The organism is Yersinia sp. Marseille-Q3913 (assembly GCF_963892745.1).
In the GTDB taxonomy this organism is placed as follows: domain Bacteria; phylum Pseudomonadota; class Gammaproteobacteria; order Enterobacterales; family Enterobacteriaceae; genus Yersinia; species Yersinia bercovieri.
This window is the reverse complement of the sequence record NZ_CAWQAF010000023.1, coordinates 1-48,164: the sequence shown is the minus strand read 5'-3', so window position 1 is coordinate 48,164 and position 48,164 is coordinate 1. Positions and strand designations below refer to the sequence as shown.

Here is a 48,164-nt window from a genome sequence, read left to right as displayed (position 1 = left end):
AGCGAGCACGGGCTGAGACGTTAATGGCGAGGTATCCTGATACGGCAGAAGAAGATGGTATTTTAACCCGCTATTGGATACAAAAAGAAAAACAACGTTTTGGCCATTACCCTGCTTTTACTGGTGTTGAACAGATACAATTATTTACCTACACTGAGACAGATAAGCTTTCTGATAGTCAGCTTTTCGCCAAAAATCAGTGGGTTGAAAATGCCAGTAATATCACGGGCTGGTCTAAAGGGACAATAGAAGCCCTTGGGTTGTCGATATCTTTGGCGGGGGTAGTGCGGGGGAAGGCTGGGGATGCTCTAAAAGGTAGTTCTCGACCTTATAGTTCAATCAGTCGGCTGAATCTGAATAAGTCGCTGGCGAGTGAGGCACAGTTGGCCGATCTCGCTAAAAATGGTGGTACTGCTGTTGCGGGACACGGTGCGTCTGTTGCTTTACGTGATTCTTCCCGTTTAGTCGCCGAATATGGCGGTAAAGCTGAAAATTGGAGCAAAGTATCTAGTAAAAGCTATAAAGCAGTCGACGGAATCGCTTTTGAAATCCATGCTTATCGTAATGTAGTTACAGGTCAATTGGTTGAACCTAAAACTATCGTAATTAAGAAGTAAGGTTATCAAATGAAAGTTACTTGTATTGCAGTAAAGCTAAATTCTGATCAGAAACAGATAATGGGTCTTAAAGATCACGAAGAACCAGATTACCCATTTGTCGTTGGTGAGACTTACACAGTATTGGGTATTCATACTCAGACAGGATATTATGCTGGTACAATGCTACATATGCCTAGTCCTAGCGGATATGTCATTCCTACACCACTGTGTTTGTTTGAAGTCATCGATGATCGCCCATCAAGCTACTGGAGGATCCGGAAATATGATGATTGCCACTTAACTCTGTGGCCGGAAGAGTTTTACCAAGAATACTTCCATGATTATCTCAGTGATGGTGTTCCCGAATTGATTGAAATTTATAATCGTGTCGTTGAGCAACTAGAAAAAGAATTTGACTGACACTAACCCCGGTAATTATTCCGGGGTTAGTATTGATTAACCAACTGCAATTAGTGTGACGAATGCCACGCTAATTGAGTTAAGTCGATACGTTGATACTTAATTAGTTGCTTTGGCAGGCTAGGATGGCGCTTTTGCCGCCGGGATTGTCGCCAGTGTTCCAGAGGGGCTATATGACAGCACCGTTGAATTACTCGGGGTGCTAAAAGAGCCTCGACAAGCGATTACCGCATTGAGAGCGCTGATTAACAGCGATGATGTTATTGGCACGATGGCGCAAAGTGTCAAGCAAGAGTGGCTGGCACGGATTAATAGCATGGAGGCGAATTATCAGCGGGCCGGTGCCAGTGGTGCCTATGCCTCGGGTGTTGAAGCGGGTAAACTGCTGTTTGAGTTTGGCGGCTACGCTGTGGGTATTGGCGGGTTAGCGAAAAGCGGTGTACGCGTTGCTAGTGGACAGATAAAAAGGTTTGAGGCTAGCGGGACATCTTCTTCTATTGTTGATGATATTTCTGCAAAAACACCAACAGGATCTAAGGGTAATCCATTAGTTGTTCCTGATGGACTTAATAAGCCAACTGCTATTGGTGGTCGAGACTTCTCAGGTCATGCGCTTGATCGTATGCAAAGACAAGGTATAACATCAAGTGTTGTAGAAAATGCCATTAGCCCACAAAATGCAGTAAAAGGGAAAATACCTGGAACAACGGCATATCATGATAAAATAAATAATGTAACAGTTATCACTAATACTAAAACTGGCCGAGTAGTGACCGTCGACTTTGGAATAATAAAACAATGAGTGAGAATGTAAAAAAAACGCTATCTGATTATGACGTAAGGCAAATATCTTTGATGAAAGATATTATCGTTAGCTACGAGTCAAATAAAATACCTCTAGCAGATCTTATCGATAGACTTAGAGGGTTACTTGATTGTTTACAATCTGTAGATGAATCATGGATGCAATCGTTTCATGATAGCTGGTTTACCTTGGAGCAAGTATATGCTGTAGTTTTGGATCAGGGGGATACATTAGATAATTATTCTGGATATATTGAGGAATCTATATCTAACTTGAAAATATTATTAGGCATGTAAAAATATCCCGACTTGGCAGTAAAACCAAGTTGCCCTAATGAATTATTACTAAAAATAAGTTTAGGGCTGGAGTTGCTTACTGCGATTAAACGTATAACCAACTCCAGCCTGAACGATTGGTAATAAAAAAATAGAAGCGCTTCAAGGCAAAGTTCAGAAAAAAATCGAGATAAAGTTCCAGTGAGTTAGACTTACTTATGGCATTATATTTAGCTAATAACTAGTAGAGTTGTCTCGGATTATATGTGTGAGTATTGTATTTACAGGTAGTTATCATTCCTAATAACCAACCGTCACCACTCATGATGGCGGTTATCTATTCTCAAATCCCAATCTTTCTGTTTACCCATCTGATTCACCGCTGGCGGCACTTAATCAACCAGCGGTAATCCCCAGTACCGCCGCAGGCGGCGCGGTGTCAGGGGGGATCTCCGCACTGGCCTCACAGGCGGCGGTGGCGCTGGTGGCGCATCAGGGAGATTTATCCAATACGTTCAAAGAGTTAGGAAGTCAGTCATCAGTTAAATCACTGGTCACCTCAATGGCGATTGGCGGGGCGCTGAGTGGATTTGATGGGCTGATGGGGTGGGAAAAAGCTGCCGACGGTGTCAATGCCGCCAAATTACCGCGCCTGAGCGCTGGTGACTGGAGCAAAGTCGCACAGCGGGTCGCAGGTCAATCGATCATTATTGATTGGGGGCTGACCAGCGCGACCCAGGATGGCGCTTTTGCCGCCGGGATTGTCGCCAGTGTTCCTGAGGGGCTATACGACAGCACCGTTGAATTACTCGGGGTGCTAAAAGAGCCTCGACAAGCGATTACCGCATTGAGGGAACTGGCTAACAGTGGTGATATCATTGGCACTGTGGCGCAAAGTGTCAAACAGGAGTGGCTGGCGCGGATTAATAGCATGGAGGCGAATTATCAGCGGGCCGGAACCCGTGGCGCCTATGCCTCGGGTGTTGAAGCGGGTAAACTGCTGTTTGAGTTTGGCGGCTACGCTGTGGGTATTGGCGGGTTAGCTAAAGGGGGCGTGCGCTTTGCCAGCGGGCAGATAGAGAAGTTTGCGGGGCCAGGAAAATCACTAGCTGAAATCGATGAAGTTACCCCAGTATGGCGCCCTGACCACAGGCAGTCAGAAGTTGATATAGGGAAAGATTTGGGGGATGGATGGCGTGAGCAAGTCTCTTTCAAAGATGGTCAGGAAGTTCCTTATGGCACTAAAGGCAGTGTTCGTCCAGATTGGTGCTATGGCAATGTTTGCAGTATCGAAGTGAAAAATTATAACATTGCCACAAACAAAAATGGTTTGATTAATAATGTTGTTACGCAAGCAATTGAAAGGAAAAAGAACCTTCCCTCAGGGATGAGACAAGAAGTTGTTATTGATATTCGCGGACAAAATGTAACGCAAAATCAAAAAAACATGATCATTCAAGGTATTGTCCAGAAATCTAATAAGATCATCAGTCCAACAGATATAGGGTTTAAAACGAAATGAAGAATGTAGGCTTTCATGGTGGACATACAGTTTATGAGCATGGTCCTGCTGCTGATATGATTGTTTTTTTTCAGTGCATAGCTCTCTACGGAAAGAATGTTCAAACTGATTATGATTTTAGCTTATTAACAGACCGTCTTTATCGTCGTTATCTGAGAGAAAGCGAGCTTATTCCCGCCATGGATCTTATGTCTACTGTTGAGTCTTTATTTTGTAAAATTCCAAGTAATCCAGCTAACTGGATAATGATGGGAGTCGATTTTGAATTAACTAAACTAGATCTTAATCAACCCACATTACATCTTGTATTTGTAGACTATTTTCATCATTTTTATGAGGCTAAAGAGTCTGCTGAATCATTTTTGGATATATTCAAAATATATCAACCAGTAAAAATAGTGATTACTGAATTGCCTTGGTTTATAGAAGACAAAAACCGTCCTCTTGAGCAATATGATGCTCTTGGTCCTGATGATCCACCATTTTGGTTGCGCTAATATAGATCCCAGCCAGCGTGCTGGGATTTTTATTATGTGTACTTCTTGCTAGAGAACAGAACTCTTATCCGGTGATGTTATCGCACTGATATCATCATATTCTCGCAGGAGTGGCAGGCTAAATCCGAGCATCAGGCCAACTAACGATCACGTAATCTTGCCGATCAGTTAACTGATCGGCAATGCGGCTAAAAACCGGATTTTAAAGTCTGATATTACCTGCAACTTATTACACTTCTGGCATGTTGCGGCCATAGTAGATTTCCTGCATCTCTTTGTATAACAGGCGGGTAATACGTTCTCGCTCTTCCGCACTCAGCTCTTCGGGCTTGGCATTAAACAGATAATGTTTCAAATCGAAATCTTTCAGCATCATCTTGGTATGGAAGATATTTTCCTGATAAACATTCACATCCATCATGTGATAAAGCGACTTCATATCGTCTGACATAAAGTTCTGAATCGAGTTGATTTTATGATCGATGAAGTGTTTAACCCCGTTGATGTCACGGGTAAATCCGCGCACCCGATAATCCATGGTGACGATGTCGGATTCCAACTGATGGATCAGGTAATTCAGGGCTTTGAGCGGTGAAATTACCCCGCAGGTAGAGACTTCGATATCGGCACGGAAAGTGCATAGCCCCGCTTCAGGGTGGCTTTCTGGGTAGGTATGGACGCAGATATGACTCTTGTCCAAATGCGCAACCACCGCATTTGGCAGCGGGCCGGGGTGCTCTGAGGTATCGACATCACGAGGATCGACCGGCTCTTCGCTGACTAAAATGGTGACACTGGCACCCTGCGGATCGTAATCCTGACGCGCAATATTCAATATATTGGCACCAATGATCGAGCAAGTTTCGCTCAAGATCTCGGTCAGGCGGTTGGCGTTGTACTGTTCGTCAATGTAGGCGATATAGCCGTCGCGGTCGTCTGCGGTTTTGGCATAACAAATATCGTAAATACAAAAACTCAGGCTTTTCGTCAGGTTGTTGAAGCCATGTAGTTTAAGCTTGGACAATTTGGTTCCGCTCCTTATGGATTATCAACACGGGCCGTTAAGGCATTCAACAGATATTGTGGCAGTGCGAAGCTGCCGACATGAATGGCTGGGTTATAGTAACGGCAAGTTAGGCCCGCATCGGCAAAACGTTGTTGCAGTGTGGCCTGATCTAACTGACGCAGCGAGGGATTTTGAGTCGCCCAAGCGAACGTCATAATGCCACCGTAATAGGTTGGAATGGCGGCCTGATAAAAACTGACATCGCTAAAATAGTGGCTAAGCTTATTGTGGCTGTCGACCGCTTCATCTTGTTGCAGGAAGCAAACGCCGTTTTGCGCGACAAAAATACCACCGTCGTTCAGGCTACGGGCGCACCCTTGGTAGAAAGCAGAGGTGAACAGGCTTTCTCCTGGGCCGATGGGGTCGGTACAGTCAGAGATGATGACATCGAATTTTTCAGTGGTTTGATTGACGAAGTTAACGCCATCATCAATCACCAACGTGAAGCGGGGATCATCATAGGCACCAGCGCTGTGATTTGGCAGGTATTGGCGGCAGAACTCCACCACACCCGCGTCAATTTCGACCATGGTAATTTGGTCGATATTTTTATGGCGGCTGACTTCGCGCAGCATTGCACCGTCGCCACCACCAATGATCAGCACTCTCTTCGCCTGACCGTGGGCCAGTATAGGGACGTGAGTCATCATTTCGTGATAGATAAATTCATCACGCTCGGTGGTTTGCACCACGCCATCTAAGGCCATGACCCGACCCAGCACGGGGTTCTCAAAAATCACCAGATCCTGATGCTCGGTTTTTTCGCGGTACAGGACATTCTCTACTGAAAAGTACTGGCCGAAGTTGGCATGTAATGTTTCATACCATAGTTCTTTCTGTGACATGTTCGGGGCTTCTCCTTCGCAGTAACAGCCATGAAAAATGGGGGGCAACATCATAGCCAACTCTGCCTGAGGTTGCACGGCGGAATTCCAGACTGAAAGGATAAAGGTGAGGTAGCTAGTTAGCGTAGGCCAATAAACTTAAAGAGTCACGGGCCAGAGACTTACATTTGGTTGGAACGGGGATGGCAATACCACGTAGGTCTCGATAGCTATCTTCACCTAACGCTTTCATATTAAAACTATTGTAGTTACGCAGGTCCCAGCGATTTTGTTGGGCAAAATAGACGATTGCCCGCTTGATTTCATTATTGGGTAATTCGTTGTACCCGCAATCATTTTTTAGATAGACGAATACCGCAGTCAGATCCGCGAGATCTTCTGCTTCAGATTCACTTAATGCAGAACTGGCAGATGAGAATCCGCACAGAGTAAGCAGCAGCATAACTAACGTTGTTCTTTTCATAGCGGAAACAGGCTTGTTCATTGTTAACAGACGTTATCACACTGTGATGCCCCAATGTAAACAATATTACATTGGGGATGATTCACAGAGTGATTGATTGCGCCTTGACCTTCCGGTTAGGGGAGGGTTTATGCTCGCGCATAATGCTGTTTTGTGCCACTTAGGCACTCACCCGCGATAACTGCTGACTTTTCATCAGTCGTTATCGGCTATCACGAATGGAGACGACCATGCATCGCCGTGATTTTATCAAGTTAACGGCAGCTCTTGGAGCCGCCACTTCACTGCCGTTATGGAGCCGCGCGGCCTTGGCCGCAGATTTTTCACCCCTGCCTATTCCGCCGCTGCTCCAACCGGACGCCACTGGCAATATTAATCTGAATATTCAGACCGGCACTATGGCTTGGTTGCCCTCTGCTGCTACTCAAACCTGGGGCTACAATGGCAATTTGTTGGGGCCAGCCATTCGTTTGTCACGGGGCAAGCCGGTCACCATCAATGTCGCCAATTCCCTGCCGGAAGCGACGACGGTGCATTGGCACGGTCTGGAGATCCCCGGTGAAATGGATGGTGGCCCGCAGGCGCTGATTCAGCCCGGTGCAAAACGTCAGGTCGCATTTACCGTCGAACAACCGGCGGCTACCTGCTGGTTCCACCCTCATACCCACGGTAAAACCGGCCATCAGGTGGCGATGGGGTTAGGCGGCTTGGTACTGATTGATGATAGTGAGAGTGAGAAACTGCCCTTGCCGAAACAGTGGGGCGTGGATGATATTCCGGTTATTTTGCAGGATAAATTGCTGGGCAAAGATGGCCAGATTGACTATCAGCTGGATGTCATGACCGCCGCTGTTGGCTGGTTTGGCGACCGCATGTTCACCAATGGCGCACATTATCCGCAACAAATTACCCCGCGCGGTTGGGTGCGATTAAGGCTACTCAATGGTTGTAACGCCCGCTCCCTGAATCTGGCGCTTAGCGATGGCCGCCCAATGTATGTTATTGGCAGTGATGGTGGGCTACTGGCGGAGCCAGTCGCGGTAAAAGAGTTGCCAATTCTAATGGGGGAGCGTTTCGAAGTGCTGGTGGACACCTCGGATGGCAAAGCCCTGGATCTGGTCACCTTACCGGTGAAACAGATGGGTATGACGTTAGCGCCCTTTGATAAGCCGCTGCCGCTATTGCGCATTCAACCCTCACTGGCGGCTGGGAGCAAAGTGCTGCCGGACTCGCTGGTTGTGGTGCCTGCGCTCGCTGATGTTACCGGTTTACAGGAGCGTTGGTTCCAACTGATGATGGATCCTAAACTGGATATGCTGGGGATGCAGGCGCTGATGAGCCGTTATGGTATGCAGGCAATGGCTGGTATGAGCATGGATCACGGTACTATGATGGATAATGGCAACATGGCGGGTATGGATCACGGGAATATGAAAGGCATGGATCATGGCGCGATGAAAGCCGCCCCAGCATTTGATTTCAGTCATGCCAATATGATTAACGGCAAAGCCTTCTCAATGAGCGAAGCGGCGTTTGATGCCAAACAGGGCAAATTCGAGAAGTGGACGATTTCCGGTGAAGGCGACATGATGCTGCATCCATTCCATGTCCATGGTACGCAGTTCCGTATTTTGACCGAAAATGGCAAGCCGCCAGCAGAGCATCGCCGTGGCTGGAAAGATACCGTCAGAGTGGAAGGGGCGCGTAGTGAAATTTTAGTGCGCTTCAATCACCTGGCACCTGCCAGCACGCCTTATATGGCGCATTGCCACCTGCTGGAACATGAGGACACTGGCATGATGATGGGCTTTACCGTCAGCGCTTAAATCAATTGCCGGAGATATCCTGGGTTAGGTTTGTAACGGGGGAGTCCGTCGCAACCTGACTCGGGCTATGGTAAACTCAGCGGCTTTCTTCCGGCACGCAACGTAAAAAAGCGACGTTAATACTTATGAAACACATCGTAGAAGTCATGATTTCCGAACAGGAAGTCAAAACCCGAATTGCCGAATTAGGCCGCCAAATCTCCGGACACTATCGCGATAGCGGCAGTGAAATGGTGTTGGTTGGGTTACTCCGTGGTTCATTTATGTTTATGGCTGATTTATGTCGTGCCATAGATGTTTCTCATGAAGTCGATTTTATGACCGCCTCTAGCTATGGCAACGGCATGAGCACGACCCGCGATGTAAAAATCCTGAAAGATCTGGATGAGGATATCCGTGGTAAAGATGTGCTGATTGTCGAAGACATCATCGACTCCGGTAATACGTTGAGTAAAGTCCGTGAGATCCTGCAACTGCGTGGCCCGAAATCATTGGCTATCTGCACCTTGTTGGACAAACCACAGCGCCGCGAAGTGCAAGTTCCGGTTGAGTGGGTCGGTTTCACCATCCCCGATGAGTTTGTGGTGGGTTATGGTATCGATTATGCGCAAAGATACCGGCATTTGCCGTATGTGGGTAAAGTCGTGATGTTGGACGAGTGATCGGCCACGGCGCGTTTTAGATTTTAGACAGATTTAGCGGAATTTATTGATGGGAGAGGGGCGTGTGAACGTACCCTCCCATAGACTCATTAGTCTTCTTTGTTATTTTGCTGTAACAACTCGGCCATGGCTTTACGATACACCATTTCAAGGCTGCCCAGACTGGTGGCGGACACTTCTAAATCACGTAGCAAGCCATCTTCAATACCATATACCCAGCCGTGGATCATGGCTTTTTGCCCGCGCTTCCACGCCGAACGAACAATGGTAGAATGACCCAAGTTGTACACTTGCTCTACTACGTTAATTTGGCACAACACATTGCTGCGCTCTTCTTGCGGCAGTTCACCTAGCAGCGAGCTGTGCTTATACCAAAGGTCGCGGATGTGCAGTAACCAGTTGTCAATCAGCCCCATCTCCTCGCCTTTGATGGCGGCTTCAACACCACCACAGCCAAGGTGACCACAAATAATGATATGTTCTACTTGCAGAACATCGATGGCGTATTGAACCACGGACAGACAGTTCAAATCGGTATGGATAACCAGATTGGCAACGTTACGGTGAACAAATAACTCACCGGATTTCAAGCCAGTAAGCTGCTCGGCGGGGACGCGACTGTCGGAACAGCCAATCCACAGGAAACGGGGTTTCTGGGCTTGTGCCAGGTGCTCAAAAAAATCAGGATTGTCTTTACTGATGGTGTTTGACCATGTCCGATTATTCGCGATGAGCTTTTCTATTTCTTTCATGAATGTAAATAGCCTGTAATGAACGGATTGCGATAGGATAATATACGGCAAGGATTAGGATTTTGAAATCGGAACTGTGGTTCCTGTGATTGCGCAATTTTGTCTGCGTAACATCTTCCCGGTGTCTGTTTGGTTCCCTTCTGCCAGCTGTGACCCGCCTCGACGAAGGTGGGTTAAGCAAGCCATTATGTGCTGCGACGCCGAGATACCCATTGAATAAGGCTCTTTTTTACTTATGACATATGCACTGGAAATAACGCAACTGACCAAAACCTATGCAGGTGGCGTTCAGGCACTGCGTGGCATTGATCTGCGCGTAGAGGCAGGCGATTTTTATGCTCTTCTTGGGCCTAATGGTGCAGGTAAATCCACCACCATCGGCATTATCAGTTCATTGGTGAACAAAACATCGGGCAAGGTGACGGTCTTTGGCTACGACATCGATCAAGATATCGTGAATGCCAAACGTCAGCTCGGGTTAGTGCCGCAGGAATTTAACTTCAATCCGTTCGAAACGGTATTGCAGATTGTGGTAACCCAAGCGGGATATTACGGTGTGACACGGCGCGAAGCCCTGCAACGTGCTGAAAAATATCTTAGCCAGTTGGATCTGTGGGGTAAACGTAATGAGCGTGCTATTCGTCTGTCGGGTGGGATGAAGCGCCGTTTAATGATTGCTCGCGCCTTGATGCACGAACCTAAATTGCTGATCCTTGATGAGCCTACCGCTGGGGTGGATATTGAGCTACGCCGCTCTATGTGGGGCTTCCTGAAAGAGCTGAATGCACAGGGCACGACCATCATTCTGACCACGCACTATCTGGAAGAAGCTGAGATGCTATGCCGCAATATCGGCATTATCCAGAATGGCGAGCTGGTGGAAAATACCACGATGAAACAGTTGCTTGGTAAACTTGAATCCGAAACCTTTATTTTTGATCTGGCGATTAAAAGCCCGCTGCCTAAGCTGGAAGGTTATAGTTATCGTCTGACGGATACCTCAACGTTGGAAGTCGATGTTAAGCGTGAGCAGGGGCTGAATGGTCTATTCAGCCAACTAAACGCACAGGGAATTCAGGTACAAAGTATGCGCAACAAGGCTAACCGTCTGGAAGAGCTATTTGTCACCTTGGTTAATGGCAATGGGGGAGAGAAAGCATGACCCGCCTGTATTGGGTAGCATTACAGAGTATTTGGATCAAAGAGATCACGCGTTTTGCCCGTATCTGGATCCAAACATTGGTGCCACCGGTGATTACCATGTCGCTCTATTTCGTTATTTTTGGCAACCTGATTGGTTCCCGAATTGGTGATATGGGCGGTTTTGATTATATGCAGTTTATCGTGCCCGGCCTGATTATGATGGCGGTGATCACCAACTCCTATGCCAACGTGGCCGCCTCCTTCTTTGGCGCAAAATTCCAGCGTAGTATTGAAGAGCTGCTAGTGGCACCGGTGCCAACCCATATCGTGATTATCGGTTATGTCGGTGGCGGGGTGGCGCGTGGGATCTGTGTCGGTATTCTGGTCACGATAATCTCACTGTTCTTTGTGCCACTGCATGTCCACTCCTGGTCAATGATTGCGCTGACATTAATGCTGACGGCGATAGTCTTTTCTCTCGGTGGGTTATTGAATGCGGTATTTGCCAAAACATTCGACGATATCAGTTTAGTGCCCACTTTTGTGCTGACGCCATTGACCTATCTGGGGGGGGTATTTTACTCGCTATCCCTCTTGCCGCCTTTCTGGCTGGCGGTATCGAAGCTTAACCCTATCGTCTATATGATCAGTGGTTTCCGTTATGGCTTCCTCGGCATTACCGATGTGCCGTTGGTGTTTACCATTGGTGTGCTGGTGGTGTTTATTGCGATATTTTATGCTTGGGCCTGGTATTTGATTGAGCGTGGTCGCGGCCTGCGTACCTAATCCCCCTTCGGCCTTGGCGTTGCAGCGGTGTTGGTTACTTTCACTTGCTGCCACGCCAAATCGTTTAGGTGTGGCTCGTGAATAAATAGTGAGTTAATTGTTGTTAATGCTGGAATTTAATCGTAATAAATAATGTCCCCGTCTAATATCGCCTTTCTCAACTCTAAGTGTCTCGTGCTATGCTGGCGCACCAGATTTTCCCCTTTTCAATTCAGCGCCGAATGCGCATAAGTAGAACGATAATGTGGCATAAAAACAGAATAGCTATTGGGATGCTACTCGGTGTTGTCATGTCGGTAATGATACCGGCAACCCATGCAGATCTCTTGCCTGATGAATCGGCACTTGTACCTAAATATATGGTTGCGCAGCGTGATAGCGAAATATATTCGCTGGTCGGCGAGCGTGTCATTCCCGTCGGTGAGATAAAAGAAGACCAACTTATTCAGGTTTCGCCGGCGGCGGCAGAGTACTATGAATTTAAATTTGGTAACGGCATTGGCTTTATTGATAAAGACGATTTGCGCGATATCAATAAGGCACGAAAAACCAACGATATTCTGGGTGATTTGAATAAACCGCTGCCGAATCAAAATATTCTGTTCAAGCGGGAAACGGCGGTTTATCTCGCGGCAAATGTCGACAGTGAGCAATTTGCGACCCTGGTAGATAACCTGCGCTACCCGATTGTGGGTAAGCTGAAAGATCGTTTAGGTAATACCTGGTATCAGGTCAATATTGGCGATCGCTTGGGATATGTCAGCAGTGTCGATGCTGAAATAGATAACGGCATTCCGATTCTGACCTATCACCACATGTTGAAAAATGAAGAAAATAAGCGTTTTCTGAATACCTCAACCACCACCTCTGATGCCGCTTTCAGCAACCAGATGACCTATCTCAAGCAGACCGGTTACGACACCATTTCGCTCTATCAGCTTGAAGGTTATATTAATAACAAGATTAACCTACCTGCAAAAGTCGTGGTGCTGACGTTTGACGATGGCCTTAAATCAGTTCATCGCTACGCTTATCCGATTTTGAAAGAGAATGGTTTCCGTGCCACGGCGTTTATTATTTCATCGCGCATTAAACGCCACCCACAGAAATGGAATCCTGACTCATTACAGTTTATGAGTATTGCTGAACTAAAAGAGATTCAGGATGTATTTGATATTCAGTCTCATACGCATTTTTTACATCGGACTGATAATAAGCGTAACCCTATTTTATTGAGCCGTTCTTATCACAATATTGTTTTTGATTTTGAACACTCACGCCGGGCGCTATCTCAGTTTAATCCGCATGTGATTTTTCTGTCCTATCCCTTTGGCGGGTTTAACCAAACCGCCATTGATGCGGCAAAAAATGCAGGTTTCCATTTAGCGGTCACCACCATGCAGGGCAAGGTAAAACCGGGCGATAATCCATTTACCCTAAAGCGGCTCTATATTTTGCGCACTGATTCAATCCCGACCATGGCAGAGCGCATTGCCAATGAACCCGGTCAGGTTGCCCCTGCCCCTGCGGTGATGGAGTCTGATTAGCGGCTTGTTAGTATGATGGTGATATGAAAAATGGCGCTCTAACGAGGCGCCATTTTTTATCTTATAAAGTCAGTCATTCGGCTGGTGAGCGAAGGGGGTTTAGGCAACCTGAACCGGCACGGCCTTAGCTTTGCGCTGCAACTGATTCTCACCTTCAAAATAGGCCACTTTCGGGTGGTGCAGGCGGGCATTAGCATCAGACATCTGCACATAAGAGCAGATAATCAGTTTATCACCGACACAGGCGCAGCGCGCAGCAGCACCATTCACGGAGATAATCCGTGAACCGCGCTCGGCGGCGATCGCATAAGTAGAGAAACGCTGACCATTATCAACGTTATAAATATCAATGGCTTCATATTCCAGAATACCTGCGGCTTCCAGAAAATCCTGATCAATAGCGCAGGAACCTTCATAGTGCAAATCAGCTTGAGTGACTTTGACCCGATGCAGTTTGCCTTGCAACATAGTACGTATCATAACTCTTACCTTTGATCCCGATTAAGCCTGGTACCAGATTCCATCATCAACTGATCCCGAGAGAAGCGCTCAGTTTTGCTGATTTTATATCACTTGTCTATGACGATGCGGTGAAATCAGCGCTCTACCAATATTTACCGCGCTAACCAATCCTCACCGCACTAACAAATATTCACCACATATAGTTAATCGCGTAAATCAACCTGCTGATTATCGATCAGCCGTGCTTTGCCTAGCCAGGCTGCTATCAGAATTACCGCGTGTTTGCTCTCTACGGTCAGTGGTTGTAAGGTGTTGGCATCGCGGATAAATAGCTCATCCGGCGTAAAACCGGCGCTGCGTAACTGCTCCGCGGCGTCAAACAGCAAATCATCAATCTGCCGTTCACCTGCGCTCAACTTCTTGGCCAGCGCCTGCATTATCTTATTGAGTTGCGGCGCAATTTTGCGCTCTTCAGCCGTCAGATACCCATTGCGGGAGCTCAGCGCCAGGCCATCTTTAGCGCGGACAATCGGGACGCCAACAATATTGATGTCATAGCCCATATCCGCCACCATTTTGCGGATCAGCGCTAACTGCTGATAATCTTTTTCGCCAAAACAGGCCACATCTGGCTGTACCAAATTGAACAATTTGCTCACGATGGTTGATACACCACGGAAATGGCCGGGGCGGCTGGCCCCTTCCAAAATGGTCGACAGCGCCGGCACCTCAACGTAGGTCTGGCTTTCCAGCCCTGCGGGATAAATATCATCGGCTGCGGGGGCGAATACCAAATCAACACCGTGGCGGGTCAACTTCTCGCAATCTTCCTGCAACGTGCGCGGATAGTGGGCCAAATCATCTGGGCGCTCAAATTGCAGTGGATTGACAAAAATAGTCACTACCACCACATCAGCGCGGGTTTTGGCATCTTCCACCAAGGTCATATGCCCTTGGTGCAGGTTGCCCATGGTGGGTACGAGTGCCACGCGCTTGCCCTCTTGACGCCAGCGGCGGATTTGTTGGCGCAGCAGTGGTAGGGTTTCGATTATCAGCATTATTTCCTCCGGTATACCCGTCATCTTTCAAGTTGCAGGTGTGTTGTCTGCACTCGTTCACCCAAATCACTTACTAATGTAAGCTCATCGGGATTCTCTTGCTTGCCGCCTTCCTGCATCTCGAAATCTATAGGGTATAAATAGGGTGTAATAGCAATATTTAAGCAGTAAAAGTTTATTGGAATGTGTGCTCTTCAGCAGGGTAGAGGCCAGTTTCAACTTCTTGAATATACAGCGTAATGGCGGCGCGAATATCGCCTGTGCTTTGTGCTAAGAAGTTTTTGCTGAATTTTGGGGTATGGCCGCCAGTAATGCCTAATGCATCATGCATAACCAGAATCTGGCCGTCGGTGACATTTCCCGCGCCAATACCAATCACCGGAATAGTCAACTCCTCGGTCACTCGCTGCGCCAACTCTACTGGCACACACTCCAATACCAATAATTGCGCACCAGCATTTTCAAGGGCCAATGCATCTTTAATTAGCTGATTTGCCGCGACTTCTTCTCGGCCCTGTACTTTGTAGCCACCAAAAATATTGACTGATTGCGGCGTTAGCCCCAAGTGCCCACACACTGGAACTGCGCGCTCTGCCAACATGCGAACGGTATCGCACAACCAGCTACCACCCTCCAGTTTGACCATGTTGGCCCCAGCGCGCATCAGCTCTGCGGCGTTAGTGAACGTTTGCTCCGGCGTGGCATAACTCATAAACGGCATATCAGCCAATAACAGGCAATGAGGCGCACCACGGCGCACAGCACGGGTATGGTAGGCCATATCCGCGATGGTGACTGGCAGAGTTGAATCAAACCCTTGTAACGTCATGCCAAGCGAATCACCCACCAGCAGCACTTCAATACCTTGCTCGGCGAATAACTGGGCAAAACTGGCATCATAGGCAGTCAGTGTGGCGAACTTACGCTTATCCTGTTTCCATTGGCGTAACTGGCTTATGGTGGTGGCTTTCATCGCGCTTTCTCCTGAAATAGTGGGTTAAAATGGAAAGGAGATATCAGATAGGAATATGACTTGTGGCCGATTATCACGGTTTAGCGCAGGTCACCAAGGGACCAGACCATTTTTATCCACCAAGGTCAGGCGCGCTGATAAGGTTTCGCCATCGGGGAAAATCAGGTCAGGCGCGATATCAGCCAGCGGGTAGAGCATAAATTCACGCTCTTTCAGCCCATAGTGCGGCACCGTCAGGCGATCAGTTTTTATCACTTGATCGCCATACAGCATAATATCCAGATCCAGAGTCCGTGGCCCCCAGCGCTGCTCTTTTCTCACCCGCCCCTGATTGCGCTCAATGGCTTGGGTGTGATCCAGCAGTTGTTCCGCTGGCAGCGAGGTATCCAGTGCCACCACGGCATTGAGGAAATTCGGTTGATCCTGTGGGCCTAAGGGCTTGGTGCGATAAAAAGGTGAACAGGCCACTAACCGGGTGCGCGGCAGATGCTCCAGCGCTTCCAGTGCGGTTTTAACCTGTTGCAGTGGCGTGGCCTGATTACTTCCCAGCGCGATATAGACCCGGATCATGGTGCGAATTATGCCCCTTCTTTGCGTGGTAACGGCTTGCGTGGGCGGCGAGGACGAGAGCGGCGCGGTGCTGGATCAGCCCCTAGCGTATTCAGCATATTTTTCTGCTGTAGCGGCGTCGCCTCCTGGAATTCACTCCACCACTGAGTCAAACGCTGCAACTCATGGTTGTTTTCCACTTCCGCGCGTAGCGCCAGCAGATCGTAAGCGGCGCGGAATTTCGGATGCTCCATCAACTTGTGCGCACGTTTGCCTTGACGGCGCGACAGGCGCAATTGCAGCAGCCAGATATCCCGTACCAGCGAGGTAATGCGCTTTGGAATCGCCAGTGAACGGCACTCTTCATCCAACACGTCGTTCATCGCCAGCGCGAAAGCATCGTAATAGGCCAGCCCGCTCTCTTGCGTCAGTTTTTGCGCATGTTCGATCAGCGGATACCAAAGCATAGCTGCAAATAAGAACGCGGGGTTGACCCGTTGGTCATTATGTAGACGATGATCAGTATTTTTCAGCACCTGAACCAGAATGCGCTCCATCGGCGAGTCATGCTGTTCAGTAAAGTTACGGGCAATCAGCGGGAATAGTGGCTGGAACAGCTGGTATTCACACAGTTTTAAATAGGTTTTATAGCCATAACCCGATTGCAGCAGTTTGAGCGACTCTTCAAACAGACGGGCCGGGGGGATCTCGCGCAGTAATGACGCCAGACGCGGGATCGGCTCTGCGGTTTCCGGGCAAATAGTCATATCCAGCTTGGCGGCAAAACGCACTGCGCGCAGCATCCGCACCGGGTCTTCACGGTAGCGGGTTTCAGGATCACCAATCAGACGGATAATGCCCTCTTTCAGATCACGTAAGCCGCCGGTGTAATCACGTAGCGCAAAATCTGAAATGCCGTAGTAGAGGCTGTTGATAGTGAAATCGCGGCGTTGGGCGTCATCTTCGATAGTGCCGAAAATGTTGTCACGCAGCAGCATACCATTCTGCGCCTGCTGGGAAGAGTTTTTGTCGCTATCTTCCGTTTGCTGTTGTTCGTGGTGACCACGGAACGTGGCGACTTCAATGATTTCCGGGCCAAACATCACATGGGCCAGACGGAAACGGCGACCCACCAGACGGCAGTTACGGAATAATTTCCGCACTTGCTCAGGGGTTGCGCTAGTGGTGATATCAAAATCTTTTGGTTTTTTGCCCAGCAGTAAGTCGCGAACACCGCCGCCAACCAAATAGGCTTCATAGCCTGATTTATTCAGGCGATAGAGCACCTTCAGCGCATTATCGCTGATCTCCCTACGGGAAATGTTGTGCTGATCTCGCGGAATAATCGTCATCGGACTCTGTTCCGAAGCAGGCACCGCATGATTCTTGCGGCCAGTATTTGTTCTGGCAGGCCTTTTCTCTTTGCGGGCCACGTTATCTTCACCGGGCACTTTATCTTTACGGGTACTGCTATCACGGGCCGTATCGTCACGGACAGCTTTGCTATCGCGAGCTGATTTATCATCGCGAATCAGTACCTTACGGCAGAAATTGGCTACTCGGGTAAAAATGGTACACCTCGATAGTGGCTAATAAAAAACAGAACTACAGAAAAACAGCGGCTAATCATAGCTCACCGTGCTTCCTTTGAGAATGCCGTTGTGTTTTCAGTGGCAGTTATCGCCTCCTGAAGCGGCGTTGTTGGCCCCTGAAGCAGGAATGGCTGCCAACGTCCAGTTTTCGACTGCAAAACGTAATAATAACGGTAAATCAAGATCTTGCCAGCATTCTGGCAGCGGCTGACATAAAAACTTCAGTGCAGCGACCAAAACTGGGCGTGGATCACCGTCCGGCAGTGGTGGTGCATGGTTTTGTTTGGATAACTTATTACCCTCATGATTCAGCGCCAGTGGCAGATGCAAATAGCCGGGAACCGGTTGCTGTAACTGCTGGTAGAGAGCTATCTGGCGCACGGTTGGTTCAATCAAATCTGACCCGCGCACCACTTCGGTTACCCCCTGAAACGCATCATCAACCACCACAGCCAGATTATAGGCGAACAGGCCATCTCGGCGGCGAATAATAAAATCTTCTTCCGCCAGCGCTGGCTCAGCATGCAACTCACCGAGTAATTTATCATAAAAGGCATAAACCGGCTGAGTCTGTCGCAAACGGATGGCCGCGCCTTTGGCTGGCAAATGTCGCTCACGGCAATAGCCGTCATAGAAGCCGCCGATTTGTTGAATTCTGCTGCGGCTACAGGTGCAGTAGTAGCTCAGCCCTTGTTGCTCTAACCAGTCTAAGGTGGCGCGGTAGGCTTCATGGCGCTGTGATTGGTAGATGACGGGGCCGTCCCAATGGAGACCATAATGGTCCAATGTGGCCAAAATACGCGCGGCAGCACCAGGGATTTCACGGGGGGGATCAATATCTTCAATGCGAACCAGCCAGCTCCCACCTTGAGCGCGGGCTTGCAGGTAACTGCCGAGTGCGGCAATGAGCGAACCGAAATGTAAGTCGCCGGATGGAGAGGGCGCAAAACGGCCAACATACTGATTCTGCTTATGATCGGATTGCTGAGAATCAGACGGCTGAGTGTGGGTATCTTCGGGCATAAAAAGGGAAAGGGAGTCCAGCCTGATAAATACGGTGCCGGAGGTGACTCTGGCACCGTGTTACAGGTTATTGCTGTGTTAGCCTGCCATCTGCTTTTCGCGGATTTCGGCCAGGGTTTTACAGTCAATGCACAAATCTGCAGTTGGCCGTGCTTCCAGACGGCGAATGCCGATCTCTACGCCACAAGACTCGCAGAAACCGAAATCGTCATCCTCGACTTTCTTCAGCGTTTTCTCGATCTTTTTAATCAATTTACGCTCACGGTCGCGGTTACGAAGCTCAAGACTAAACTCCTCTTCCTGCGCGGCACGGTCCACCGGGTCTGGGAAGTTGGCAGCTTCGTCTTGCATGTGCGATACAGTACGATCTACTTCATCCCTGAGTTGGTTACGCCATGCTTCAAGTATCAGCTTGAAGTGCAACAACTGGGCGGCATTCATATACTCTTCGCCGGGCTTCTCTTGGTACGGCTCTACCCCAGCGATGGCGAGAATGCTCAAGGACGAGGTTTTACGTTTTTGCCCTTCTTGCATGATGCTTCTCCTACATTCATACGCACTATCGAAATCCCCAAGACGGGGAAAAATCAGGCCGCTATAAATAACAGAAGGGAGGTAGGTTGGCAATTATTCCTGTCGCCTGCTTGACAATGGTGTGAAGGAAGGCGTATTTGGCGCACCGCAATATCCAATAGTTGCTTCTTTATTAAGCGTTTTTGGTTACAGCGTTTCGTCCAGTAATAACGGTAAACGCACATCCAGCACGATACCGTCAGGCGATAGTTGGAAACCGTAGCAAATAACTTCCACTCCTGCTTGCTGAGCCTGGGCCAGCAATTCTGCATAGCGACTGTCAATGTGTCGGGCTGCAGCGACTTGTCTGATACCCGTATGCAATACGGCAAAAAAAAGTACCGCCCGATGACCCTCGGCAACCATGCTTTGTAGCTCCCTGAGATGCTTTTGACCCCGCAGGGTAACAGCATCCGGGAAATACCCACACTGTTGCTGTAATAAGGTGACCGACTTGACTTCAATATAGCAGTTAGACCTATTTTCTGCCTGCAATAACAAGTCTATACGGCTGCTCTCATCCCCATACTTAACTTCTCGTTTGACAGAAGTGTAACCAGATAATTCAACAATCTGATTATTATCTATCGCGACACTGACTAACTCATTGGCACGCATCGTATTTACGCAGATCCAATCACCACTTTGAGTATGTGTCAGCTCCCAGCTGTGGGGATACTTACGTTTTGGATTATCCGAGGTTGAATACCAAACCGTATCCCCTGGCGTGGCACAACCGGTCATTGCTCCCGTATTAGCGCAATGAATGGTTAATGATTCTCCGGCGGGCGTCACAATATCAGCTAAAAAGCGCTTATACCGCTGGATAAGTGTGGCCGGTTGTAACTGTGGGGTGAATAACAGCAGGGGATTAATCGGCATCAGATCTCCGTTCACTGCCCAACAACGGCCAGCTTTGTACCATGTTATAACGGGTACGTCCGCGTGCGAAAACGGATTCGTACAATGAAAAATGGTTCACTCGGAAGCTTTCATTATGGGTTTTAGCCGGCAGTGCGACCGGACGTACCGCGCCACGCAGCAAGGTGACATGGGGATGAAAGGGGAGCGGCGTTTGGTAACACCCACTGCGTGCGGCCTGTGAACGCAGTAATTGCGCCAACTGCAATAGGCCACGGGGCGGATTTTTGCAGCTGAGCCATATCACACCGGAACCCGGCCAGTGGCCGATATCATCTAATGCTACGTTAAAACCTGACTGACTGATGCGACCCGCTTGTTGCTGTAATATTTGCGCTTTGGCGGCACTGACCTCACCGAGGAACGCCAGTGTCAGGTGGAGGTTAGCGGCTGCAATGGGGCGGCCGGCCTCTGGTGAGAAGTTATCCGCTCGCCACCGCACAATGTTTTGCTGAAGGGCATTAGGCAGCGCCAGCGCAAAGAACAAGCGCTTATTCTCGCGTGTTTTATCAACAATCGTTTTATCTACGGTATTAATCATCAGGTTGGCATAATCACTCGGCTAAATACGCTATACGGCCATGATGTTACAATGGCTGACGATGAAAGTAGAGAGCATGGGGAAGAATGTGGTGGTGAGTCAGAGAGAAAGTGATGCTGCGAGGGCCGTTTTGCCGGTAGGTGAAGTGCTCAGCGAGATATTGTCCGCGTTGCAAAGCTCACCGCAAGTCCTGCTCCATGCCCCCACCGGAGCGGGGAAATCGACGTGGTTACCGCTACAAATCCTGAAACATGCCGGACTGTCGGGCCGCATTATCATGCTGGAACCCCGACGGCTGGCGGCAAAAAATGTGGCCTACCGTCTGGCGCAGCAACTGGGTGAAGAACCGGGGCAGACCGTGGGCTATCGGATGCGGGCCGAAAGCAAAAGCGGGCCGCATACCCGTCTGGAAGTGGTGACCGAGGGCATCCTGACGCGCATGTTGCAACAAGACGCCGAGCTAACCGGTGTCTCCCTGGTGATCCTCGATGAGTTCCATGAGCGTAGCTTGCAGGCTGATTTGGCGCTGGCGCTGTTGCTGGATGTGCAGCAGGGGCTACGTGATGATTTGAAGCTGCTGATTATGTCCGCGACGCTGGATAACCAGCGCCTTTGTGCGCTGCTGCCCGCCGCGCCCGCCATTGTTTCTGCGGGTCGCAGCTTCCCTGTCGAGCGCAGCTACCAGCCGTTGTCGAGCCATGAGCGGCTGGAGGATGGCGTCACCAATCGGGTGAAGCGCTTGCTGAATGAGCAATCTGGCTCTTTGTTGCTGTTTTTACCTGGTGTTGGTGAAATTCATCGGGTGCTGGAGCGCTTGCATGGCGAGGTCGCCAGTGACACGGATCTCTGCCCGCTGTATGGCGCGCTGCCGCTGAATGAGCAGCAAAGAGCGATTCAACCCGCGCCTGCCGGGCGGCGAAAAGTGGTGCTGGCAACCAATATTGCTGAAACCAGCCTGACCATCGAGGGCATCCGGCTGGTGGTCGATAGCGGATTGGAACGGGTAGCGCGCTTTGATGTCAAAAACGGTCTGACACGACTGGTGACTCAGCGCATCAGTCAGGCCTCGATGGTTCAGCGGGCGGGCCGTGCCGGGCGGCTGGAGGCGGGGATCTGCTGGCACCTGTTTGCCAAAGAGCAGGCCGAACGAGCGGCGGAATACAGCGAACCGGAGATCCTGAACAGTGATTTATGTAGCTTGTGGCTAGAGCTGCTGAACTGGGGATGTCAGGACGCGGCGCAGCTGACTTGGCTTGATCAACCACCATCGGCGGCATTGGCTGCCGCGTGCGAGTTATTGCGGCGGCTAGGGGCTATCGATGTCTCCGGCCCCCTGACGAGCACCGGGCGCGCCATGGCCAGCCTGGGCTGCGAGCCGCGTCTGGCCGCAATGCTCTGTTTGGCCGCCGAGCACAGCCCTGATGCGCTGGCAACCGCAGCACTGATGGCGGCGATTTTGGAAGAGCCGCCCCGCAGCGGTCAGATTGATCTGCATCACTGGCTTAGTCGCCCGCAGCCCCACTGGCAGCGGCGAGCAAGGCAACTGACACAAAGAATCAACGGGTGCGTGGGTGCTGTTGACAGTGATATCGCCGACTCACTATTGGCGCTGGCTTACCCCGATCGCATTGCGCAACAGCGCGGGCAAGATGGTCGCTACCTGCTGGCGAATGGTATGGGCGCTGCAATGGCGCAAGACGAAGCGCTGTCACGTTCGCCTTGGCTGGTGGCTGCCAGCTTGCTACAAAGCAACAGCGGTCCGGATGCGCGCATTTTACTGGCATTGCCCATTGATATCGAAAAACTGGCGAAGCAGCTGCCACGGCTGGTGGAAGAGCGGACGGTCGTGGAGTGGGATGAAGCCAAAGGCACACTGCGGGCCTGGCGGCGCTGGCAAATCGGGCGACTGATCCTACGAGCGCAGCCATTGGCGAAACCGAGTGATGAGGCACTGCAATCGGCACTCCTGAACTGGGTGCGCGAGCAGGGGCTATCAGTGCTGAATTGGGATGAAAATGCTGAACAGCTCCGCACGCGATTGCAATGTGCCAGCCGCTGGTTACCGCAAGAGCAGTGGCCTGCTGTCGATGACGACGCTTTATTGGATAAACTTGAGTTATGGTTACAGCCGTCGTTATCCGGCGTGCGCGATCTCCGTAGGCTGCGGCAAGTGAATATCGCGGAGGCATTAACCCGCTTGTTGAACTGGCAGCTACGTCAACGACTGGATACTGAGCTACCAACTCATTACACTGTGCCCACTGGCAGCCGCCTGCCAATCCGCTATTATGTCGACCGGCCTCCGGTGCTGGCGGTGCGTTTGCAGGAAGTTTTTGGTGAGCAACACAGCCCAATGCTCGCCAGTGGGCGGGTGGCAGTGGTGCTTGAACTGCTCTCTCCGGCCCATCGACCATTACAGATTACCGGTGATTTGGCCACTTTCTGGCAGGGCGCGTATCCTGAAGTACAAAAAGAGATGAAAGGGCGCTATCCCAAGCATGTTTGGCCGGATGATCCCGCCAATACTCGCCCGACCCGCAGAACCAAGAAGTATCAGGATAGATAATGTTCCATGGCTAAGAGCCAATAATTTCAGATGTTTCCCCTTTCTATTAGCGGAATAGGGGAACAGATTAAGCCGCAATAATCGCCAATGCGCGTGGAGAAAAAGACATGTCTGGGGATGATCGCGAGCCAATCGGGCGCAAGGGCAAGAAAGCCCTACCCAAAGCTGCACCGAAACGGCCACTGCGCCGGCGGCGTGATGAAGATGAATACGAAGAAGATGACTATTTAGATGATGAAGATCACGATGATGATGACTATGACGAGGAAGAACCGATGCCAAGAAAGGTAGCATCACGTCCACCCCGCAAAAAACGCCGCTGGCTTGGCTTATTTATCAAACTGTTCCTGGTCGGCGCGGTGGTGTTAGCCATTTACGGGGTCTACCTTGATTCGCAAATCCGCAGCCGTATTGATGGCAAAGTGTGGCAACTGCCCGCTGCCGTGTATGGCCGCATGGTTAACCTCGAACCGGGCATGTCCTACAGCAAAAAAGAGATGGTCGATTTGCTCGAGGGGATGCAATACCGTCAAGTCACCCGCATGACCCGACCGGGCGAGTTCACCGTGCAGGGCGACAGCATTGATATTTTGCGCCGTCCGTTTGATTTCCCCGATGCGAAAGAGGGCCAAATTCGTGCGCGCTTAGTGTTTAAAGACGATCGTTTGGCGCAGATCCAAAACCTGGATAGTCAGCGTGATTTCGGCTTCTTGCGCCTCGATCCTAAGTTGATCACCATGCTGCAATCGCCGAATGGTGAGCAGCGCCTGTTTGTGCCACGTGCTGGTTTCCCTGATTTGCTGGTGGATACTTTACTGGCAACAGAAGATCGCCATTTCTATGAGCATGACGGCATCAGCCCTTACTCCATTGGCCGCGCCATGTTGGCTAACCTGACCGCCGGAAAGGCCGTGCAGGGCGGCAGTACGCTGACGCAGCAGTTGGTCAAAAACCTGTTTCTGACCAACGAGCGCTCATTGTGGCGTAAAGCCAACGAAGCCTATATGGCGCTGTTGGTGGATTACCGCTACAGCAAAGACCGGATTCTGGAACTCTATCTGAACGAAGTTTATCTCGGCCAGAGTGGCAGTGATCAGATCCGCGGCTTCCCGCTGGCGAGCCTTTATTACTTCGGGCGTCCGGTGAATGAACTGAGCCTCGATCAGCAAGCGATGCTGGTGGGGATGGTAAAGGGGGCCTCGCTGTATAACCCGTGGCGCAACCCGACACTGGCGCTTGAACGCCGCAATCTGGTGCTGCGCTTGTTGCAGAATCAGGGGGTGATCGATGCGGAGCTTTACACCATGCTCAGCGCTCGCCCATTGGGGGTCCAGCCGAAAGGCGGGGTTATCACCCCTCAGCCTGCTTTTATGCAGATGGTGCGCCAGGAGCTGCAACAAAAACTGGGTGACAAGATTAACGATCTCTCCGGCGTGAAGATTTTCACCACGCTAGACCCGGTTTCACAGGATGCGGCAGAAAAAGCCATCGAAGAGGGCATTCCGGCCCTGAAGGCAGCGCGTCATTTGGATGATTTGGAAGCGGCGATGGTGATTGTTGATCGCTTCAGTGGTGAAGTTCGCGCCATGGTGGGTGGCGCACAGCCGCAATTTGCTGGTTTTAACCGCGCGATGCAGGCCCGCCGTCTGGTGGGGTCACTCGCCAAGCCGCCGACCTATCTGACCGCCCTGAGTGAGCCGGATAAATTCCGCCTCAATACCTGGCTTGCAGATCAACCGCTGTCGATCAAGCTACCCAACGGTTCATTGTGGCAGCCGAAAAACTATGACCGCCAGTTCCGTGGTCAGGTGATGTTGGTTGATGCGCTGGCGAACTCGCTGAACGTACCCACAGTAAATCTGGGGATGTCGGTTGGGCTGGATCAAATCACCGCCATGTTGCAACGTCTGGGTATCCCGAAAGCGGTGATCAATCCGGTTCCGGCTATGTTGCTGGGGGCTATCGATTTGACGCCAGTTGAAGTGGCGCAGGAGTACCAGACTATCGCCAGTGGCGGGAATAGAGCGCCGTTATCAGCGGTGCGCTCAGTGATTGCCGAAGATGGCACTGTGTTGTATCAGAGTTTCCCGCAGGCGGGGCGTATGGTGCCAGCACAGGCCGCCTATCTGACACTTTACGCGATGCAACAAGGGGTTGCCCGTGGGACCTCCCGCTCGCTGTCAGTGAAATTCTCTAAATACAATCTGGCGGCTAAAACCGGTACTACCAACGACCTGCGTGATAGCTGGTTTGCCGGCATTGATGGCAAGGAAGTGGCGATTGCCTGGGTTGGTCGCGACAATAACGGCCCAGCTAAACTGACCGGAGCCAACGGCGCATTGACCTTGTATCGCCGCTATCTGGAGAACCAAACGCCGCTGCCGCTGGTATTGCAGCCACCGGAAGGGATTAGCCAGATGAACATTGATTCGGCAGGTAACTTTGTCTGCGGTGAGGGTGGCGGTATGCGCTCGATTCCGGTGTGGACCGAGGATCCGCAAGGGCTGTGTCAGGCCGCTGCGCCGACTGAACAGCCAAAAGCCGATGGTGACGGTGTCGCCGGTTGGATCAAAGATATGTTCGGTCAGTAAGCTGCAACCCTGCTCACCAAGACCCTTCGGCTTCACCTTAGAAGGGTCTTTTTTTTTTGCCTTTCGTCCAACTAAATCGACTGGCTTAGCGCTTGCAGTCCGCCGTGGGTTACGCATAAACTACCCGCTTTGATAATTATTTCACTTTGATAACTATTATCGTTTAGATTCATCTTCTCGCTTGATACATAATCGCGCAAAGCAGGGCACTATCTTGGACCAACAGGCAAGCCAATCCAGCATCTTCACACTCCGCGAACTGAGCTTTTCAGTTCCGGGTCGGACCTTATTGCAGCCACTGTCATTGACGTTTCCCGAAGGGAGGGTCTGCGGGCTTATTGGTCATAACGGTTCCGGCAAATCGACGTTACTAAAAATGCTGGGTCGCCATCAACCGCCATCGAGTGGCGAAGTGTTGCTTAATGATGTGCCATTGGCCCTGTGGGAGAGCAAAACCTTTGCCCGTGAAGTGGCCTATTTACCGCAACAATTACCCGCAGCAGAGGGGATGACGGTGCGCGAATTAGTCGCCATTGGTCGCTATCCGTGGCACGGCGCATTAGGCCGTTTTCGTCAGGAAGACCGCCAACAAGTGGAAGAGGCGATTACGCTGGTGGACTTAAAACCGCTGGCGAATCGGTTAGTCGACAGCTTATCCGGTGGTGAGCGCCAACGTGCCTGGTTAGCGATGATGGTGGCCCAAAACAGCCGCTGCCTACTGCTCGATGAACCAACCTCGGCGCTGGATATTGCGCATCAGGTTGAAGTGCTGGGGCTGATTAAGCGCCTCAGTCGTGAACGTGGCCTGACGGTGATTGCGGTACTGCACGATATTAATATGGCGGCCCGCTACTGTGACCATTTAGTGGCATTGCGTGGTGGGGAGATGATCGCGCAAGGCCCGGCTAACAGCCTGATGCAGGGCGCGGTACTGGAACAAATTTACGGTATCCCAATGGGAATATTGCCGCATCCGGCCGGTGGCGCGCCGGTAAGTTTCGTCTATTAATGAAAACATATCTCCCGATGGAACAGCTCCATTTAGCCGGCCCGGATCTCACTCGGCGCAGGTTACTCACCGCATTGGCCCTATCGCCACTGCTGTGTTCATTACCCGGATGGGCGGTGAATCCGCCGAAAGCGGATAGTCGGCGTGTTGTCGCACTGGAGTGGCTGCCCACTGAGTTACTGCTCGCATTAGGGGTTACGCCTTATGGCGTGGCAGACACCCATAATTACCGGCTATGGGTTGAGGAGCCAAAACTGCCCGCTAGTGTCATTGATGTTGGTCAGCGCACTGAACCTAATCTGGAGTTGCTCCAGCAAATGGCACCGTCGCTGATCCTGATGTCGCAAGGCTTTGGTCCCTCACCAGAGATGCTCGCGCCTATCGCCCCTTCCATGAGTTTCGCCTTCAATGAAGAGGGCAGCTCGCCGCTGGCGGTGGGTAAGAACTCATTGCGTGCGCTGGGCGAGCGTTTGGGATTGGAGGCCGCTGCTGAGCAGCATATCGCCGATTTTACCCACTTTATGCAGGCCGCCCGTCAGCGCTTTACTGATAACGGCAAGGCATCATTACTGATGTTTTCCCTATTGGACACCCGCCACGCATTGGTGGTTGGTCAGGGTAGCCTGTTTCAGGATGTTTTGAACGGATTGAACATTAAAAATGCCTGGCAGGGAGAGACTAATCTCTGGGGCAGCACGGTGGTCGGTATTGAGCGTTTGGCGACGATAAAACCGGGGCAAGCCATCTGCTTTAGCCACGGTAATAGCGAGATTTTGCAGCAAGTTGCTCGCACCCCATTGTGGCAGTCGATCTCCTTTGTCCGCCAAAACCAATTACGCATATTGCCGCCAGTGTGGTTCTACGGCTCGACGCTGTCTGCCATGCGTTTTGTGCGTCTTTTAGAATCGGTGTGGGGTCAAGCCTCATGATGGCAAAAAAACTGCGCAAAAGCTGGCTGCTGCCCGCGGGATTACTGAGCTTGCTGCTGCTCATTGCCATCGCGTTGACACTGCATAACCTCAGCCAATTATTGCCGACATCACTTTGGGGTGAAGCCCTCTGGCAGCCCGACCCGGATGACGTGCATCAAATGTTATTCCATTACAGCCAGTTGCCTCGTTTAGCTGTGGCGCTATTGACTGGGGCCGGGTTAGGGCTGGTGGGCGTGTTATTCCAGCAAGTTCTGCGCAATCCACTGGCTGAACCGGCGACATTAGGGGTGGCCGCAGGTGCTCAGCTCGGTCTGACCATCGCCACATTGTGGATGCTGCCCGGCGGTGAATTGACCCGCCAACTGGCAGCAATGGCCGGTGGTATCACTATCGGTATGCTGGTCTTTGGTGTGGCATGGGGCAAACGAATGTCGCCTGTCACCCTGATTCTGGCAGGGCTGGTTCTCGGCCTTTACTGTAGCGCAGTCAGTAACTTACTGGCGCTGTTTAATTATGATCAGCTACAAGGGCTGTTCTTGTGGAGCAGTGGGGCCTTAAATCAGCAGGACTGGAGCACGGTGCAGTTTCTCCTGCCACGTTTGCTGATTACCGCGCTCTTAGCGGCATTACTGATCCGCCCATTAACTCTGCTCGGGTTGGATGATGGCGTTGCCCGTAATTTGGGGTTAGGGCTATCTCTGGCACGCCTGAGCGCACTGGGGCTGGCAATCCTATTCAGCGCAATGTTGGTTAATGCGGTGGGTGTGATTGGATTTATCGGCTTATTTGCTCCTCTGCTGGCAAAAATTCTGGGCGCACGGCGATTATCACAACGCCTGATATTGGCGCCGCTATTGGGTGCATTGCTGCTGTGGGTGACTGACCAAGGCATTGTCTGGTTGGCGCAAGTTTGGCGGGAAATCCCAACCGGTGCGGCGACAGCGCTGATTGGCGCGCCGCTGCTATTATGGCTACTGCCTCGTTTGCACAGTGCCACCGCGCCGTCGATGGATTTTGGCGACAATGTTCCTGTTGAACGACAGCGTTTGGGATTATGGATCAGCGCCGGTTTGTTGCTGCTGTTAGCTGGATTGACGGTAGCGCTGATGTTTGGTCGCGACAGCCAAGGCTGGAATTGGATGAGTGGTAATGATCTTCAGGCGCTATTGCACTGGCGCTGGCCGCGGGTGTTGGCGGCGCTGGCGGCCGGTATGATGCTGGCAGTGGCAGGAACACTGATTCAAAAACTGACGGGTAACCCGATGGCTAGTCCAGAGGTATTGGGTATTAGCTCCGGTGCCTCTTTTGGTGTCGTGATTATGATGTTCATCGTGCCAGGTAATGCGCTGGCGTGGCTGCTACCGGCGGGGAGTTTGGGCGCGGCCGCAACCTTATTGCTGATACTGGTAGTGGCTGGGCGGGGTGGTTTCTCACCCAGCAGAATGCTATTGGCGGGGATTGCATTGAGCACCGCCTTTACCACGGTAATCACCATGTTGTTGGCCAGTGGTGACCCGCGAATGCGCGGCTTGCTGGCGTGGATTTCCGGCTCCACCTATGCTGTTGATGGCTCGCAAGCATTGAGTACCGGATTAATTGCCCTGGTGTTGATTGCACTGGCACCTCTGTGTCGCCGTTGGCTAATGATTCTGCCTTTGGGCAGTGTGACGGCCAGAGCCTTAGGTATCGCGCTGGCACCTAGCCGGTTAGCTATTTTGCTCTTGGCGGCGACCATGACGGCGGCGGCTACGCTGACGGTAGGGCCATTGAGCTTTGTCGGGCTGATGGCGCCCCATATGGCCCGCATGTTGGGCTTCCGACGTGCTATCCCGCAGCTGTTTATTGCCGCTATTTTGGGTGGCTTATTAATGGTATTTGCCGATTGGTGTGGCCGGATGCTGCTATTCCCGAACCAGATCCCTGCCGGATTGTTGGCAACCTTTATTGGCGCACCCTATTTTGTTTACTTATTACGTAAACAGGGGCGATAAAGACTTATTCGAATCTCCATCAGTCTCAGTTAAGGATAACTGGGGCTGATGTTAGATGCATCCATGGGCATGTTTCATTAATACGCACTATAAAATAGTAAATGATCAAATAATGTCACTCTATAGCTAATGGTTACATTTGAAGTAATTAAAAGAAAAGATACACATTAAAAACAAGATAACTAATTATTTCCTTATACGATTTAACTTTAATGCTGTAATAAAAATATTGCGCATCAAGTATTCTATGATAATGTCAAATTCCAGATAAACTTCCGTTGGTTATTATCCTGCTAATTTATAGTTGATTGGCACCTTTAATGATGCTTTGTATTTGATATAAGTGGCTTTTTGTTTGTCTGGTCATCTTAGCTATTAGTAGCAATTATATTAGAGGGAAATAATATGACTGAACTAAACTGTGAGCAAAGTAAATTATCGCCACATATTGTTGATAATAAAGGAATAGCTAAAGTTGTGCTAATCTATAGTCTACTGGTCGTCAGTCTTGGTGTAATACTCAATTCTGATCTGTTATTCGGTTATTTGGGAATGCTTACTGATACCGTTCAGCCCGTAATAAATAACATGATAAATCATTGCCCTGTTGAAGTTAAAATGCCTGTTATTCCCATGGGGCCAAGTTGGAATGGTAGTGGCAGTAATATTTAATCGCATCAATTGTCGAAATTAATTAGTAGTCCTGGAGCCGTTGATTTTGATTAAATAAGCTACGTGAGTTTTTCTCGCCAATATTAATTTGTTTTAATTTGTTAACCACCGCCTAGTCTTGGGCGGTGGTTAGCTTATTCACTGATATTAAAGCTGGGCAAAGCACCGACGTGCAGCATCCACACTCTTCTGGATATCTTCCTTGCTATGTGCCACTGACATAAAACCTGCTTCAAAAGCAGAAGGTGCCAGATAAACGCCCTCTTCCAACATCAGATGGAAGAAGCGCTTGAAGCGCTCAACATCGCAATTCATAACATCCTGATAGCAGGTCACGGTTTGTGCATCGGTAAAGAAGATACCAAACATGCCGCCGACGTGGTTAACTACCAGTGGAATATTCTCTGCTTTAGCTGCATGTAGCAGGCCCGTTGCCAGCGAGTCGGTTAGTTCAGTCAGGGTCTCATGGATACCCACCTGCGCAACTTCTGTCAGACAGGCAAAACCTGCGGCCATTGCAATGGGGTTACCGGACAGTGTTCCGGCCTGATAAACCGGGCCGGTTGGTGCCAGCGCATCCATCACATCGCGGCGACCGCCGAACGCACCGACTGGCATACCGCCACCGATGATTTTACCCAGACAGGTCAAGTCAGGGATGACACCGTAATAATCTTGCGCCCCGGCTAATGCCACACGAAAACCGGTCATCACCTCATCAATAATCAGCAGCGCACCAAATTCGTCACACAGTGCGCGCAGGCCCGGTAGGAACTCTGGCAGTGGTGGCACGCAGTTCATGTTACCGGCGACGGGTTCGACGATGATACAGGCGACCTCTTGTGGATATTGCTCGAAGGCTGCGCGCACTGTGGCCAGATCGTTATAAGTGCAGGTCAGCGTGTGTTTAGCGAAATCAGCGGGCACGCCCGGCGAGTTGGGTTGGCCGAGAGTTAGTGCCCCGGAACCGGCTTTGACCAGCAGGCAGTCCGCGTGGCCGTGATAGCAGCCTTCAAATTTGATAATTTTATCGCGACCGGTAAAGCCACGAGCCAGACGAATAGCACTCATGGTCGCTTCGGTGCCTGAGTTGACCATGCGCACCATATCCATGGTTGGCACTAAGTTGGTGACCAACTCAGCCATTTTCACTTCCATCTCTGTTGGCGCACCAAAGCTCAAACCGCGCTCGATAGCTTCAATCACCGCCTGACGGATCGCCGGATGGTTATGGCCCAACACCATTGGCCCCCAAGAGCCGACATAGTCAATGTAAGCTTTGCCATCTACATCAAACAAGTAGGCGCCATCAGCACGCTCAATAAATAGTGGGACGCCACCGACCCCAGTGAATGCACGCACCGGGGAGTTAACCCCGCCTGGGATTAGCTGTTTTGCCTGGGCGTACAGACTTTCGGACTTACTCATAAACTGGCTCCTGAATTGGGGTGGCGATATTAGTATTGATGACATCAACGCTAATAACATCCGCTTTAGCAATAGAATAATGCTGCCCATTCTAAAGAACTGGCAGCGGTTATCAAATGATTGGGCATATTTAACGGCGAGCTTGCGCAGCGTGCCGCAAATCCAACTCGCTACCATTCAAATAGTCTTACTGAGCTAGATCATTTCATCGGCGTTTAACCAGGCGCATCATGGGCAGCTAGACTAAGCTTAGGCTACTGTTTATTTGTATTACTTATCATTTGACTGAAAAACATACAAACCATGACTAATTCAACGCAAAATATCTCTTCCGAAGGCGAGACTAAACTCAAACGTGGGCGTTTTATCCATGCTCTGGTTAACCGTGATAAAACCCCACTGATCATTCTTATCATGGCGGGTGTTGTCGGGGTCGTGACGGGGTTACTGGGTGTCGCCTTTGACCGAGGTGTCGATTGGATTCAACAACAAAGATTGGCAACGCTGGCGAAGGTGGCGGATTCTGCCATTTTGGTGTGGCCATTGGCATTTATTATGTCGGCGCTATTGGCGATGCTGGGCTATTTTCTGGTGCGTCGTTTTGCTCCTGAGGCCGGGGGGTCTGGGATCCCCGAAATTGAGGGCGCGATGGAGGAGATGCGCCCGGTGCGCTGGTGGAGGGTCATCCCAGTTAAGTTTATTGGCGGCCTTGGGACATTAGGGGCGGGCATGGTGTTAGGCCGTGAAGGGCCGATGGTGCAGATGGGGGGCAACAGCGGGCGCATGGTTGTCGATATTTTCCGTCTGCGCAGCCCTGAAGCACGGCACTCATTATTGGCGACAGGTGCAGCGGCGGGTCTTTCTGCCGCCTTTAATGCCCCGTTGGCAGGGATTTTATTCGTTATTGAAGAGATGCGCTCGCAGTTCCGCTACAGTCTGGTCTCAATCAAAGCGGTATTTGTCGGGGTGATTACGTCAACCATTGTCTATCGCTATTTTAATGGCGAACGCGCGATTATTGAGGTCGGTAAACTCGGTGACGTCCCGCTTAATACCCTATGGCTTTACCTCCTGCTCGGTATTATTTTTGGTGCTGTAGGCGTGATGTTCAACGCCCTGATATTTCGCACGCAGGATCTGTTTATGCGCTTCCACGGCGGCGATTGGCGCAAGTTGGTGTTGATTGGTGGCTTATTGGGGGGGATGTGCGGCCTGCTGGCATTGATTCATGGCGAGGCGGTGGGCGGCGGCTTTACATTAATTCCTATCGCACTGGCCGGTAACTTCAGCATTGGTATGTTGATCTTCATCTTTGTTGCCCGAGTTATTACTACCTTGCTGTGTTTTGGTTCGGGTGCACCGGGAGGAATATTTGCCCCAATGTTGGCTCTGGGCACCATTCTGGGCACCGCTTTTGGCCTATCTTGCGCACACTTTTTCCCAGAATATGGTATTGAGGCTGGAACCTTCGCTATCGCCGGGATGGGCGCACTGTTTGCCGCTTCAGTACGCGCACCATTGACAGGGTTGGTATTGGTGTTGGAAATGACCGATAATTATCAACTTATTTTACCGATGATTGTTACCTGTCTGGGGGCGACATTAATTGCCCAGTTTATGGGGGGTAAGCCCTTGTATTCAGCTATTTTGGCCCGCACTTTAGAGAGACAAGAACAAGCAGCATCTGCGGCAGCGCAGCAACAACCGGTGGTTGAAAGTCATGCTCAAACAGGTAGATAATATATAACATTAGTCAGCAATACTTGAATGAACTACTCAGGTATTGGATAATTGATGCATAGATCAGGCTGCCATTGTAGTAACCTGCAACTCGAATAGCGGTTGGGAGTGATGAGTATGAGCGACGAAACAGTACTGCCCCTACAGTTTACCGAGGCGGCAGCTAAAAAAGTTAAGCTGCTGATTTCTGATGAGGAAAATCCAAATCTGAAGCTGCGGGTTTACATTACCGGTGGTGGATGCAGCGGGTTCCAGTATGGCTTTACCTTTGATGATCAGATCAATGATGGTGATATGACCATTGAAAAACAAGGCGTTGAGCTGGTAGTTGATCCAATGAGTCTGCAATATCTGGTCGGCGGCGCAGTGGATTACACCGAAGGGCTGGAAGGTTCGCGCTTTGTCGTGACTAACCCGAATGCGAAGAGTACCTGTGGATGCGGTTCTTCCTTCAGTATTTAAATTACCGGTCGCCCTTGCTGAAACGCCAATGATTTAGGGTAATCGTTTTATTTCTCTGTTGGAAATAAAGCCACCGTCAAAATTTTGATAAAAAAAACCGCAACGTTGAGCTGCGGTTTTTTTACATCTGTATCTTACCACTCTACAGTAATCAACTGCGCCATCTGGCGAGTGCTGTTTTTACTAAGCAGCATGCCATCAGGGGCAATAAAAGCGTGGTTGATTTTAGGTTCTGTAACCAATCCACCTCCTTTATGGCACTGTATTGCAGGATAGTTCACTTTTGAATCACATCAACTGCCAGGTTCATAAAGAGAGCTAATAGACTGGGTGAAAGTCTAAAAGTTCGGCACTGAACCTAAAAACTCAGCACCTAGTACAAAAAACATGCTTTGTTGAACAGGGAACCTTGCGAGGACCGCTATTAATGCTCAATTTCAAATGTTGGCAGTTTTAAGCGCCAGCGGATGGCGGCAAGGCGGATACCGAGCGTTATCACCATCCCCAGCATCATTGCTTGCTGCAATGGCATACCAAAAGTATAGAATGCTGTGGCGTGGACAATGCCGCCAATGATGCAGGCGGTGGCGTAGATTTCAGTGCGCAGGATCATCGGGATCTCGCGGGCTAAGACATCGCGGATAATCCCGCCGCCGACACCGGTGATGACCCCCATGCAGATTGCCACCAGTGGGCTGGCACCCGCAGCAAAGGCCTTATTGACACCAATACCGACAAACACCGCCAAACCAATGGCATCGAGCACTGGCAGGATCCATTTTGGTGTTCGCCTCGGCTGACGCACCAGCAAAATAGTTGCCAGACAGGTCACCATCGCGACCACCAAATCCGTGGGATCTTTTACCCAAAATACCGGGCCATTGGCTAATGCCATATCACGTATTGTGCCGCCACCGACGGCCGTCACCACCCCCAAAACCAGCACGCCAAACGGGTCCATACGCAACTTTCCCGCCAGCAATACACCAGAGATAGCAAATACCGCAGTACCTAAAATATCCAGCCAATAAACCAGCATTAATGTGACTCCGCCACAGGGGATGGAAGGCTGGCCATTTGTTGGCACAGCTGCTTAGCGGCCAGCAGAATACGTGGGCCAGCGCGATTAAACCAGTCCTCATTAAGGGTTATCACCGGTACTGCAAGCTGAGGTCGCCAAAAGGCGCTGACGCTCTCCGCCTGAGACTTATCTCCGCTCACCACAATCACCTGCGGCTGGCGGATCATCACTTGTTCGCGGCTCACCTGCGGCCAGGGAACCCGGCTGCCCGCAAAAATATTCTCTCCACCACAGAGGGAAACTATCTCGCTCTGTAATGTATGCCCGGAACTGGTAAATAGGGGCTGTGTCCCAAATTGCAGAAAAGTACGTAATGGTGTTTTACGTGCATAGTGGCGGCGTAACTCCGCGACTTGCTGACGCAACTGCTCAGCGGCTTGATGGGCCTGCTCAGGATGAGGGCTGTACTGTGCCAACTTATCCAGATCACCGGCTATTTGATCAATATTCACCGGATCAGAATAGAAGATCGGAATGCCAAAAGAGGCCAGTTGATCCAGTGGGCGCTGTGGGTTTCCGCCACGCCAGGCGAGGATCAGAGTGGGCTTGAGTGCCAGAATGCGTTCGACATTTACCCCTTGCCACGATGCCACATGTTCCAGTTTCTTTGCCGCTTCGGGATAATCGGAGTAAGCACTTACAGCAACCAGCTTATCCCCCAACCCAGCGGCATAGGCCAGCTCAGTCGTACTGGGCGACAGACTGATAATCCGCTCTGCCGCCAGTGCCTGCAGGGAGAACAGGCTAAGGGCAAACAGCCCGAGCAATAATAGGATAATTGCTCGGGGCAAGGTTACTGCAGCTCGTGCCAAGGGGGCAATACTGAACTGCCCCATTAACCGCGTTGAGCCAGAGTGGTTAACATGGCTTCGATCATGAGTGTCGACTGTTTGGCGGCGACAACCAGGAATTCATCAAAGCTCAGGTGAGACTCTTGATCTGCGACATCTGAAATGGCGCGCACGACAACGAATGGTGTTTTGAACAGATGACAAACATGGCCGATTGCTGCGGCTTCCATTTCAACTGCGGCTACGGTTGGGAAGGTGGCGCGAATACGCTCCAGAGGGGCGGCACCATTAATAAACGCATCGCCGCTGCAAATCAGACCGCGTACTGCGTTTAAATTCAATTGCTTGATGCAACTTTCCGCCAGCGCAATCAGGCCGGTATCAGCAATGAAAGCGGCTGGACAACCCGCCATCTGGCCCGGTTCATAGCCGAAGGCAGTGACATCGGTATCGTGGTAGCGAACCTCAGTCGATACCACGATATCGCCCACTTTTAGGCTGGAAGCCAGGCCACCCGCCGAACCGGTGTTGATCACGATATCAGGCTGGAAATGTTCTAGCAGCAAGGTAGTACCCATCGCGGCAGCTACCTTACCGATACCCGATTTCAGCAATGCGACATCCACGCCATTGAGTTGGCCGCTATAAATTTCGCAACCCGCACGGGATAAGGTTTGGCGATTTTCAATTTTGTCACGCAGCAGCGTCACTTCTTCTTCCATTGCACCAATAATGCCGACTTTCATAGGGATACCTGCTGATTTTAACGAGTGGATTAATCTGTAATTATCGGCACACAGTTTATCAGCTAAGTGAGATCTTCGGGTAGCTAAGCAAAGATAATGCGTAATGTGCCGCAGTTCATACGTTATCAATTGCTTCTACGAGCAAGAGTGGGTATCACTGTTTGTATTGAAATATCGGGGGGAAATATGTCTGGGATCGACTTTAAGCAGAAAATCAGTTTTCAGCGGCCATTTGGTAAATCCAGTTCGGCGGAAGACGAATATGAAATTACCCGGGTATTTGAAAGCGATCGTGGGCGTATTGTAAACTCTGCTGCTATTCGGCGTTTACAGCAAAAAACGCAGGTGTTTCCTCTGGAGCGTAATGCCGCGGTGCGTAGCCGCTTAACCCACTCGCTAGAAGTCCAGCAGGTGGGCCGTTATATTGCTAAAGAAGTCCTTAATCGCTTTAAGCAGGATAAGAAAATCACGGCTTATGGGCTGGATAAGCTGCTTGATCCCTTTGAAAGTATTGTGGAAATGGCCTGTCTGATGCATGACATCGGCAATCCGCCCTTTGGCCATTTTGGTGAGTCAGCAATTAATAACTGGTTTACCAAGCAGATGGACCCAAATGGGGGAGGGATTGAACCACGAGGCAAGGATTATTGTCAGGTCAATACGTTGAGGCTGCGGGAGGGGGAGGCAGAACTTAATGTGTTGCGCAGTAAAATTCGCCATGATTTGAGCCAGTTCGAGGGTAATGCGCAAGCGATACGATTGGTTTACAGCTTATTAAAACTGAATCTAACCTATGCTCAGGTGGGTTGTATCCTTAAATATACTAAACCGGCTTATTGGTCAGGCGATATTCCACCTTCCCATAACTATTTGATGAAAAAACCCGGTTTTTATCTTGCCGAAGAGAGCTATGTTAAAGATTTGCGCCGTGAACTCAATATGGGAGAATTTAACCGTTTCCCGCTGACCTATATTATGGAAGCCGCCGATGATATCTCTTATTGTATTGCCGATTTAGAAGACGCGGTGGAAAAAAATATTTTCAGCGTCGAGCAACTTTATGATCATATGGTGAAGGAGTGGGGCGATATTACCCAGGGTGATCTGTTTGATAAAGTGGTGGGTGGGGCATTTCGGCAATTAGGACGCGAACAAGGTCGGCGAAGTACCGAAGATCAATTTTTTATGTATTTACGAGTCAATACGGTAGGGAAATTAGTTCCACATGCCGCACAGCGTTTTATTGAGAATCTACCCGCAGTATTTTCCGGTTCCTTTAATCAGGCATTATTAGAAGATTCCAGTGCTGCATGTAAATTACTGCAAATTTTCAAAAAGGTAGCCGTAAAGCACGTATTTAATCATCCTGAAGTAGAACAGCTTGAATTACAAGGATATAGAGTTATTAGTGGGTTGCTCGATATTTATAGTCCGCTATTAGCTATGCCGCAAACGGCATTTACGAAATTAGTCAAAGAAGACAACCACCGTCAGTATCTCATTGAGACCCGATTATTCCATAAATTATCGACTAAGCACCGGTTGGCTTATGCTGAATCTGTGGAGCAGTTACGTAATTTACCGCCTGAACAATATGAGATATATGAATATTATTATCGCGCTCGCCTAATTCAGGATTATATCAGTGGCATGACTGATCTTTATGCTTATGATGAATATCGGCGCTTAATGGCTGCGGAATAGTATGCAGGCAAATTGAATTGTCCGCTTAATTAACTGTAGTTTTGTAAAGACGGACAATATTTTTTACTATTCTGATTCTTGGGTCTGTGAACTTCATCCCCCATATTTAATCTTACTATGCAAGACGACATTGGTCTGCCACTCACCATTTATTAAGTCATTATTAATTGTATAGCGAGAAATAAAATAGATGAAGAAAACAACTTTAGTGTTAAGTGCATTGGCATTGAGCATCGGTTTAGCCATGGGGCCGGTTTCTTCTGCCATTTCGGCAGAAACGGCCTCTTCTAGCAGCCAGCAGCTCCCTAGCCTGGCGCCAATGCTAGAGAAAGTCATGCCTTCCGTGGTCAGCATTAATGTGGAAGGCAGCACCCAGGTAAGTAATGCCGGTGCTGGCGGTATACCACCACAGTTCCAGCAGTTCTTTGGTGACGATTCACCATTCTGCCAGGACGGTTCTCCGTTCCAGGGTTCTCCGATGTGTCAGGGGGGCCAAGGCGGTAAAGGCGGTGTGCCAAGCAAGCAGGAGTTCCGTGCACTGGGTTCGGGTGTAATTATTGATGCTGCTAAGGGTTACGTCGTTACCAATAACCACGTGGTGGATAATGCGACCAAAATCAATGTCAAGTTGAGCGATGGCCGCAGCTATGAAGCGAAAGTGATTGGTAAAGATCCACGTACTGATATCGCGTTATTGCAGCTGAAAGATTTTAAAAATCTGACCGCAATTAAAATGGCAGATTCTGATCAACTGCGCGTAGGCGATTATACCGTTGCTATCGGTAACCCATATGGTCTGGGGGAAACCGTCACCTCTGGTATTGTCTCTGCCTTGGGCCGTAGCGGTCTGAACGTGGAAAACTACGAAAACTTTATCCAGACTGATGCGGCAATTAACCGTGGTAACTCTGGGGGTGCTTTGATCAACCTGAACGGTGAGCTGATCGGGATCAATACCGCTATTTTGGCACCAGACGGCGGCAACATTGGGATTGGTTTTGCCATCCCAAGTAACATGGTGAAAAACCTGACATCTCAGATGGTTGAGTTTGGTCAGGTGAAACGTGGTGAGCTGGGTATCATGGGTACAGAGCTGAACTCTGAGCTGGCAAAAGCCATGAATGTTGATGCGCAGAAAGGGGCCTTTATCAGCCAAGTCGTGCCGAAATCTGCTGCGGCAAAAGCCGGAATCAAAGCAGGCGATGTGATTATCAGCATGAATGGTAAAGCAATCAATAGCTTCGCCGGTTTCCGTGCCGAAATTGGTACTCTGCCAGTGGGTAGCAAGATGACCTTAGGCCTGCTGCGTGACGGTAAACCTGTCAATGTGGAAGTAACATTGGAGCAGAGCAGCCAGGCACAGGTTGATTCAGGCAATATCTATACCGGCATTGAAGGTGCTGAACTGAGCAACTCTGATGTGAATGGTAAGAAAGGCGTGAAAGTCGATAACGTGAAAACGGGGAGTGCGGCTGCACGTATCGGCCTGAAAAAAGGCGATATCATCATTGGGATTAACCAGCAGCCGGTCCAGAATCTGGGTGAGTTGCGGAAAATCCTCGATACCAAACCATCGGTATTGGCATTGAACATTCAGCGTGGTGATACTTCTCTCTATTTGTTGATGCAGTAACCGATATTTATGCCGCGCTAAGCATCAAATAAGTAGCGTCAAAAGGGCACAGTGACTTATAGCTGTGCCCTTTTTTATTTTTACACCCGCTGGTAATTAGTTAAATCTCAACCACACTCATATTAATGGTTTCTATCCTGATTTTGTGGGCAAAGCGGGGGCTTCAATGGGGTGGTTCAGCGTTTGTAAGGTTAATTACGTCAAGCAGGACTCCCCTTTTTCCGCTCAGGCAGATGATAAAAGGATTGGTGTTTATCTGGTTGATGGCGAATATTTTGCGATGGAAGATATCTGCCCTCATGCGAATGCGCTATTAAGTCAGGGATTTGTTGATGGTGCGACCATCGAGTGCCCTTTGCATGGCGCGTTGTTTGATATTCGATCCGGGCACTGTTTGCGTGAGCCAGGTGATCGAGATTTAGCTATCTATCCAGTGCGGATCAATGGCGATCAGATTGAGGTTGATCTGGGGGAGGGAGGCTAGCTTCAGCCGCTATCAATCCGGGCAGTATCAACAATGACGTCCGTATCATCACGGGCGTGAGGTTGATGACAAACCTATTTTGTTACTTCGAAACTGGCGAGGCGACTGCACCGATGGGCGCTCCGACGGCTTACGCCGTTACGACCCATTCGGCACATTTCCCCGCTTATCAACTTTGTCAGCAGTCTGACGCCCGTATCATCACAGGCGTTTTGTATTGATAAGTTGGCCTGATTTACTTCTCAGTCGCAATGCGTTGGCGAATATGATCGGCGCGAGCTTGCGAGGATGGATGGTCATCAAACATGCTGCTGGTGCGGCCCGCTTCCATGGTTGCCAGTTTTTCAAAGCTAGTCACCAAACCATTAGGGTCGATCCCCCGTTTTTTCAGCAAATCGAATGAGTAATCATCGGCTTCACTCTCTTGCTTTTGTGAGAACTGGGCGTTAACCAGTTTCTCACCAATATCAGCTAACTGAGATTGGGAGAGTTGGCCGGCAATGCCACCGGCGGATGCTGCCGCGGTGCGCAGGGCGGTAGTGCCGTAGGCCACTTGCATGGCTTTGCGGGTGTGGCCCAATGCCACATGGCCCATTTCATGGCCGAGTACGCCCTCCACTTCATTGTCGGTCATCATGTCCATCAAACCGCTGTAGACGCGAATACAGCCGTTAGCCATCGCCCAGGCATTCACATCTTTAGTCACGTAAACTTTATAGTTGGCTGGCGTACCATTGATATTATCACCCAATGCGGCCGAGATTTTAGCCAAGCGTTTGCCGTAAGTGCTATCCGCTGGCGCTATTTGGGCCTTTTGATCCATTTCCGCGCAAGATTTTTCACTAAGATTTTTCACATCAGCATCACTTAGGGTTGCGGCTTGAAATGCCTGCGCGCCAGACTGCATTAAGCCATCAGTATTCATATTTTGGCAGCCGCTAAGCAGGGCTGTCAGGCTCAGTGCAATCATAGAGGTACGAATTTTCATAACACTTTTTCCTGTGGTTACGCCATTTTTATCATTGGATAGGGCAGTTCTATTGGTGTGACAACGCATTATCAGCGGTTATCTATTGATAGCGCTTCGCCTACAGTGGCTGTCACATTCTTGTCAACTATTGCATTAATAGCTGTTGAATCGACGGCGGTTGTTCTACTCTGTCGGCAATAGGTCTTACCCGAAATTGTGGTTGCAAAGTAAGGTTGGTACTGGTCTGTTTGCAAAAACGGGCACTTCCGGCCCTGAGTGTTTACCCGCTCACTGTGTGGCTAAAAACGCAGCGAGGTTACCCTGCCTTGGGCGTTACAGCTATAGCTTAATTCTGAAAATCAACAGATTCCATTGGTCATTAATATGGAAGTTATAGCTCACTTTGGTTTTAGTGATTGCCGTTTCAATGCTGAGTCTGAGAAAATGGTAAACTTGAACGCTTTTTTTAATCCGACCTGGAGTAAAACATGTCCTCTCGTAAAGAGCTTGCCAACGCGATCCGCGCACTAAGCATGGACGCAGTGCAAAAAGCGAATTCCGGCCACCCCGGCGCCCCTATGGGCATGGCAGATATTGCCGAAGTTCTATGGCGTGATTACCTGAACCATAATCCAACGAATCCACACTGGGCAGATCGCGACCGTTTCGTCTTGTCGAATGGTCACGGCTCCATGTTGATCTACAGCCTGCTGCACCTCACTGGCTACCCTCTGCCGATGGAAGAGCTGAAAAACTTCCGCCAATTGCACTCTAAAACGCCAGGTCACCCAGAATATGGCTATACCGCTGGCGTAGAAACCACCACTGGCCCGCTGGGTCAGGGTATTGCCAATGCCGTTGGTTTTGCGATTGCAGAACGCACACTGGGTGCGCAGTTTAACCGCCCTGGCCATGATATTGTCGATCACCACACCTATGCCTTTATGGGCGACGGGTGCATGATGGAAGGCATCTCTCACGAAGTTTGCTCTCTGGCTGGCACCATGAAGCTGGGCAAACTGACTGCATTCTACGATGACAACGGTATCTCCATCGATGGTCACGTTGAAGGTTGGTTCACTGATGATACTGCTGCCCGTTTCGAAGCTTACGGCTGGCATGTGGTCCGTGGTGTTGATGGTCATAATGCTGACGCCATCAAAGCCGCCATCGAAGAAGCCCACAAAGTGACCGACAAACCCTCGTTGCTGATGTGCAAAACTATTATCGGTTTTGGCTCACCGAAGAAAGCCGGTACTCATGACTCACATGGCGCACCATTAGGTGCCGATGAAGTTGCGGCTACCCGTGTCGCACTGGGCTGGAAGTACCCTCCATTCGAAATCCCGCAGGATATCTATGCGGCGTGGGATGCGAAAGAAGCGGGCCAGGCGAAAGAAGCGGCCTGGAACGAGAAGTTTGCCGCTTATGCTAAAGCGTATCCAGAACTGGCTGCTGAATTCAAACGTCGCGTAAGCGGTGAGCTGCCAGCTAACTGGGCGACTGAATCGAAGAAATTTATCGAACAGCTGCAAGCTAACCCGGCTAACATTGCTAGTCGTAAAGCCTCACAGAATGCGCTGGAAGCTTTCGGTAAAGTGTTACCTGAATTCCTCGGCGGCTCTGCTGACCTGGCACCGAGTAACCTGACTATCTGGTCTGGCTCTAAATCTCTGAGTGACGATCTGGCCGGTAACTACATTCACTACGGTGTCCGTGAATTTGGTATGTCTGCCATCATGAACGGTATCGCTCTGCACGGTGGTTTCATCCCTTACGGCGCAACTTTCCTGATGTTTGTGGAGTATGCCCGTAACGCAGTGCGCATGGCGGCACTGATGAAAATCCGCAGCGTATTCGTTTACACCCATGACTCCATCGGTCTGGGCGAAGATGGCCCAACCCATCAGCCCGTTGAGCAGATGGCAAGCCTGCGTGTCACACCGAACATGAGCACCTGGCGTCCGTGTGACCAGGTTGAGTCTGCGGTGGCATGGCAGTATGCATTGGAACGTAAAGACGGCCCAAGCGCACTGATCTTCTCCCGTCAGAATCTGGCACAACAGCCACGTACTGCCGAGCAGTTAGCCAACATCGCTAAAGGCGCTTATGTGCTGAAAGATTGTGCCGGCCTTCCTGAACTGATCTTTATCGCGACCGGTTCTGAAGTTGAACTGGCGGTGGCTGCTGCGGATCAACTGACCGCCGCTGGCCGCAAAGTGCGTGTTGTTTCTATGCCATCAACTGATGCATTCGACAAACAAGACGCGGCTTACCGTGAATCCGTATTGCCATCTGCTGTCAGTGCTCGCGTTGCAGTAGAAGCCGGGATTGCTGATTACTGGTACAAATATGTTGGCCTGAATGGTGCAGTTGTCGGTATGCACTCCTTCGGTGAATCTGCTCCAGCTGACTTGCTGTTCAAAGAGTTTGGCTTCACTGTAGAAAACGTGGTGGCGAAAGCTCAGGCGCTGTTGAAGTAATTTATCGCTACAGATTAGCGAGGTGTAAAGGGCAATGATAATCCCGGTAATACACCTGTTAAAGGACCGCTTCGGCGGTCTTTTTTTTCGCCAATTGATGGATGAATTGTGCCCTTTATCAGGCAGATATTCCTTTTATGATTGGTTTGGTTTATTCTGGCTGAAGCGTTTCAGTCATAATTCGTTTTCCGTTTCAGCCAAATCCGCTGAGGAAAAAGCTGGATGTATTCTGGCTGAATTGTGATAAGACGATTAACATCTTAGTGGGCAGTGCAGTAGGCTATAGGGTTGCATGATAATAACCAGAATCAGGGAGTAGCATGACAATCCGCATAGCGATAAATGGCTTTGGCCGCATTGGCCGCAGCGTTTTACGCGCATTGTATGAATCGGGTCGCCGGGCTGAAATTTCAGTCGTTGCGATTAATGAGTTGGCGAATGCAGAAGGGATGGCCCATCTGCTGAAGTATGACTCCAGCCATGGCCGATTTGCCTGGGATGTTCGTCAGGAGTGTGACAGTTTATTCGTCGGGGACGATATTATCCGGCTGATACATCAGCCAGAGATCGGGCAGTTACCCTGGGGTGAGTTAGGAGTTGACGTGGTTCTGGATTGTAGCGGCGTGTATGGCAGCCGCGCAGATGGCGAGGCGCACTTAACCTCCGGTGCCAAAAAGGTACTGTTTGCCCATCCCGGTGGTCATGATTTGGATGCGACTGTGGTTTATGGTGTTAACCATCAGGATCTACAGGCTGAGCACCGAATTGTTTCCAACGCCTCCTGTACCACGAACTGTATTATTCCTATTATTCAGTTGTTGGATGATGCTTATGGTATTGAATCCGGCACTGTGACCACCATTCATTCATCAATGAATGACCAGCCCGTTATTGATGCTTATCATCAAGATTTACGCCGTACCCGAGCAGCAAGCCAGTCGATTATCCCCGTGGATACTAAACTGGCCGCAGGGATTACCCGTATTTTTCCGAAGTTTTGCGACAGGTTTGAAGCTATCTCGGTACGGGTGCCGACCATCAACGTGACGGCTATCGATTTAAGCGTTAGCGTGACAAGCCCGGTTGGCGTGGCGGAGGTTAACCAGCTTTTGCAAAAGGCAGCAAGAGGCTCATTTCGTGGTATAGTTGACTATACGGAATTACCCTTGGTGTCGACCGATTTTAACCATGATCCGCACAGTGCGATTGTTGATTGCACCCAGACGCGGGTCAGTGGGCAGCACCTGATTAAGACGTTGGTATGGTGCGATAACGAATGGGGTTTCGCCAATAGAATGTTGGATACGACATTGGCGATGGCCCGCAGTGGTTTCTAGTATGGTATGTCAACGTCTTGTTTTTCCGTGATTTATTGCGGTTATATCAGCGTTGATGTGCAGCTTATGCAACTTTAAAGAGAATCAACAAGAGGATTCACCATGTCTGTAATTAAGATGACCGATCTGGATCTGGCAGGCCTTCGCGTGCTGATCCGTGCGGACCTCAATGTTCCGATAAAAGATGGCAAAGTGACTTCTGATGCGCGTATCCGTGCATCTCTGCCGACCATTGAAGCGGCACTGAAGCAAGGCGCTAAAGTAATGGTTACCTCTCACCTGGGTCGCCCGACCGAAGGCGAGTACAACGAAGAGTTCTCCTTACTGCCAGTCGTTAACTACCTGAAAGACAAATTGTCTGCTCCGGTACGTCTGGCGAAAGACTATCTGGACGGTGTTGAAATTGCAGCTGGCGAGTTGGTTGTTCTGGAAAACGTTCGCTTTAACAAAGGCGAGAAGAAAGACGACGAAACGCTCTCCAAAAAATATGCCGCACTCTGTGATGTGTATGTGATGGATGCATTTGGTACTGCTCACCGTGCTCAAGCATCGACTCACGGCGTGGGTAAATTTGCCCCTATCGCGTGTGCCGGCCCGCTGTTGTCAGCAGAGCTGGAAGCACTGGGTAAAGCACTGGGTAACCCAGCGCGCCCAATGGTTGCCATCGTGGGTGGTTCTAAAGTTTCAACCAAACTGACGGTGCTGGGTGCGCTGTCTAAAATCGCTGACCAACTGATTGTTGGTGGTGGTATTGCGAACACCTTCGTTGCCGCTCAAGGCCACAATGTGGGCAAATCGCTGTACGAAGCAGACCTGATCCCAGAAGCAAAACGCCTGCTGGAAACTTGCGATATCCCAGTCCCAACAGATGTTCGTGTTGCGACCGAGTTCTCTGAAACTGCCGCTGCAACACTGAAACCTGCTGATCAAATCAAAGATGATGAGCAAATTTTGGACTTGGGCGACGTCTCTGCACAACGTCTGGCTGAGATCCTGAAAAACGCTAAAACCATTCTGTGGAATGGCCCTGTTGGCGTGTTTGAGTTCCCTAACTTCCGTAAAGGGACCGAGATCGTCGCTCGTGCTATCGCAGAGAGCGAAGCATTCTCTATCGCAGGCGGTGGTGACACGCTGGCAGCAATCGATCTGTTCGGTATTGCGGATCAAATATCCTACATCTCTACCGGCGGCGGTGCATTCCTTGAGTTCGTTGAAGGGAAAAAACTGCCAGCGGTTGTGATGCTGGAAGAGCGCGCTAAGCAGTAATTTAGATAACGGGCGGCGAAAGCCGCCCGTTTCGCTGTTAGCTCATGCAGCTAGGCAAGCGAAAACCGATTTACATTTAGGGCCTATCCCATCGGATAGCTGCTATCTTCAGTCGACGAAACAGGACAACGTACATGTCTAAAATTTTTGATTTCGTAAAACCAGGTGTCATCACAGGTGATGACGTTCAGAAAGTGTTCGCAGTAGCCAAAGAGAACAACTTTGCTCTGCCAGCAGTTAACTGTGTCGGCACCGACTCTATCAACGCAGTGCTGGAAACAGCAGCCAAAGTGCGTGCGCCGGTTATCGTTCAGTTCTCTAACGGCGGCGCTGCATTTATCGCAGGTAAAGGCGTGAAAGCAGAAGGCCAGGGCGCTGCTATTCTGGGTGCTATCTCTGGCGCCCACCACGTGCATCAAATGGCTGAACACTATGGTGTTCCGGTTATTCTGCACACTGACCATTGCGCCAAGAAATTGCTGCCATGGTTAGACGGCTTGTTGGACGCGGGCGAGAAACATTTCGCAGCGACCGGCAAACCCCTGTTCTCTTCTCACATGATTGACCTGTCAGAAGAGTCCCTGGAAGAGAACATCGAAATTTGCAGTAAATACCTGACTCGCATGGCGAAACTGGGTATGACACTGGAGATCGAACTGGGTTGTACTGGTGGTGAAGAAGATGGCGTGGACAACAGCCACATGGATGCATCTTCGCTGTACACTCAGCCACAAGATGTTGATTACGCTTACGAAAAACTGAATGCAATCAGCCCACGTTTCACTATCGCTGCCTCTTTCGGTAACGTACACGGTGTTTACAAACCAGGTAACGTGAAACTGACCCCGACTATTCTGCGTGATTCTCAGGATTATGTTTCTAAGAAACACAATCTGCCGCACAACAGCCTGAACTTCGTGTTCCATGGCGGTTCAGGTTCAACTGCTGCTGAAATCAAAGAAGCGGTAAGCTACGGCGTAGTTAAAATGAATATCGACACCGACACCCAATGGGCAACGTGGGAAGGTATTCTGAACTACTACAAAAAGAACGAAGGCTATCTGCAAGGCCAACTGGGTAACCCAGAAGGCGCGGACAAACCTAACAAGAAATTCTACGATCCACGTGCCTGGTTGCGTGCAGCCCAGGTGACGATGATCGCTCGTTTGGAAAAAGCATTTGAAGAACTGAACGCAAAAGACGTCCTGTAATTCGATACTGCTTCACACGATATGAAAGGCCCTGCGGGGCCTTTTTTCGTTGGATGGCTATTTAAATAAAACGCGGCATATTTACATACACTGGTTGCGCTGCTTGAGGTTGGGGAGTATTAGAAATTCTGTGTCATTCCGCTAAAGTACTTAGAAGGAGGAATGAC

The 48,164-nt window shown here is 50.1% G+C and carries 43 protein-coding genes and 2 pseudogenes; 27 read left to right on the top strand and 18 right to left on the bottom strand.

Annotation, left to right across the window (positions count from 1 at the left end):
• From AACW11_RS11820 to AACW11_RS11795, 6 genes and pseudogenes are all read left to right on the top strand, one after another.
• A pseudogene (locus AACW11_RS11820) lies at positions 1-617 on the top strand (hypothetical protein); the annotation flags it as partial.
• A 9-nt stretch (positions 618-626) separates the two neighbouring features.
• Positions 627-1,019, top strand: coding sequence for a hypothetical protein (locus tag AACW11_RS11815; protein ID WP_212586735.1), 393 nt, complete (start codon positions 627-629; stop codon positions 1,017-1,019).
• Between the two features lie 199 nt (positions 1,020-1,218).
• Positions 1,219-1,821 (top strand): DUF4258 domain-containing protein, encoded by a 603-nt coding sequence (locus AACW11_RS11810; RefSeq protein WP_212586734.1) that lies wholly within the window; start codon positions 1,219-1,221, stop codon positions 1,819-1,821.
• On the top strand, positions 1,818-2,120 hold the full coding sequence (locus AACW11_RS11805) for a hypothetical protein (RefSeq protein WP_212586733.1): 303 nt from the start codon (positions 1,818-1,820) through the stop codon (positions 2,118-2,120). The genes AACW11_RS11810 and AACW11_RS11805 overlap by 4 nt, the downstream gene beginning before the upstream one ends.
• Before the next feature lie 415 nt (positions 2,121-2,535).
• Positions 2,536-3,621, top strand: a complete 1,086-nt coding sequence (locus AACW11_RS11800) for a DUF637 domain-containing protein (RefSeq protein WP_339379059.1) — start codon at positions 2,536-2,538, stop codon at positions 3,619-3,621.
• Positions 3,618-4,118, top strand: a complete 501-nt coding sequence (locus tag AACW11_RS11795; protein ID WP_212586732.1) for a hypothetical protein — start codon at positions 3,618-3,620, stop codon at positions 4,116-4,118. Before AACW11_RS11800 ends, AACW11_RS11795 begins: the two co-directional genes overlap by 4 nt.
• Positions 4,119-4,347: 229 nt before the next feature.
• Here AACW11_RS11795 and speD read toward each other — a convergent pair whose 3' ends face one another.
• The 3 genes from speD to AACW11_RS11780 form a co-directional block, all read right to left on the bottom strand.
• Positions 4,348-5,142, bottom strand: a complete 795-nt coding sequence (gene speD, locus AACW11_RS11790; protein ID WP_005276549.1) for an adenosylmethionine decarboxylase — start codon at positions 5,140-5,142, stop codon at positions 4,348-4,350.
• 14 nt (positions 5,143-5,156) lie between these two features.
• Complete coding sequence (gene speE, locus AACW11_RS11785) at positions 5,157-6,029, bottom strand: polyamine aminopropyltransferase (protein ID WP_212586731.1); 873 nt, start codon at positions 6,027-6,029, stop codon at positions 5,157-5,159.
• A 115-nt stretch (positions 6,030-6,144) separates the two neighbouring features.
• On the bottom strand, positions 6,145-6,492 hold the full coding sequence (locus tag AACW11_RS11780) for a YacC family pilotin-like protein (protein WP_032898327.1): 348 nt from the start codon (positions 6,490-6,492) through the stop codon (positions 6,145-6,147).
• A gap of 230 nt (positions 6,493-6,722) precedes the next feature.
• Between AACW11_RS11780 and cueO the strand changes: the two genes are divergently transcribed.
• Both cueO and hpt read left to right on the top strand, forming a co-directional pair.
• Positions 6,723-8,318: a multicopper oxidase CueO gene (gene cueO / locus AACW11_RS11775; protein ID WP_212586730.1), complete on the top strand. Its 1,596-nt coding sequence runs from the start codon at positions 6,723-6,725 to the stop codon at positions 8,316-8,318.
• Between the two features lie 125 nt (positions 8,319-8,443).
• Positions 8,444-8,980: a hypoxanthine phosphoribosyltransferase gene (gene hpt / locus AACW11_RS11770; RefSeq protein WP_212586729.1), complete on the top strand. Its 537-nt coding sequence runs from the start codon at positions 8,444-8,446 to the stop codon at positions 8,978-8,980.
• Between the two features lie 89 nt (positions 8,981-9,069).
• Here the strand turns inward: hpt and can are convergent, their stop codons facing one another.
• On the bottom strand, positions 9,070-9,732 hold the full coding sequence (can, locus tag AACW11_RS11765; protein WP_004875073.1) for a carbonate dehydratase: 663 nt from the start codon (positions 9,730-9,732) through the stop codon (positions 9,070-9,072).
• Between the two features lie 235 nt (positions 9,733-9,967).
• Between can and AACW11_RS11760 the strand changes: the two genes are divergently transcribed.
• The 3 genes from AACW11_RS11760 to AACW11_RS11750 all read left to right on the top strand — a co-directional run bounded on the left by AACW11_RS11760 (position 9,968) and on the right by AACW11_RS11750 (position 13,208).
• Positions 9,968-10,894, top strand: coding sequence for an ABC transporter ATP-binding protein (locus tag AACW11_RS11760; RefSeq protein WP_005276542.1), 927 nt, complete (start codon positions 9,968-9,970; stop codon positions 10,892-10,894).
• Entirely contained in the window at positions 10,891-11,661 is a 771-nt protein-coding gene (locus AACW11_RS11755) for an ABC transporter permease (RefSeq protein WP_032898323.1), read from the top strand. The genes AACW11_RS11760 and AACW11_RS11755 overlap by 4 nt, the downstream gene beginning before the upstream one ends.
• Positions 11,662-11,903: 242 nt before the next feature.
• Complete coding sequence (locus tag AACW11_RS11750; protein ID WP_212586728.1) at positions 11,904-13,208, top strand: polysaccharide deacetylase family protein; 1,305 nt, start codon at positions 11,904-11,906, stop codon at positions 13,206-13,208.
• Positions 13,209-13,307: 99 nt separating this feature from the next.
• Here AACW11_RS11750 and panD read toward each other — a convergent pair whose 3' ends face one another.
• The 9 genes and pseudogenes from panD to thpR form a co-directional block, all read right to left on the bottom strand.
• Positions 13,308-13,688: an aspartate 1-decarboxylase gene (gene panD, locus AACW11_RS11745; RefSeq protein ID WP_032814263.1), complete on the bottom strand. Its 381-nt coding sequence runs from the start codon at positions 13,686-13,688 to the stop codon at positions 13,308-13,310.
• A gap of 185 nt (positions 13,689-13,873) precedes the next feature.
• Positions 13,874-14,728, bottom strand: a complete 855-nt coding sequence (panC, locus tag AACW11_RS11740; RefSeq protein WP_057648303.1) for a pantoate--beta-alanine ligase — start codon at positions 14,726-14,728, stop codon at positions 13,874-13,876.
• A 175-nt stretch (positions 14,729-14,903) separates the two neighbouring features.
• The gene (panB, locus tag AACW11_RS11735; RefSeq protein ID WP_212586727.1) at positions 14,904-15,701 is read right to left on the bottom strand and encodes a 3-methyl-2-oxobutanoate hydroxymethyltransferase; all 798 of its coding nucleotides are present in this window, start codon (positions 15,699-15,701) and stop codon (positions 14,904-14,906) included.
• A 90-nt stretch (positions 15,702-15,791) separates the two neighbouring features.
• Positions 15,792-16,271 carry a 2-amino-4-hydroxy-6-hydroxymethyldihydropteridine diphosphokinase gene (folK, locus tag AACW11_RS11730; protein WP_212586726.1) on the bottom strand — a complete coding sequence of 160 codons (480 nt, stop codon included), beginning with the start codon at positions 16,269-16,271 and terminating at the stop codon, positions 15,792-15,794.
• Positions 16,272-16,279: 8 nt separating this feature from the next.
• Entirely contained in the window at positions 16,280-17,821 is a 1,542-nt protein-coding gene (gene pcnB, locus AACW11_RS11725; protein WP_445285817.1) for a polynucleotide adenylyltransferase PcnB, read from the bottom strand.
• Positions 17,822-17,883: 62 nt separating this feature from the next.
• Positions 17,884-18,865: pseudogene (gene gluQRS / locus AACW11_RS11720) on the bottom strand (tRNA glutamyl-Q(34) synthetase GluQRS).
• 78 nt (positions 18,866-18,943) lie between these two features.
• On the bottom strand, positions 18,944-19,399 hold the full coding sequence (gene dksA / locus AACW11_RS11715; RefSeq protein WP_004875059.1) for an RNA polymerase-binding protein DksA: 456 nt from the start codon (positions 19,397-19,399) through the stop codon (positions 18,944-18,946).
• A gap of 186 nt (positions 19,400-19,585) precedes the next feature.
• Complete coding sequence (gene sfsA, locus AACW11_RS11710) at positions 19,586-20,320, bottom strand: DNA/RNA nuclease SfsA (RefSeq protein WP_212586724.1); 735 nt, start codon at positions 20,318-20,320, stop codon at positions 19,586-19,588.
• Positions 20,310-20,900, bottom strand: coding sequence for an RNA 2',3'-cyclic phosphodiesterase (gene thpR, locus AACW11_RS11705; protein WP_212586723.1), 591 nt, complete (start codon positions 20,898-20,900; stop codon positions 20,310-20,312). The genes sfsA and thpR overlap by 11 nt, the downstream gene beginning before the upstream one ends.
• A gap of 43 nt (positions 20,901-20,943) precedes the next feature.
• Between thpR and hrpB the strand changes: the two genes are divergently transcribed.
• From hrpB to AACW11_RS11675, 6 genes are all read left to right on the top strand, one after another.
• Positions 20,944-23,466: an ATP-dependent helicase HrpB gene (hrpB, locus tag AACW11_RS11700; protein WP_212586736.1), complete on the top strand. Its 2,523-nt coding sequence runs from the start codon at positions 20,944-20,946 to the stop codon at positions 23,464-23,466.
• A gap of 107 nt (positions 23,467-23,573) precedes the next feature.
• Positions 23,574-26,057, top strand: coding sequence for a bifunctional glycosyl transferase/transpeptidase (mrcB, locus tag AACW11_RS11695; RefSeq protein ID WP_212586722.1), 2,484 nt, complete (start codon positions 23,574-23,576; stop codon positions 26,055-26,057).
• 214 nt (positions 26,058-26,271) lie between these two features.
• The gene (gene fhuC / locus AACW11_RS11690) at positions 26,272-27,066 is read left to right on the top strand and encodes a Fe3+-hydroxamate ABC transporter ATP-binding protein FhuC (protein WP_212586721.1); all 795 of its coding nucleotides are present in this window, start codon (positions 26,272-26,274) and stop codon (positions 27,064-27,066) included.
• A 17-nt stretch (positions 27,067-27,083) separates the two neighbouring features.
• Positions 27,084-27,995 (top strand): Fe(3+)-hydroxamate ABC transporter substrate-binding protein FhuD, encoded by a 912-nt coding sequence (fhuD, locus tag AACW11_RS11685; RefSeq protein ID WP_445285816.1) that lies wholly within the window; start codon positions 27,084-27,086, stop codon positions 27,993-27,995.
• The gene (fhuB, locus tag AACW11_RS11680; RefSeq protein ID WP_212586719.1) at positions 27,992-29,989 is read left to right on the top strand and encodes a Fe(3+)-hydroxamate ABC transporter permease FhuB; all 1,998 of its coding nucleotides are present in this window, start codon (positions 27,992-27,994) and stop codon (positions 29,987-29,989) included. The genes fhuD and fhuB overlap by 4 nt, the downstream gene beginning before the upstream one ends.
• Before the next feature lie 405 nt (positions 29,990-30,394).
• A complete protein-coding gene (locus tag AACW11_RS11675; protein ID WP_212586718.1) occupies positions 30,395-30,661 on the top strand; it encodes an E492 group microcin in 267 nt (88 codons plus the stop codon).
• A gap of 147 nt (positions 30,662-30,808) precedes the next feature.
• Here the strand turns inward: AACW11_RS11675 and hemL are convergent, their stop codons facing one another.
• On the bottom strand, positions 30,809-32,089 hold the full coding sequence (gene hemL / locus AACW11_RS11670; protein ID WP_212586717.1) for a glutamate-1-semialdehyde 2,1-aminomutase: 1,281 nt from the start codon (positions 32,087-32,089) through the stop codon (positions 30,809-30,811).
• Positions 32,090-32,392: 303 nt separating this feature from the next.
• Between hemL and clcA the strand changes: the two genes are divergently transcribed.
• Both clcA and erpA read left to right on the top strand, forming a co-directional pair.
• Complete coding sequence (gene clcA, locus AACW11_RS11665) at positions 32,393-33,829, top strand: H(+)/Cl(-) exchange transporter ClcA (RefSeq protein WP_212586716.1); 1,437 nt, start codon at positions 32,393-32,395, stop codon at positions 33,827-33,829.
• 117 nt (positions 33,830-33,946) lie between these two features.
• The gene (gene erpA, locus AACW11_RS11660; protein WP_005276505.1) at positions 33,947-34,291 is read left to right on the top strand and encodes an iron-sulfur cluster insertion protein ErpA; all 345 of its coding nucleotides are present in this window, start codon (positions 33,947-33,949) and stop codon (positions 34,289-34,291) included.
• Positions 34,292-34,715: 424 nt separating this feature from the next.
• Here the strand turns inward: erpA and AACW11_RS11655 are convergent, their stop codons facing one another.
• Genes AACW11_RS11655 through mtnN form a run of 3 tightly spaced genes read right to left on the bottom strand, consistent with a single transcriptional unit; the run spans position 34,716 to position 36,909 of the window.
• Positions 34,716-35,330, bottom strand: coding sequence for a TRIC cation channel family protein (locus AACW11_RS11655; RefSeq protein WP_019211026.1), 615 nt, complete (start codon positions 35,328-35,330; stop codon positions 34,716-34,718).
• A complete protein-coding gene (gene btuF / locus AACW11_RS11650) occupies positions 35,330-36,208 on the bottom strand; it encodes a vitamin B12 ABC transporter substrate-binding protein BtuF (RefSeq protein ID WP_212586715.1) in 879 nt (292 codons plus the stop codon). The genes AACW11_RS11655 and btuF overlap by 1 nt, the downstream gene beginning before the upstream one ends.
• Positions 36,208-36,909, bottom strand: coding sequence for a 5'-methylthioadenosine/S-adenosylhomocysteine nucleosidase (gene mtnN, locus AACW11_RS11645; RefSeq protein WP_212586714.1), 702 nt, complete (start codon positions 36,907-36,909; stop codon positions 36,208-36,210). Before mtnN ends, btuF begins: the two co-directional genes overlap by 1 nt.
• 186 nt (positions 36,910-37,095) lie before the next feature.
• Here mtnN and dgt point away from each other — a divergent pair, with 186 nt between their 5' ends.
• The 4 genes from dgt to AACW11_RS11625 all read left to right on the top strand — a co-directional run bounded on the left by dgt (position 37,096) and on the right by AACW11_RS11625 (position 40,951).
• Positions 37,096-38,613, top strand: a complete 1,518-nt coding sequence (gene dgt, locus AACW11_RS11640; protein ID WP_212586713.1) for a dGTPase — start codon at positions 37,096-37,098, stop codon at positions 38,611-38,613.
• A gap of 190 nt (positions 38,614-38,803) precedes the next feature.
• The gene (gene degP, locus AACW11_RS11635; RefSeq protein ID WP_212586712.1) at positions 38,804-40,246 is read left to right on the top strand and encodes a serine endoprotease DegP; all 1,443 of its coding nucleotides are present in this window, start codon (positions 38,804-38,806) and stop codon (positions 40,244-40,246) included.
• 166 nt (positions 40,247-40,412) lie between these two features.
• A complete protein-coding gene (locus AACW11_RS11630) occupies positions 40,413-40,730 on the top strand; it encodes a non-heme iron oxygenase ferredoxin subunit (protein ID WP_212586711.1) in 318 nt (105 codons plus the stop codon).
• 65 nt (positions 40,731-40,795) lie between these two features.
• Positions 40,796-40,951 carry a hypothetical protein gene (locus AACW11_RS11625; protein ID WP_212586710.1) on the top strand — a complete coding sequence of 52 codons (156 nt, stop codon included), beginning with the start codon at positions 40,796-40,798 and terminating at the stop codon, positions 40,949-40,951.
• Positions 40,952-40,965: 14 nt separating this feature from the next.
• Here the strand turns inward: AACW11_RS11625 and AACW11_RS11620 are convergent, their stop codons facing one another.
• Positions 40,966-41,718, bottom strand: a complete 753-nt coding sequence (locus tag AACW11_RS11620) for a M48 family metallopeptidase (RefSeq protein WP_212586709.1) — start codon at positions 41,716-41,718, stop codon at positions 40,966-40,968.
• A 470-nt stretch (positions 41,719-42,188) separates the two neighbouring features.
• Here AACW11_RS11620 and tkt point away from each other — a divergent pair, with 470 nt between their 5' ends.
• The 4 genes from tkt (at position 42,189) to fbaA (ending at position 47,997) form a co-directional block, all read left to right on the top strand.
• Complete coding sequence (gene tkt / locus AACW11_RS11615; RefSeq protein WP_212586708.1) at positions 42,189-44,183, top strand: transketolase; 1,995 nt, start codon at positions 42,189-42,191, stop codon at positions 44,181-44,183.
• A 320-nt stretch (positions 44,184-44,503) separates the two neighbouring features.
• Positions 44,504-45,520: an erythrose-4-phosphate dehydrogenase gene (epd, locus tag AACW11_RS11610; protein WP_212586707.1), complete on the top strand. Its 1,017-nt coding sequence runs from the start codon at positions 44,504-44,506 to the stop codon at positions 45,518-45,520.
• Between the two features lie 102 nt (positions 45,521-45,622).
• A complete protein-coding gene (gene pgk / locus AACW11_RS11605; protein ID WP_212586706.1) occupies positions 45,623-46,786 on the top strand; it encodes a phosphoglycerate kinase in 1,164 nt (387 codons plus the stop codon).
• Positions 46,787-46,920: 134 nt separating this feature from the next.
• Complete coding sequence (gene fbaA / locus AACW11_RS11600; protein WP_004876708.1) at positions 46,921-47,997, top strand: class II fructose-bisphosphate aldolase; 1,077 nt, start codon at positions 46,921-46,923, stop codon at positions 47,995-47,997.
• Positions 47,998-48,164 lie beyond the last annotated feature (167 nt).

What these genes read in the sequence shown, in the direction of transcription:
- clcA (WP_212586716.1), top strand. Translation starts at nt 32,393, where the DNA reads ATGACTAATTCAACGCAAAATATCTCTTCCGAAGGCGAGACTAAACTC.
- dksA (WP_004875059.1), bottom strand. Translation starts at nt 19,399, where the DNA reads ATGCAAGAAGGGCAAAAACGTAAAACCTCGTCCTTGAGCATTCTCGCC.
- degP (WP_212586712.1), top strand. Translation starts at nt 38,804, where the DNA reads ATGAAGAAAACAACTTTAGTGTTAAGTGCATTGGCATTGAGCATCGGT.
- tkt (WP_212586708.1), top strand. Translation starts at nt 42,189, where the DNA reads ATGTCCTCTCGTAAAGAGCTTGCCAACGCGATCCGCGCACTAAGCATG.
- AACW11_RS11750 (WP_212586728.1), top strand. Translation starts at nt 11,904, where the DNA reads ATGTGGCATAAAAACAGAATAGCTATTGGGATGCTACTCGGTGTTGTC.
- hrpB (WP_212586736.1), top strand. Translation starts at nt 20,944, where the DNA reads ATGTTACAATGGCTGACGATGAAAGTAGAGAGCATGGGGAAGAATGTG.
- AACW11_RS11805 (WP_212586733.1), top strand. Translation starts at nt 1,818, where the DNA reads ATGAGTGAGAATGTAAAAAAAACGCTATCTGATTATGACGTAAGGCAA.
- btuF (WP_212586715.1), bottom strand. Translation starts at nt 36,208, where the DNA reads ATGGGGCAGTTCAGTATTGCCCCCTTGGCACGAGCTGCAGTAACCTTG.
- dgt (WP_212586713.1), top strand. Translation starts at nt 37,096, where the DNA reads ATGTCTGGGATCGACTTTAAGCAGAAAATCAGTTTTCAGCGGCCATTT.
- AACW11_RS11760 (WP_005276542.1), top strand. Translation starts at nt 9,968, where the DNA reads ATGACATATGCACTGGAAATAACGCAACTGACCAAAACCTATGCAGGT.
- can (WP_004875073.1), bottom strand. Translation starts at nt 9,732, where the DNA reads ATGAAAGAAATAGAAAAGCTCATCGCGAATAATCGGACATGGTCAAAC.
- fbaA (WP_004876708.1), top strand. Translation starts at nt 46,921, where the DNA reads ATGTCTAAAATTTTTGATTTCGTAAAACCAGGTGTCATCACAGGTGAT.
- panD (WP_032814263.1), bottom strand. Translation starts at nt 13,688, where the DNA reads ATGATACGTACTATGTTGCAAGGCAAACTGCATCGGGTCAAAGTCACT.
- hemL (WP_212586717.1), bottom strand. Translation starts at nt 32,089, where the DNA reads ATGAGTAAGTCCGAAAGTCTGTACGCCCAGGCAAAACAGCTAATCCCA.
- hpt (WP_212586729.1), top strand. Translation starts at nt 8,444, where the DNA reads ATGAAACACATCGTAGAAGTCATGATTTCCGAACAGGAAGTCAAAACC.
- AACW11_RS11655 (WP_019211026.1), bottom strand. Translation starts at nt 35,330, where the DNA reads ATGCTGGTTTATTGGCTGGATATTTTAGGTACTGCGGTATTTGCTATC.
- AACW11_RS11620 (WP_212586709.1), bottom strand. Translation starts at nt 41,718, where the DNA reads ATGAAAATTCGTACCTCTATGATTGCACTGAGCCTGACAGCCCTGCTT.
- panC (WP_057648303.1), bottom strand. Translation starts at nt 14,728, where the DNA reads ATGCTGATAATCGAAACCCTACCACTGCTGCGCCAACAAATCCGCCGC.
- AACW11_RS11815 (WP_212586735.1), top strand. Translation starts at nt 627, where the DNA reads ATGAAAGTTACTTGTATTGCAGTAAAGCTAAATTCTGATCAGAAACAG.
- fhuB (WP_212586719.1), top strand. Translation starts at nt 27,992, where the DNA reads ATGATGGCAAAAAAACTGCGCAAAAGCTGGCTGCTGCCCGCGGGATTA.
- pgk (WP_212586706.1), top strand. Translation starts at nt 45,623, where the DNA reads ATGTCTGTAATTAAGATGACCGATCTGGATCTGGCAGGCCTTCGCGTG.
- fhuD (WP_445285816.1), top strand. Translation starts at nt 27,084, where the DNA reads ATGGAACAGCTCCATTTAGCCGGCCCGGATCTCACTCGGCGCAGGTTA.
- erpA (WP_005276505.1), top strand. Translation starts at nt 33,947, where the DNA reads ATGAGCGACGAAACAGTACTGCCCCTACAGTTTACCGAGGCGGCAGCT.
- mrcB (WP_212586722.1), top strand. Translation starts at nt 23,574, where the DNA reads ATGTCTGGGGATGATCGCGAGCCAATCGGGCGCAAGGGCAAGAAAGCC.
- panB (WP_212586727.1), bottom strand. Translation starts at nt 15,701, where the DNA reads ATGAAAGCCACCACCATAAGCCAGTTACGCCAATGGAAACAGGATAAG.
- AACW11_RS11625 (WP_212586710.1), top strand. Translation starts at nt 40,796, where the DNA reads ATGACAAACCTATTTTGTTACTTCGAAACTGGCGAGGCGACTGCACCG.
- sfsA (WP_212586724.1), bottom strand. Translation starts at nt 20,320, where the DNA reads ATGCCGATTAATCCCCTGCTGTTATTCACCCCACAGTTACAACCGGCC.
- thpR (WP_212586723.1), bottom strand. Translation starts at nt 20,900, where the DNA reads ATGATTAATACCGTAGATAAAACGATTGTTGATAAAACACGCGAGAAT.
- AACW11_RS11780 (WP_032898327.1), bottom strand. Translation starts at nt 6,492, where the DNA reads ATGAAAAGAACAACGTTAGTTATGCTGCTGCTTACTCTGTGCGGATTC.
- epd (WP_212586707.1), top strand. Translation starts at nt 44,504, where the DNA reads ATGACAATCCGCATAGCGATAAATGGCTTTGGCCGCATTGGCCGCAGC.
- AACW11_RS11675 (WP_212586718.1), top strand. Translation starts at nt 30,395, where the DNA reads ATGACTGAACTAAACTGTGAGCAAAGTAAATTATCGCCACATATTGTT.
- AACW11_RS11755 (WP_032898323.1), top strand. Translation starts at nt 10,891, where the DNA reads ATGACCCGCCTGTATTGGGTAGCATTACAGAGTATTTGGATCAAAGAG.
- cueO (WP_212586730.1), top strand. Translation starts at nt 6,723, where the DNA reads ATGCATCGCCGTGATTTTATCAAGTTAACGGCAGCTCTTGGAGCCGCC.
- mtnN (WP_212586714.1), bottom strand. Translation starts at nt 36,909, where the DNA reads ATGAAAGTCGGCATTATTGGTGCAATGGAAGAAGAAGTGACGCTGCTG.
- AACW11_RS11630 (WP_212586711.1), top strand. Translation starts at nt 40,413, where the DNA reads ATGGGGTGGTTCAGCGTTTGTAAGGTTAATTACGTCAAGCAGGACTCC.
- speE (WP_212586731.1), bottom strand. Translation starts at nt 6,029, where the DNA reads ATGTCACAGAAAGAACTATGGTATGAAACATTACATGCCAACTTCGGC.
- AACW11_RS11795 (WP_212586732.1), top strand. Translation starts at nt 3,618, where the DNA reads ATGAAGAATGTAGGCTTTCATGGTGGACATACAGTTTATGAGCATGGT.
- folK (WP_212586726.1), bottom strand. Translation starts at nt 16,271, where the DNA reads ATGATCCGGGTCTATATCGCGCTGGGAAGTAATCAGGCCACGCCACTG.